The following is a 57,671-nucleotide window of genomic DNA, read 5'->3' as shown; positions in this document are numbered from 1 at the left end:
GGTCGCCTTCCACGTCGTCTACAAGCGCCGCCGGGGAGTCGAGACGGGCAACCTCACGCAGCAGATGATCGACGACCAGATCGCCGTCCTCAACGCGTCCTTCGCTGGCACCGGCTTCTCCTTCACCCTCGACCAGGTGACCCGGACGCGCAGCAACCGCTGGTTCGACCGCTGCCTGACCACCAACCAGGAGCGCCGCATGAAGCAGGCGCTGACGGTCAACACCGCCACCACCCTCAACATCTACACCTGCAACCCGGCCCAGGGCATTCTGGGATGGGCCTACTTCCCGGATTCCTACCCCGAGAGCAGCTTCTGGCACGGCGTCGTGCTGCTGCACTCCTCCCTGCCCGGCGGCTCCGCGGCCCCCTACAACCTCGGCGACACGGGAACCCACGAGGTCGGTCACTACCTCGGCCTGTTCCACACCTTCCAGGGCGGCTGCGCCGCACCCGGCGACTCGGTGTCCGACACCGCCGCCGAAGCCAGCCCAGCCTACGGCTGCCCGGTCGGCCGCGACACCTGCGCCGGGGGCGGGCCGGACCCGATCTTCAACTTCATGGACTACACCGACGACGCCTGCATGAACACCTTCACCGCCGGCCAGACGGCGCGCATGCACGCCATGGTCTCGACCTTCAAGCCGAGCCTGTAGAGAGCAAGAGAAGACCGGCAGCGGCAGACGCTGCCGGCCGTGGACAGGAGCGGTCCGCATCCGGCGGCCGCTCCTTTTTGCTGCCCAGAAGAAGGGCGGGCTAGCTCGGCTCTCCCTGGAGCCTCTCCATGAGGTCTTCGAGGATGTAGACCGCCAGGCCCCAGATGCGCCGCCCGCCGACGTGGTAGCTGCGCACCCGGCGCTGCACCCCTTCGACCTCGACGATTTCCTCCTCGACGAGCTGAGGGTTGTTGAGCACCGACAAGGGAACCCGGAAGACCTCGTCGACGTCGTCGCCCAAGGCTTTGGCCTCGAACTTCGCCGGCAAGGCGCCGATGCAGGGGGTCACCAGACCGCCGGAGACATCTTCGACGCCATCGAGCTCGCCCAGGCGTAGCACCGCCTTCTGAGGCAGGTCGATCTCGTCCTCGGCGCCGCGCAAGGCCGCCGTCCAGACGTCCTCTCCGGGCTCGACGTCGGAGCCGGGGAAAGCGGCGCTGCCCCAGCGATCCCCGAAGCGCCGGATCATCAGCACCCAGAGCTCCCCGGCGTCGACGCTCAGCCCCACCATCACGGAGCGGCGGGCGGTGCCCTCCACCAGCGGCTCCTTGCCGGGGGTCTCGAGGCGTTTGCGGACTTCGATGATCCAACTCGGGGCGTCACTCATGGGGCGTGTTCTCCGTCGACCAGCCGGCGGTGGAAATGGTGAACGGCATGGCCAGCGGCGGAGCCTCGGGGAGGCGCAGCCGCAGGCGATAGAGGTAGACGTCCTCCCAAGTCCACCACATCGGATGGACCGCTCGCGGGCGATCGAAAAGGACGGTGAAGGCGACGCCCCCGGTGCCCCTTAGCAGCCGGTCACCGAGCTCGCCACCTTCGACCTCGAGGACGCTCGGCGCCTGGCGACCAAAGCTCAAGACCAACGATTCGAGGGGCTGCGGGCTGCCGATCAGCAGCTCGCCCTGACGCGCGCCATCGAGCTCCAGGCGAGCCCCGCCATCGCGCGGTCGCGCCCCCGACTGCGGGAACTTGATCCACAACCCGCGGTGGTTGACGTCGCGGCCGCCGGGGATGTGGCTTTGCGAGGTCTCGTAGGGCAGGAAGCGTTGCGCCAGTGGCGCGACGTGGCCGTAGCGACCGTCGTCGCCGATCGGATAGTCCCGCGCCCCGAGCCAGAGGGGAAACAGGAAGAGTCCGGCCAACACCGCCATCAGCGGCGCCCAGGCGGCGCGCACGGGGCGCTCCGCCAGGAACCAAAAGGCTGGATAGAGGGGCAAGAAGTAGCGGTTGGCCAAAGTCCCGCCGCCACCGAAGAAGTTGAACGGCCGCAGCCAGAAGAGCACCGCCACCGCCAGGCCGACGGCGAGCAGCAGGCTCCAGCCGCGCACGCCGCCGCGAAAGGCGAAAAGGCCGACCAGCAAAGGCAGGAAATAGGGCAGCACGCCGACATTCCGCCCGACCAGGAAGTAGAGCGAGTTCCAGGCCGTCAGGGAGGCGTCGACGGGGCGCTCGAGGGCGCCCTCATGGAGCCAGGAAGTGTTGCCCCAGCGCTCGACGGACTGCGACCACTGGTCCGCCGGGAAGTCGACGCCGGGATAGCCGGTGCGATCGTAGAAGCCCTGGCGCTCGCCGCCATAGCCGGTCCAGGAACCGCCGGCGAGCCATTGGCCGCCGGAGGAAAGGCCGAGGGTGAGGACGACTCCGGCGAGCAGCGCCAGAGCTCCCACGCCGCGGCGGCGCCGCGGCAGGGCGACCAGGGCCGGCAGCAGAAAGGCCAGGTAGAAGGGCCGGAAGGCGGCGGCCACCGCCAGCAGGGCCCCGCCGAGCAGCCAACGGCCCGTCGAGAGCTCGTCTTCGCCGCGATAGAGCTCCTGCGCCCCACGCCGCGGCCGATCGAGGACCGCCAGACCGAGTGCGGTGGTGCACATCAGGAAGAGGTCGGCGTGAACCCAGAAGGTGTAGGCGAAGGTCACCGAAGCAAAGCAGAAGACCGCCACCCAGGCATCCGCCGAGGGGCCTAGCCGGCGCCGCAGGACGCGCGCCGAGACCAGGGCCGTGAGGGCGAGCAGCAGGGCGTTGGCGACCAGCGGACCCTGCACCGGCGCCAGGCGCACGAAGGGGGCGAGGTAGAGGGCGTACAAGAACGGTTTGCCAAAGGTGATGCGGGCCCCGCCATCGCGACTCTGCAGAATCAAGCCTTCGGGCTTGCGTCCCCAGTCGGCGACGAAGCGCTCGTAGTCGACGGCCTCGTAGCGCAGATCGAAATCGAAGGCCAGGCTCGCCGCCTGCATGGCATAGGTCGCTTCGTCGCCGACCAGCGCCGGCCACGAGCTGCGATCGATGGTCAGGGCACCCGCGATCAAGGCGAGCAGCAGCAGACGGAGCAGCCAGCGGCCGAGGCGACCGGACGGCTTGGCCGGTCCGAGGTCGCGCCGCAGGTGAACGCTCGCCGCCACCTCACTCACAGGTCGCGCTCCCAGGTCGGACCGCCGAGATCACCGAAGGAGGCGCCGCCGACGACCCGCGGCTCGATCACCAGGCGACAGCGGCCTGGAGGCCGTCGCACCGGCACCTCGAGCTCGACCTCCTCTCCGCGATCGAGGTCGCGCGGCAGCGGCAGCCAGGGGACGCCGGCCATCAGATCACCGCGCGCCGTTTCGAGGCGGACTTCGAGTGCCACGCCACCGGCCCCGCGGCGCGCCGCCAGCCAGCGGCAGGCGCCGCCGTTGCGCAGCCGCAGCCGCAGCCGGCGACGCTCGCCCTCGTGCCAGTCATGGCCGGTCCCGTCGACCTCCAGGGAGCCGGCCATCTCGCCCCAGGCGATCGAGGTCGGCACCGGCAGAGTGGCCCCCGCGGCTCCCAAGGGAGCTGCTTCGGCGAGCTCACGGCAGGCCTCGGCGATGGCGTCGGCAGCCTTCTCGGGGGCGTGCTCCCGGCGCACGTGATCGCGCGCCGCCCGCCCCATCGCCACGGTCCTCCCGGGATCCTCCAACAGCTCCACGAGGGCCGCCACCAGAGCCTCGTGCTCGCGCCCGCCGAGGGGCACCCGCGCCGCCACCGCCGCCGGCAGCTCGGCGAACTGGGCGTAGTCGGAGACCACCGCACCGCGCCCCATGGCGAGCACCCGCAGCAGCGAGGCGGAAGTCTCACCGGCGGTGGGATAGCGCAGGTTGATGCACAGATCGACCGCCGCGATGGCGGCCTGGAACTCGTCGAAGTCGACAAAGCCGGTGACGGTGACGCGTTCGGCGACGCCGAGGCGCTGGATCTCGGTCTCGTAGTCGAGCTCCGGCGACACCTCGCCGACGATCAAAAGGTGGACGTGACGCAGCTCCGGCGCCACTAGGGCGTGGAGCGCCGACAGGGTGCGCTTGATCGGCGTCTGGAAGCCGAAGGAGCCGAGCAACGGCGCCGAGCGCGGAATCCCCCAGCGGTCGCGGTAAGCGCGCCCCTCGGCGGCGTCGACGGCCGGCGGCAGGGGTACCCCCATGGGCACCGCCCGCACCGCCAGGTCGGGATCCTCCTCGCGCAACAGCTCGGCCGCCCAGCGACTGTGGACGAGCACCCCGCGCTGGCGCCGCAATAGCCCGCGATGCGCCGGCAGCGCGAAGATGCCGGCATCCGAATAGCCACCCCAGAAGCGCGGCTGACCGACCGCCCGGCCGATCCAACCGTGGTCTTCCTCGAGCGCCTCGAGGTAGGGCTCGAAGACTCCCGCCCCGAGGGTTTCACCGGCCAACAGATGGTGCAGCACGATGTCGTGCAGGGTGAGCACGCCGGGATACTCGAGGGCCAGCTTCCGCACTCCGGCGTGGTACGGGTTGTTCCCCATCTGGTAAAGGGGCACCCGATCGTCGCGGCCGAGGGCAGACGCCTCCACCGGCAGCCAGCGGCGCACCATCGCGTCGCTCACCGGCAGGTCCGGCAGGCGCACCACCCGCAGGTCGACCCGCTGCGCCAGATGGGGCAGCAGATCGGCGCTGTAGTCGGCGATACCCGAACGTACCGGCGGCAGCGGGGAGACGTAGTCGAGGGACGGTGAGCGCAAGGGAAGGGGCCTTCCCGAAGTAGGTCAGGAGGTCGAGCTCTCGCGCTCGGTCATCTGGAACTTGAGCCACGACTCGATGAAGGGGTCGATGGCGCCGTCGATGACGGCGTCGGCATCCCCCATCTCGAGGTTGGTGCGGTGGTCCTTGACCATCCGGTAGGGCGCCAGGACGTAGCTGCGGATCTGGCTCCCCCAGCCGATATCCGGCTTCTCGCCGGCCTTCTCCGCCCGCTCCGCCTCGCGCAGCTGCACCTCGCGGTCGTAGAGCCGCGCTCGCAGCACCTTCATGGCGGTGGCGCGGTTCTTGAGCTGACTGCGTTCGTTCTGGCACGACACCACGATGCCCGTCGGCAGATGGGTGATGCGCACCGCCGACTCGGTCTTGTTGACGTGCTGACCGCCGGCCCCGGAAGCGCGATAGGTATCGACCCGCAGATCCTTGTCGTTGACCTCGACCTCGACATCGTCGTCGACCTCCGGATAAAGGTCGACGGAAGCGAACGAGGTCTGACGCCGGCTCTGCTGATCGAAGGGACTGATCCGCACCAGCCGGTGGACGCCGTTCTCGCTGCGCAGAAGACCGTAGGCGTTCTCGCCGCGCACCGCCAGAGTGCAACTCTTGATACCCGCTTCCTCGGCATCCTGACGGTCGAGGAGATCGGCTCCGAAGCCCTTTTTCTCGGCCCAGCGCACATACATGCGCAGCAGCATCTCGGCCCAGTCGGCGGCGTCGACGCCGCCGGCTCCCGGGCGGATCTCGATCAGGGCGTTCTTGTCGTCGTCCTCGCCGGCGAGCTTGAGCTCGAGATCGAGGCGCTGGAGGTCGCCGTCGAGGCGCCGGAGAAAGGTCGAGAGCTCGTCATCGGCCTCGCCTTCGGCGACCAGCTCGCGCCAGGCGTCGAGCTCGTCACCGTCGTCCTGGAGGCGCTTCAGGGTTTCGAGACGGCGCTCCAGAGTGCGTCGTTTGCGCAATAGCGGAGCGCTGCGGGAAGGATCGTCCCAGAAACCGGGAGTCTCCATCTCGCGGTCGATTTCCGCCAGCTGATCGGCGAAGTCGGGGCCTTCAAAGATACCCCCGAATGTTGACCAACTGGCGCGCGAGTTGTTCGATCTTGTGCTGCACTTCGACGATCGTCATGGCTTCCTCCCAGGGCTGCCGAGCATAGCAAAGAGGGTCAGGCCCGAACACAGAATCGGGATCGCCCAGGGCGCGCGCGAAAACGGGCTGCGATCACTCCGGCCGACGACTCGGCTGCGCACCAGGCCGCGCTCGTCGATGCCCAGGGAGGCCACCACCGAGCCGTCCGGGGCGATCACCGCGGAGACCCCGGTGATGGCGGCGCGCAGCAGGTAGCGGCGGTTCTCGGCAGCGCGGAAACGAGCTGCCCGCAGATGCTGCCAGGGCGCCGAAGTATCGCCGTACCAGGCATCGTTGGTCACCGAGACCAGGATCGAGGCGCCGGCTGCGACGGTGGCGGCGACCTCCTGAGGAAACACCACCTCGAAGCAGATCGCCACTCCCAGTCGATCCTCGCCCCAGGCGAGCAGGCGGATCTCGTCGGCGGCGGCGAGGGCTCCGGCATTGCGCGCTAGGCCATCGATGAAGGCGAAGACGCCGGCGAAGGGGACGTACTCACCGAAGGGCACCAGGTGGCGCTTGTCGTAGCGCTCGACCGCGCCGTCGCTGGCCATCAGGTAGAGGGAGTTGTAATAGGTCTGGGAGACCGGGTGGAGGGAGTTGAAGACCACCGGGCAGCCGGCGGCGGCGAGCGCCTCGAGATCCGCCGCGAAGCCCGCATCTTGCGCGTAGACACGCGGCCAGCCGGCGCTCTCGGGCCACACCACTAGGGTGCCGGGCTGATCGCAAGCCTGGCGCGAGAGGGCGAGAAGCTCGCCATATTGCCGCTGGATCAATCCCCAATCGGGCTCGACCTGGTTGCCGATGTTGGGCTGCACCAGGGCCACCGGGCGACCGGCCTCGACGGCCGGCCCAGCAGCCAGCCGCGGCCCCAACAGAACGACTATCAAGACCAACCCCAGCGCCCCACCGGCGAAGGCCGGACGAGCCCGCCGCAGCGCCAAGGCGAGGGCAACGTTGACCGCCAAGATCAAGCAGGAGACGCCATAGGCACCGATCCAGGCGGCGATCGGAAGCGCTCCCGGCAGGTCGGTCCAGGCGTAGGCGGCCAGATTCCACGGGAAGCCACCACCGAGGTAGGTGCGCAGCCACTCGAGCACGACCCACAGGGCCGGCAGGGTGAACCCGGCGAAGGGCGAGCCCCACCAGCGGCGCGCGAGAAACGCGAAAACACCGTGGTAGAGGGCCAGATAGGAGGCCAGCAAGGCCAGCAGGGGCCAGGCGAGGGGCGGCGGGATCTCGCCGAAGGTGGTGAGGGTCGGCGCGATCCACGGCAGGGCCACCATCCAGGCGACGAAGCCGTGCAGCCAGCCGAGGAACCCGGCCCGGCGCCCCGGCAGTACGGCGAGCCACGGCACCAGTGCGACGATGGCGAGATAAGGCAGCGGCTGGCGCCCGAAGGTCCACCCCCAGAGCGCTCCGGAGAGCACCACCAGGGCGAGGCGAGGCCAGCCAGCGGCGAGGCGCGACGCGGGCCGTTCAGGGGCGGAAGACAAGGCGAGCCGAGGGGCAGAAAGTAGCGGGCCGCGCCGTGAGGCGAGGCGACGGCTCGTTTACTGGGTGATCCAGGTGTCGAGACGGAAATCGCGCCGCACCTGGTCGGCCACCTTGGCCGCAGCGTCGCGCGCCTCGAAGGGCCCGATCCGCACCCGGTACATCACCTGGCCATCGACCTCCACCGGCGACAGGAAGGCGTCCCGGCCGCCGCGAATCAAGCGATCCGCCACCTTTTGGGCCTGGGCCTGATCGGCGGACGAGAAGACCTGCACCATCAGGCCGCCGGGATTGACCGAGGGCTCCATCACGGTGCGCCCAGAAGAAGCCCGGGTCACCGGCGGCACGGCGCTGCGCGGTGGCGGCGAGGCCTTCGGAGGCGAGGCCTTCGGAGGCGCACTCTGGGCCGGTTCTTGCCGCGGCGGAGCCGAGACTTGGGGCTCGACCGGCCGCGGCGCGGGAGGCGTGACCTGGGCCGCCGCCGGCGCCCGACCTCGATCGGCGGCGAGATCTTGCTGCAAGGTCGTCCCGGCCTGCGGCTGGACGGCGCCAGCCTCGGCCTCGGCCTCGCGCTCGAAGAAGCTCAGACGATCGGGCGACTCCTGCGGCGCCGAGGCCTCGGCCACCGGCTCGGCGTCGGCGACCGTCGCCGCCACCATCGGGGCTTCGTCGCGTCCGACCCAGATGCCCGACAAGAAGGCCGCCACCAGACACGCCAGGAGGATGACGAAGGCCACCACCACCTGCCGGTTGGTGAGCGCGATCTCGTAGTAACTGGGCTCTTGAACTTGGCTCAAAGCGGACTCCTCCTCGACGCCGGATCCTAGCAGGCTGCTGAAAAAGCCTCGTGGCGGCTTATTCAGCGCCTGCTGTCTGTTTCAGGGGGGCTAAAGGCGCCCCCCTCAGGCGCACGCACAGGTCGTGCGCCTTCACCCCCGTCCTCGGCGGCTTTGCCGCCGCCTCGCCCCTCGGGCTCGGAAGCTCTTGAAGACCAAAGATGCTCCCAGTCAAGAGTTTTTCAGCAGCCTGCTAGCAGTCTCAGCCCTTCGAATCGCCGTAGGCGGAGAGGGCGCGCAGCATTTCGATCGGAATCGGGAACAGGATGGTCGAGTTCTGCTCCGACGAGATCTCGGACAGGGTCTGCAGATAGCGGAGCTGCAGCGTGGTCGGGTTCTGGCTGATCTTCTCCGCCGCCGCGGCGAGCTGCTCGGAGGCCTGCAGCTCACCCTCGGCGTGAATGATCTTGGCGCGCTTCTCGCGCTCGGCCTCGGCCTGTCGAGCCATCGCGCGCTGCATTTCCTGCGGCAGATCGACGTGCTTGACCTCCACCATCGAGACCTTGATTCCCCAGGGATCGGTCTGCGAGTCGATGATCTCCTGGAGCTGGTTGTTGAGCTTCTCGCGCTCCGCCAGCAGCTCGTCGAGATCCGCCTGGCCGAGCACCGAACGCAGTGTCGTCTGGGCAAGCTGGCTGGTGGCGAAGAGGTAGTTCTCGACCTCGTTGACGGCCCGGTTGGGATCGATCACCCGAAAGTAGACCACCGCGTTGACCTTCACCGAGACGTTGTCGCGGGTGATGATGTCCTGGGGCGGCACGTCGTGCACCATCACCCGTTGGGAGATGCGCACCAGGCGATCGAAGGGCCAGAAGATCAGCACCACGCCGGGCCCCTTGACGTCCGGCAGCAGGCGGCCGAGCCGGAAGACCACGGCGCGCTCGTACTCGTTGAGCACGTTGATCCAGCGCGAAGCGAGGATGAGAAGGAAAACCAGCGCCAGAATGATCGGAAAGATCATGAAGCCTCCGGAGATGAAGTCGATGAGAGAGGACGCACTCGCAACAGCATGCCTTCGACGGCGATCACCTCGACCGGCTGCCGATCGGCCACCGGCGTCTCGGCGGTGGCGTTCCAGATCTCGCCCTGAACGAACACCTTGCCGTCCGGGTCGAGAGCGCTGGTGACTTTACCGCGCGCTCCCACCAAACCGTCGCGACCGGTCGAGGCGGGGCGACGGTGGGCGCGCAGCACCAGCACCATCAGACTGCCCACCACCAGCAGCGCGGTGGCGGCGATCGAGATCAGCGCCGAGTTGCTCACCCGAATCGCCGGCCCGGCATCTTTGAACAGCACCAGAGCTCCCAACACCAGCGACACTACGCCGGCGAGGGTCAACAGCCCGAAGCTCGCCACCTTGACCTCGGCCACGAACAGCGCCACGGCCAACAGGATGAGGGCGATACCGGCGGCGTTGAAGGGCAGGATGGAGAGCCCCAGGAAGGCCAGGATGAGGCAGAGGGCGCCGACGATTCCCGGCAGATAAGACCCCGGGTTCATGAACTCGAAGTAGATGCCGAGGAATCCCAGGCTCATCAGAATCGCCGCCAGGCTGGGATTGGCGAGCACCGACAGGATCTGGCGCAGCGCCGGCATCTCGAGCCGGCGCACCGGCGCGTCGGCGGTCTCGAGGCGCCAGCGCTGACCACCCTTCTCGATCACTCGGCCGTCGATCTCGTCGAGCAGTTGGGGCAGGCTGTCGACGATCAGGTCGATGAGCTCCAGGTCGAGGGCTTCGTCGGCGGAATAGGAGGTGCTCTCGAGCACGCCCGCCTCGGCGGCCTCGACATTGCGGCCCTGGCGCTCCGCCAGGGACCGGATGGTGGCGGCCGAATCCTGCTCGACCTTCTCCCCCATCGTGCCCTCGATGTCCTTGCCATCGCCGCCCACCGGGTGGGCCGCTCCGGTGTTGGTGCCCGGCGCCATCGCCGCGACGTCGGCCGCCATCAGAAGGAAGAAGCCGGCCGAGGCGGCTTGGCTGCCGCTCGGCGAGACGTACACCGCCACCGGCGTCTCGGCGGCCAGCATGGCGGTGAACATCTCGCGCGTCGACGGCAGCAGGCCGCCCGGCGTCGACAGCTCGACGACCAGCAGCTGAGCCTCCGAGGCGTCGGCCTCGGCCATCGAGTCGACGATGAACTCGGCGACCACCGGATGAATGATCGAATCGATCCGCAGGTGCAAGACCTCTCCGGTCCGCACCTCGGCCGGCGGCTTCTCCTCCTCGGCCTGCGCCAGCGCCGGGGCCAAGCCGGCAGCGAGCAGAGCGAGGAACAGGAGTCCGATCACCCACCGTGCCAGGGGGTAACCGGAGGGCGAAACAACGGGGCGTTGGGAGCGTAGGTTAAGTGACATTGATTCTTGAGGTTCCGAGGCCGGCCGTGGAGGCCCGTGATGGTCGTCAAGAAGTATAATCGGCCTACTGCCCTTGTCTATTTCCGGCTTCTTCACTCTGGCTCCTTCGCTCTGGAGGCTCGCGTGTACGTCAAGACGTTCATAAAGCCCGCCCTGCTCATCCTCCTGGCCCTCGCTTTCGCCTCGACGGCGGCGGCGACCGCGCTACCCGCTCCGGCCTACAGCATCCAAATCGCAGCGGAGCTCGACCCGGAGACCCGCGAGCTCACCGGCAAGCAGTTCCTGCGCTGGACCAATCGGGCCACCGTCGCCATCCCGGACCTCCAGTTCCATCTTTACCTCAACGCCTTCGCCAACAACCGCTCGACCTTCATGATCGAGTCCGGCGGACGTCATCGCAGCAGCGAGTTCGACGATGAAGAATGGGGCTTCTGCGAGATCTTACAGATCACCGCCGACGGTATCGACCTCTCCGCCGACGCCGAGTTCCTGCAGCCCGACGACGGCAACCGGGAGGACCGCACGGTGGTGCGCTACCCGCTGCCGCAGCCCCTCGAGCCAGGCGCCGAGGTGGTCCTGGAAATCGACTTCCTGAGCCGCTTCCCGGACATTTTCGCGCGCACCGGGATGCACGGCGACTACATCCTCGGCGGCCAGTGGTTCCCCAAGATCGCCGTCTTCGAGGACACCGGCGACCGCGGCCGCCGGACCCCCGGCTGGAACGCCCATCAGTTCCACCTGTCGAGCGAGTTCTACGCCGACTTCGGCGATTACGACGTCAGCCTCACCTTCCCGGAGCGCTACCAGGGGAAGATCGGAGCCACCGGCCGGCGGCAGAGCGAGGAAGTCGCCGACGGCAAGGTCACCCAACGCTACCTGCAGCGCGGCGTCCACGACTTCGCCTTCACCGCCGATCCCCTCTACGAGGTGATCACCGACACCTTCGATCCACAGCGCGACGTACCGGCCGAGCTGCGCCGCCATTGGCAGGAGCTGCTCGCCTTGACGGACGACGAGGCAACGCTCACGCCGGTCGACATCGAGCTCTTCATCCACCCCGAGAACCTGCCCCAGGCGGAGCGCTACCTGAGCTCCGCCAAGGCCGCCATCCGCGGCTATGGCCTGCGCCTCGGCACCTACCCCTACGACACCCTGACGCTGGTCGATCCGGCGGCCGGCGCCGGCGGCTCCGGCGGCATGGAGTACCCCACCTTCATCACCCTCGGCACCCACCCGATCCTCGATCTGCCGCCCTTCGACGAAGTGCGGGCCCCAGAGATCGTGACGGTGCACGAGTTCGGCCATCAGTACTTCCAGGGCATGATCGCCAACAACGAATTCGAAGAGGCCTGGATCGACGAGGGCATCAACTCCTACTACGAGATGGAGGTGATGGAGGACGAGTACGACTCCGCCATCCGAGTTCCGGGGGTGATGACCATCTCGCCCTTCGAATCGAACCATGCCTCGGTCGCCGGCGGCCGCTACAGCGACGTGATCGCGGCCCCCGCCTGGCGCTACATGAGCCGCGGCCGCTACGGCCGCAACAGCTATCCCAAGCCGGCCGTCACCTTGCGACACATGGAGGGTGTCCTGGGCGACCAGACCTTCCACCGCGCCATGCGCGCCTTCTTCCAGGAGTTCCAGTTCAAGCATCCGACGACGGCCGACTTCGAGCGCACCCTCGAACGCGAGACCGGCCGTGATCTCTCGGGCTTTTTCGCCCAGGCGCTGCACTCGACCCGCGGCTTGGACTACGGCGTCCGCAGTCTGGACACCAAGCGGGTCAAGGACGAGCGCGGCTTCTTCTGGCGTGACGGCGAACGCGTCGAGCTCGGTGGCGATGAGACCGAGAGCGAGGCCGTCGAGGAAGACGGCGAAGCGGACGGCGAGGATGAGACCTGGCGTTCGACGGCGGTGATCTTCCGCTACGGCGAGTTCACCCATCCGGTGACGGTGGAGTTCCGCTTCGACGACGGCCAGGTGGTCCGGCGGACCTGGGAAGGCGAGAACCGTTGGGTGCGCTGGACCTTCGAAGGTCCGATGCGTCTCGACAGCGTCGAGGTCGATCCCGATCAGGTCCTCGCCCTCGACGCCAACCGAATCAACAACGGTCGCAGCCGCCAGAGCGACGGCACCGCCAAGATGTCCTTCTTCAGCAGCATGATCTTCTGGTTGCAGAGCCTGTTCCAGGCCGTGACCTTGCTGGCCTGATCGCGAATCCGGGAGAGCCAAGAGATGAAATTCCTCACTGCCCTGCGCCATGGCCTGCGTCGAACCCATCAGCACCTCGGCCTGGTGCTGATCGCCTGGTTGGCGTCCCTGCTGCCGACCGTCTTGATCACCAGCATCTTCCTGCCCAACCTCGCCGAAAACCTCGACCACAGCCTGTTCGCCCAAAGCCAGATCGCCGGCAACGGCTTCGGCGTCTGGACCGACCTGGCGGCCTCCCGCACCAACGATCTCGCGCCGCTGCAGGACAGTGCTCCCCTGCGCGCCGTCATCGTGCTGCTGATCCAGATCCTGGTCTCCGCCGGCATCGTGCAGACCCTGCTCGGCACCTCGCGCCGCGACCAGCACCCCTTCCTCCAAGGCATCGGCAGGAACGGCTGGCGCTTCCTGCGCAGCGCGCTTTGGTTCCTGCTCGCCGTGGCGGTCCTCGCCGCCCTCCTCGCCGGCGCCATGGGCTGGGTCACGGACCTCGGTGCCGAGCAGCGCAACGGTGGCCTGCAGCTCAACGGCTGGCTGATCGTCGCCCTGCTCGGTTTCCTCGCCTTCGCCCCCCTCGACCTGGCCTACGATCTGAGCCGCGTCTCGGCCGCCGCCCATGGCGATGGCCGAACCTTCGTAGGCTTCTTTCGCGCCCTCGGCCACGTCCTCAAACGGCCCCTGATCCTGCTGCCCCTCTACTTCTTATTCATGCTCCTGGGAGCAGCCTTCGCCATCGGCGCCTTCGCCCTGCGCGCTGGCTGGGTGGCGAGCAGCGTCGGCGCCGTCTTCGGTCTTCTCGCCCTGCAGCAGGGATTCATGCTGCTGCGCTCTTACCTGCGGGTGGGCCTCTGGGGATCGGAGATCGCCTACTACCAGGCCATCGGCGAGCCTCGCTGGTGTGGCCGCAAAGAGACCCGGAAGGCGCCGGCGCCAACGGCCGCAACGAAGGCGGCCGCAACCCATCCCGAAGCCCGTCGCGCGCCCGCCAAGGCGGCACAGCCGGCGACGGTTCCGATCGTGCCAACGGCGGCCGCTGCCACCGCCGGAGCCAGCGCGGCGCCGGCCCCGGAGACGGGCCGCACCGCGGAGGACGCGAGCCGGGCCACCCCGGACAGCGAACCGGCTCCCCTGACGGTCGGCGACCCGCCCGACGATGAGGCCGCCTACCAGGAGACCACCATGCGTCTGCTGCCGGTCGACATCACCAAGATTCAGGAACCGGAAGCGCCCGGCGAGACCCTCCTCCAGACGGAGAGCCCGACCCTCGCCCTCGACGCCCGCGAGATCGCCGCCCACCTCGAGGAGGAGGAGTAAGGGGCCGCAGCCGCCGGCCCCTCAGCGCGGCGCGCCGGGCAGTCCCACGCCGGGCGCCGGCCGTTCACGGAGCACCTCGCGGCGGAAGGTGAAGAGCTCCGCCGGGCGGCCACCGGTTTGGGGATCGACCATTCCGGTGCCCTCCACCAAGCCGCCCTTCTCCACCAGCCGGCGGAAGTTCTGCTTGTGCAGACGGACGCCAGAGAGGGCCTCGACGACGCGCTGCAGGCGGAGCAGCGTGAAGGTTCCGGGCAGTAGCTCGAAAACCACCGGCCGGTACTTCAGCTTGCCCCGCAGGCGGCCCAGGGCGGTGGCGAGAATGCGCCGATGGTCGAGGGCCATGGCGCGGCCGAGGGTGCAAGAGTCATCGCCGCCGGGGCCGTGATCGCGGTGTGACTCGGCGACGGCGCCGCTCTCGTAGAGCAACTCGTAGCGCTCGAGCACGCGATCGCCGTTCCAGGCGACGCCGCCGAGGCCAAAGGTGATGTCGGCCCGCTCGCGGCGCTCGTCGCGGGCCGCGCCGGCAACCTGGCGCACCCAGCCTTCGAGGGTCGGCTCGACCCAGCGCTCGAGCACCGCCGGACGGCCGCGGCGCCAATCCTCCCAGGGCAAATAGGCGTAGATGTCGCGCCAGCCGGCCTCCCGCTCTCCGGACGGGGCCGCCTGATGAACCAGGGCGAGATAGGCGACGGAAAGGGCCCGGAGGCCCTCCTCGCGCACCAGCGGATCGCGATCCCGGTCGCCGAAGGTGTAGAGCTGTTCGACATAGCCCAGGGAGAGGCCGGTCTGCTCGCGGACCCGGCGCCGCAGGGACAGCTCGAGGGTGCGGTCCCGCAGCGGATCGAGCAACCCTACGGGCAGCGTCTCCTCACCGCTCGACGATGCCGGCGGACGGACCACCAGAACCCGCGGCACCTCGTCCGTCACCGCGAAGATCACGGCATTGAGGCCGATATCGAAGGAGGCGGCGCTCACCGGGGGGACTTCCGGCGACGACAGACGACGGAGGACGAGAGGACGATCATCGAGGCCTCGATTCTAGCCCGCCCTGCTCACCGGCTCTCGCAGCCGAAGGTCGTCGGAATTGGACGGACTCTTGAATTACCAATGTACCTTGGTACAATACACACATGGCAAAATCGAGTTCCCCTTCCGACCTGCCCCCGATCGAGCGAGTTCAGACCGGCGTCCGCATGGAGAAGCGCCTGGTGAAGGTCCTCAAGGGCCTCGCCGAAGCCCTCGACATGACCCTCGGAGACCTCCTCGAAGGCATCGTCCTGCACGCCTTCGACGACAAGACACCGTTCGGTGAGCCCACCCTCGAGAAGATCCGCCAGCTCAAGTCCGTCTATGGCCTCGAGCTCGACTCGAGCGCCAGCCACCGTTTGCGGGAGAAAGAGCGATGAACGACGAGCAGCTCCTCGCGGCCTTCGAAGCGGGCGAGCTCGACGCCGAGTCCTTCGATCACCAGGCCCACCTGCGCATCGCCTGGCTCCTGCTGCGGCGCTGGCCCCTGGCCAAGGCCCTCGATCGCCTGGGCGATGGCCTCCGCCGTCTCACCGCATCGGTCGGCATGCCGGAGGCGTACCACGAGACGGTCACCTGGGCCTACGCCTTCCTGATTCGGGAGCGCATGGATCGCGGCGCGCACGCCACCTTCGAAGAGTTTCGCGACGCCTACCCGGAGCTGATGCGCCGCAGCCCGTCATTGCTGCGCGACTACTACTCGGAAACGACCTTGGACTCGGAGGCGGCGCGCCGCACCTTCCGATTGCCGGACCGAGCGGCGGAAACCCTTGCCGGTGCCCCGTCCGGGCGATAGACCAGGCGGCGACCAAAGCGTGCCGCCAGGTGCCGGGCGCAGACCTCCGCAATCTCCGGCAGAGGCACGACTCGGTCGGTGAGCTCGGCGATCGAGGTCATCTTCACCGCCGGCAGGCCGCAGGCCACAATGCCGGTGAAGAAAGACAGATCCGGTGCCACGTTGAGGGCGAAGCCGTGGGTGGTCACCCAGCGTGAGACATGGACGCCGATCGAAGCGATCTTGCCGCCTCCCGCCCACACGCCGATGAAGTCCTGCCCCTCGCGCACCTCGGCCGCCACGCCGTAGTCGGCGAGCAGCCGAATCAGGACCTGCTGGAGATCCTTGACATAGGCGCGAATGTCGCGCCGGTCCGGGCTCAGGTTGATGATCGGGTAGCCGACGAGCTGCCCCGGACCATGGTAGGTGACCTGGCCGCCACGATCGCTTTCGTGGACCTCGACCCCACAGGCCTCGAGGGCCTCCGGGGTCAGCAACACGTCCTCGACAGTGGCATTGCGGCCGAGGGTGTAGACATGGGTGTGCTCGAGCAGCAACAGGTGCTCCTCGCCGCTGCCGTCCTTGACCCCCTGCCGCAGCCTCGCCTGCAGCGCCAGCCCCTCGCCGTAGGACAGCGATCCCCAGAAGCCGCTGATCAGCTCGCGCTCGCTCATCGGACCATTGTAGCGACGCACCCGGTGGCCTCCCCGGCACCGCGCCCAAAGGCCTGCCACCTCACCGGGTAGGACAATTTAACCCCACCCCGTAAATCGAACAGCGCCAGTTATTTAGCGATCCAATCGCCGCAGAGGTGAGACAAGAACCCCACGGTCGCGGGGGCTGCTGGCCAGCAACAACAGGCCTTTTCGGCTGGCACGGCGGTTGCTCTTTCAGGGCTACCGAACATGCCCAGCAGAGCTTGCAGAACGATGCCCGACGACCTCTTCGGTTTCCACTCCAGCCGTTCCCAGACCCCGAGCACCACTCGCTCGAGACCTGCCTCCGGAGATCCCTCCTGATGGCCGGTTTCCGCGCCGTCGGGGCCGTCGCCGAGGCCGTCCTCCATGTGCTGCGCAGCAACTATCGGCCCGCCGACTTCGACCAGGAGCTCGAGTTCAAGGTCTTCACGGCCCGCGACTTCAGCCGCCCCTTGAGCGCCGGCGTGTCGCTCTTCCTCTACCGCATCATGCCCAACGGCGTGCACCGCATCCCGGCCGGGCGCCGCCAGGCCGACGGACGCCGCGCCGAGAGCCTGCTCCCCCTCGACCTCCACCTGCTGCTCACCGTGTGGGGCCAAGAAGCCTCCCTCCAGCACGCCCTGGCGGGTTGGATGATGCGCCTCCTCGAAGACCACCCGATCTTTCCGGCGACGCTGCTCAACGCCGTCACGCCGGGAACCTTCCGCGCCGAGGAATCGATCGAGGTCAGCCTCGCCGAGCTCAGCAACGAAGATCTCCTGCGGCTGTGGGACACGCTGGTACAGAACGTCTACCAGCTCTCGATTCCCTACGTCGCCCGCATTCTGCACCTCGAATCGACCCGCCAGCTCGATACCGGTCTCGGCCAGGTGCAGGAACGGGGGCTCGACACCGCCACCCTGGTCGACCCCGGAAACACGCCATGACGCTGCTCGAGGACGGCCGCGCCTACCGCCTGCTGGAGAGCCTCGAGGTCTTCTGTCCGCTCGGCCTCCGCTTCTGGGATACGGCCCTCGACCGCCCGGTGAGCGATGGTCTGCGGGTGAGCGCTCGGCCGGCCCAGCGGAACGGTCGCCGGGTGGCCGCCTTCCGCACCGGCTCCGGCCTCTACGCTTTCCAGAATCTTCCCGGAATGCGCCCCATCGAGCGCCCGGGAATCGCCGATCCGATCGCTTCCCCGCCCCCCACCCGGCCTTTCATCGTCGAGGTCGTCGACCCGCGGCGACGCTTCCTGCCGGCGGCCCTGGTGGTCGATCTGCCGCTGCCCTACCGCGGCATCTTCCTGGCCGGCGATCCGGCCTCCGGCCTGCCCGGCTTTCTGCTCTTCTCGGCCCCCTCCCGGCGCCGCGACCCGCGCCTCGCCGTCGTGCGGGGAGAGCTCTACGACACCGTTCAAGACCGTCCCGCGGCGTGGGCCCGGATCGACGTCGAGGTGCCCGGCGGCCTGACCCACACCACCGTCGCCGATCAGGATGGGCGCTTCGCGGCGCTGTTTCCCTACCCCGAGCTCGAGACGACGCTACCGCCACTCTCCGGCTCCCCCGGCGGCGACGCCCCCCTCTTCGACCGCACCTGGCCGCTCCAGGTGCGCATCCAGGCCGACGCCACGCCCTTCGATCCGCTGCCCGGCGGGTCCCTTCCGGACCTCGCCCGCGTGCTGCTGCAGAGCCCCGCCGAGATCGACCTCGATCTCGGCGGCACCACCGCCGATGTCTGGCTCGACGAGCTGTCCTTCGACGGCGAGGTCGTCTTGCGAACGGCCGGCGATTCGAGACTTTTGATCCGCCCGGGAGGGTCCTCTCCCTGACCGGCCCAAGCAAACCATGGAGGAAGAGTCATGCCCGAGTATCTCGCTCCCGGAGTCTTCGTCGAAGAGGTCAGCTTTCGACAGAAGACCATCGAAGGGGTCAGCACCAGCACCGCCGGCTTCGTCGGCCCGGCCCGCTTCGGACCGATCCTCGGTGAGCCCGAGCTGCTCACCAGCTTCTCCGACTTCGAGCGCATCTACGGCGGCCTCGACCAGTTGCTCTACACCGGTCAGGAGCCGAGCGACAACTACCTTGCCCACGCCGTGCGGGCGTTCTTCGAGGAGGGCGGTCGCCGCCTCTACGTGTCGCGGGTCTACGATCCCCCGGAGGGCGTCGACGGCATCGCCCGCTGGCAGGCCCCGGGCTCACCCGGCGGCGACTTCGGCTTCCGCGCCCGCTACCCGGGCGAGGGCGGCAACTTCACCGTCACCTGCCAGTTCCGCCTCGCCGAGAACAGCCTCGGTGCCGAGCTGATCGACCCCTCGGATCCGGCGGGCGACCGCCGGCCGGTGCTGCGCGGCGTCCAGAACTTCGACACCGTCTGGGTGGAGAGCGGCTCGCCGGCCACCAGTGGCGTGTTCTGGGCCGAGCGCTTCTTCGACGATGCCGCCGGCCGCAACACCTTCCGGTTGCGCAATGACAATCCGCAAACCGGCGTCGCCCCGGTCGGGGCCCTCGAGCTCGACGAGGTGTCCTCGGTGCGGGTCCTGACGGTCGGCGTGATCGTCACTCCCAACGGCCGCTTCGAGCAGGAGCAGGCCTGGGAGGGGCTCACCTTCCACCCTCAGCATCGCGACGCCCTCGGCCAGGTCTTCGGCGCACCGGCGCGCAGCCGCGCCGCCGAGCTCACCGTACCGCTGGTCTTCGAAACCAACCTGGTCAACGGCGCCGCCATCGCCGAAGCGATGCTCGAGCAGCCCAACTTCCTCGCCGGCGATCCGGTGGAGGACGCCGTCGACGACGTCGCCGCCCAGGAGGCCGCCCGCGGCTTCCGAGTGCAGCTCACCGGCGGCAGCGACGGCAGCCGACCCCTCTCCGGTCTCTACGCCGGCGACGAGGACGCCGACGGCAACAAGAATGGTCTTCTCGCTTTCGAGGATCTCGAGGACATCTCGATCATCGCCGCCCCCGGCACCTCCGCCGGCATGGAGACGGACGCCGCCTACCGGCCCCACGGCCGCGCCATCACCAACCTGCTGATCTCCCACTGTGAGCGCATGCGCTACCGGGTGGCGGTGCTCGACTCGGCCGATGGCCAGGTGCTCTCCCAGGTCCGCGCTCAGCGCAGCGAGATCGACACCACCCGCGCCGCCCTCTACTACCCCTGGGTACGGGTCGTCGACCCGATCACGGAGGAGGAGATCCAGCTGCCGCCGTCGGGCTTCATGGCCGGCATCTACGCCCGCAACGATATCCAGTTCGGAGTCCACAAGTCGCCCGCCAACGAGGTCGTTCGCCTCGCCACCGGCTTCGAGGTGCCGGTCAACCGCGCTCAGCAGGAGGCCCTCAACCCGGAGGGCGTCAACTGCCTGCGCTTCTTCGAGGGCCGCGGCTACCGGGTGTGGGGGGCGCGCACCGCGACCTCCGATCCGGAGTGGAAGTACCTCAACGTGCGGCGCTACTTCGCCTTCCTCGAGCGCTCGATCGAGAAGGGCACCCAGTGGGCCGTGTTCGAGAACAACGGCGAAGTGCTGTGGGCCAACCTGCGACAGACGGTGGAGGACTTCCTGTTCAACGAATGGAGCTCCAACCACCTCCTCGGCAGCAAGCCGGAAGAGGCCTACTTCGTGCGCTGTGATCGCACCACCATGACCCAGAACGACCTCGACAACGGACGCCTGATCTGCCTGATCGGGGTGGCGCCGCTACGGCCTGCCGAGTTCGTCATCTTCCGCATCGGCCAGAAGACCGCCGATAGCCAAGGCTAGAAAGGAGACCCCACACCATGGCTACGGAACGCGACTATCCCTACAGTCAGTTCAACTTCCGAGTGAGCTGGGACGGCCTCGGCGAGGAGACGGTGCAGGCCGGTTTCCAAGAGGTTTCCGGCCTCGGCCTCGAGATCAACGTCGCCGAGTACCGCGCCGGCAACTCGAAGGAGAACTCGCCTCTCAAGGTGAGCGGCAGCTACAAAACGCCGGACGTCACCCTGAAGCGCGGTGTCATCGGGTCTCTGGACCTCTACCAGTGGCTCGACGCGGTGCGCAACGGCGAGCCCGACCAGCTCAAGACGATCACCATCAAGCTGATGGCCGAAGACCGCGAGACGGTCGCCCAGAGTTGGGTCCTCAAGGGTGCCCGACCGATGAAGTACACCGGGCCCTCCTTCAACGGCAAGGGCAACGAGGTGGCGGTCGAAGAGATGACCTTCGCCGCCCAGCGCATCGAGGTCCAGTAGGAGTGATCGCCACCCCGCGCCTCCCGGGCGTCGTCTTCGAAGCGCCTCCGGCCCAGCCGGACGAGTCGCTACCGCGCATGGACATCGCCGCCTTCGTCGGCTTTGCCGCCCGCGGTCCTCTCGACCTGCCCGTCGCCATCGAAGGTCCCGGTCGCTTCGCCGACATTTTCGGAGACGACCCGGAGCTCGCCCGCGACGAAGAGCGCGGCTCGCCACGGCATGCCTTCCTCGGTGCCGCGGTGGAGTCCTTCTTCGCCCAGGGCGGGCTGCGCTGCTGGGTGGTGCGGGTGGCCGATCGCGATCGCATCGTCCGCCACGCCTTCGCCCTACCGGGCCTCGAGCGGGGGGCGGACGGTGGAGCGGCCCAGGCGCGGGCCCGCTGCGCCGGCACCTGGTGCGAGGAGCTGCGGGTGGGCACGGCGCGAACGGCGGAAAATCTCGGCCGCGCCGACGCCGATTTCACCGCCGTCACTGGCGACTATCGCTTCTCCCTGCCGACCCGCCGGGCCGCCGTCGCCCCGGGGACCCTGATCGAAGCCTCCTTCGGCGACGATCTCCCAAAGCTCTGGCTGTTCGTCGACCGAGTGACCGACCGCGGCGATGCTCTCGAGCTCCGCACCGCCGCCGGCCTCGACCCGGCGCGGGGAGAATCACGCGACGCCTTCTGGGTCGACGAGAGCGACCCGGCGGCGCCGGCACGAGTCGCCGAGGCCGACGCCCTGGCCCGCCTCGGCGCCAGCCCACCGCCTCCTCCGGCGCTGCGCAGACTGCGCTTCGACCTGCTGATGTGGCGCGGCGACGCGCTCCTCGAGCGCTTCCGCGGCCTCGCCTTCGACCCGCGGCACGAGCGCTTCTGGGGCCTGCTCCCGGATGACCGAAGGCTCTTTCAGCGCCGTCTCGACGAGAGTCTCGAGCGCCGCTCCGGTCAACCCTTGCCGGCGATCGCCGAGGAAGCCGAGAGTCCCCGCTTCTCCCTCGCCGGACCCGCTGCGCTGGCTAGCGGCTCCTTCCTCCCCCTCGGCATGGGGTTCCGTCTCGATCCCGAGGCCAGCCGCGAGGTCAGCGGAGGACCATCGCCGAACGCCCTCGAAGGCGATGGCCTGGGCGAGCTGCGCGCCGACCTGTTCCTCGATCCCGCCCTCGTCCGCCTCGGCGTCGAGACGCTACGGCACGAGGCGGAGCACCGCCTCCACGTCCAAGGCATCGCGCTGCGCGGTCTGCACAGCCTGCTGCCGGTCGAAGAGGCCACGCTGATCGCGGTGCCCGACGCCATCCACCGGCCCTGGAGCCGGCGAGGTCCGGAGCCTCCGGATCTCCTGCTGCCGCCGATTCTCGAGCCGGTCGGCGCCGTCACCGACGCGCCCCTCGCCTGCGACCCCTGCGCCGACCAAGCGCCCGGCTTCGTGCCGTTGCGCTGGTCGGCGGTGAGCGGAGCCACCGGCTACCGCTTGCAGTACGGTGTCGATCCGACCTTCGAGCAGCGCGAAGGCGAAAGGCAGCTCGAAACCCACCAGACCTTGTTCACGGTCGACCCGCGCTGCCCGCGACGTCTGTTCTTTCGCGTCCGCGGCGAGCGCGGCGGCGAGATCGGCCCCTGGTCGAACACCGTCCAGGCCGTGCTGCCACCGCGCTCCTTCGAACCCTGCGAGGACCACCTGCCGGGCGACTACGAGCTGCTGCGGCTGGGCTCGCCGGAGCTCCTGTTCTGGCTGCCGACGGATCTCGCCAATCTCCCGGCAGAACGCGACTTCGAGCTTCAAGAGGCCACCGATGCCGCCTTCGACACCGCCCGCCAGGTGCACTTCGGGCCGAGCGACGAGCATCTCTTGGCGGAGATTCTCGACGGTCAGCGCTACTACCGCGTCCGCGCCGTCTCTGCCGGCATCGCCGGGCCCTGGTCGAACACGGTGCTGGTGGCAGCCGTCGGCCGGGCCGGCTGGACTCTCGAACCGCCGGAGAGCTACGACCGTGAGGGGCTCCTCGCCGTCCAGCGCAGCCTGCTGCGGTTTTGTGCCGCGCGCGGTGATCTCCTCGCCCTGCTCGCCATGCCGGACCACTTCCGCCGCGATGCCTGCAGCGAGCACCTGGCGCTGCTGCGGGGCGCTGGCGCGGCGCCGACGATGGGATCGCTCTTCGTCCTGCCGCTCCACCGCGGGGAGCGCGCGGCACTCGGTTTCGGCGCCGTCTTCCATCCCTGGCTCACCGGCGGTGCCGACCAGCGCAGCCTGCCGCCGGAGGGCGCCGCCGCCGGCATCCTGGCCGCCGAGAGCCTCGCCGAGGGCGCCTGGCGCGCCGCCGCCAACCGCCCCGTCGAGCGCACCCTCGGCCTGCGGCCACGCTTCGCCGAGGGCGACGCCGGCGAGCTGATGGCTCAAGGCCTCAACCTCTTCCTCGACCAGCCCCGGGGTTACCTCGCCCTCGCCGAGGAGACCCTCGACGAGCGCCCCGACCTTCGCCCCATCCACGTGCGGCGACTGCTCATCCTGCTGCGCCGACTGGCGCTGCGCGAGGGCCGCGGCTACGTCTTCGAGAACCACCATGCGCCCTTCCGAGATCGCATCCGGCACACCTTCGAGCGTCTGCTCTCGGAGCTCTATCAGCGCGGCGCCTTCGCCGGCAGCGAGCCCGCCGAGGCCTTTCGAGTGATCGCCGACGGTCGGCTCAATCCCCCGACCGAGGTCGAACGCGGTCGCCTGCGCATCGACCTCCAGGTGGCCCCCGCCCGCGCTCTGCGATTCCTCACCGTTCGGCTGGTCTCCCAGGGACGCGACCGCCTCAGCTTCGAGGAGATCTCGTGACCATCCTGCCCTTCACCAGCTTCAACTTCCGGGTAGTCCTCGAGTACGAGAAGGGCAAGCCGATCTGCGATGCCGAGTTCTCGGAGGTCGGCGGCCTCGAGGTGCAGCTCGCTCCCAAGACCATCCGCGAGGGCGGCAACAACCGACGGCCGATCCACCTGCTCGGCCCGGTGAGCTACGGCCAGCTCACCTTGAAGCGCGGCATGACCCAGGACTTCGGCCTCTGGGATTGGTTCGCCGAGGTCCAGAAGACCGCCGGCCACGGAGTGCGCGCCTCGGGCGAGATCCTGATGCTGTCGAACCGCGGCCAGCGCGCCTACGAGGTCGACGGCAAGGCCGATGTGCGCTTCGCCCTCACCGGCTGCCTGCCGATCAAGCTCAAGGCCCCGACCCTCAACGCCAAGGACGGCGCGGTGGCGATCGAGGAGATGCAGGTTGCCTACGAGTGCCTGTCGCGGGTCGCCTCGGGAGGTGATGGATGATCCCCGAGAAACTGGTCAAGGCCGAGCTGCGCGAGATCACCTGGGACAAGAAGCAACAGGTGGTGCTGGGCAAGAAGAAGGTCAAGGTGCAGTTCAATCCCGAGTCCTTGAAGGTCACCCTGTCGAATCAGAACGCCTCCGGCGACCAGAGCGGCGGCGCGCCGCAACAGTTCGTCGGCACCGGCACCACCAAGCTGACCTTCGATCTCTGGTTCGACGCCAGCGCCCCGGGCCAGAGCACCCAGGACGTCACCAGCCTGACCCGCCAGGTCGCCTTCTTCATGACCCCGGGCAAGAAGAACAACAAGCCGACGGCGCCGCCGGGGGTGCGATTCCACTGGGGCTCCTTCCTCTTCGATGGCGTCATGGACTCGCTGGACGAGACCCTCGAGTACTTCTCCGAAGACGGCCGACCGCTGCGCTCGAAGGTCTCCGTCAGCCTGTCGCGGCAGGAGATCAAGTTCGAGTTCGGCAAGCAGCAGGCCAATCAGGCCCAGGGCAAGGGCACGCCGACGGCGCCGGCGCAGCCGGCTCGCGAAGGCCAGACCGCCCAAGACCTGGGCGGCGACCAGTGGCCCGCCCTCGCCGCCGCCAACGGCATCGAGAACCCGCGCAACCTGCAGGCCGGCGCCGCCTTCGACGCTTCCCTCGGGGCATCCGCCAGCCTTTCTTTGGGAGCCAGCGCTGGCGTGAGCGGTTCCCTGAGCGCCGCCATCGGAGGCGACCTGGCGGCCGGAGCCTCCTTCTCCGCCGACGCCTCGGCCAGCCTCGGTGGCGGTTTGCGCGCCGGCGCCAGCGCGGCGGCGGGACTGGGTGCCGGCGGCGGCCTGTCGGCCGGCGCGGGACTCGGTGCCGGGCTCGGCGGCGGTCTCTCGGCCAGCGCCGGAGCCGGCCTCGGCGGCGGTCTCACCGGCGGCGGCGGGTTCGGAAGTGACCTCGGCGGCAGCGCCGGCCTGAGTGCTGGAGCGGGCCTCGGTGCCGGGACGGGCCTCGGTGCTGGAGCGGGACTCGGTGCCGGCCTGGGTCTGAGCGCTGGCGGATCCCCCAACGCCGGCCTCGATCTCTCCAGCAGCAGCAGTGCTTCCTTCTCCGCCGGTGCCTCCGGCTCGACCAGCTCAACCCAGGGCGGCGTCGCCGCCAGCGCCCAGGCCAAGGCCGGCGCTGCCTTCGACGCCAAGCTCCGCCGACGCTGAGGACCCTCCGAATCTATGAGCGTGATCATCAACGAGCTCGAAGTCTCCCTCGCCGAGGCGCCACCGGTGGCGCCCGGAGCGGACCCCGGCCCGCCACCCAGCGGTCCCCAGGGCAAGGTGCCGATCACCAGCACCGACCTTGCCGACGCCAGCGAGCAACGGGAGCGCCGACGCCGGCGCCTGGAGGCCTGGTGAGATGGCCGACCTCGGCACCACGGCACCGTACTACGCCGCTCGCCCCCGGCTGTTCGTCGACGGCGAAGAGGTCACCGGCCTCGAGCAGGGATTGATCGCCCTGTGCGTCGAAGAGACCACCTCCGGCCTGTTCAGCTGTGAGGCCACCTTCGGCAACTGGGGCAGCCGCGGGGAAGATCTCGACTATCTCTACTTCGACCGCGAGCGCTTCGACTTCGGCAAGCCGCTGGCGGTGGTGATGGGGGACGGCGACGCCGAGGCAGCGATCTTCGAGGGCCGCATCACCGCCCTCGAGGGCAAGTACCCCCGCGGCCGCTCGCCGGAGCTGCGGGTGCTGGCGGAAGATCGCTGCCAAGACCTGCGCATGGTGCGCCGCACCCGCACCTTCGAGGACGTCGGCGACGGTGATGTCTTCGAGCGCATCGCCGGCGACCACGGGCTGCGACCGGAGATCGACGTCGACGGCCCGACCTACCGCACCCTGGCCCAGGTCAATCAGAGCGACCTGGCCTTTCTGCGCGACCGCGCCCGCGCCATCGACGCCGAGGTCTGGGTCGAAGGCGATGCCCTTTTCGCCCAGGCCCGCAGCCGCCGCCGCGCCGGCGCCGACGTCACGCTGACCTATGGCGAGGGCCTGCGCGAGCTCTGCCTGAGCGCCGACCTCGCCCACCAGCGCACTCGTCTGGCGGTCGGCGGCTGGGACATCGGGGCCAAGGCCGGCATTGAAGAAGAAGTCGCCGAAGAGGCCATCAGCGGCGAGCTCGCCGGCGGCTCGAGCGGCATCCAGGTCCTCTCCGACAGCTTCGGGGACCGCCCCGAGCGCCTGGTGCACTCGGTCCCCCTGAGCAGCGAAGAAGCCCGCGCCATCGCCGAGTCCCAGATGCGCGCCACCGCCCGCCGCTTCGTCAGCGGTCATGGCGTGGCCGAAGGAGACGCCCGCCTCAAGGTGGCGACCCACGTCGAGGTGGCCGGCCTCGGACCACTGTTCGACGGTGCCTACTACGTCTGCGCCGTGCGCCACCAGTTCGGCCCGCAAGGCTTCCGCAGCACCTTCGAGGTCGAGCGCCCGGCCCTCGGGAGGGCCGCCTGATGCTGGTCGCCACGCCCTTCGACGAGATGCTCGCCGAGCGCTCCCGTTGCAGCCGCTGGTTCGGGGTCTACACCGCTCTGGTGACCGATATCGCCGACCCCGACGGCCAGGGCCGGGTTCGGGTCCGCTTGCCCTGGTCGCCGGATGCGGAAGATCAGGCCTACGAGGCCTGGGCCCGCCTCGCCACCCTGATGGCCGGCGGCGAGCGCGGCTCCTGGTTCGTGCCCGAGGTCGAAGACGAGGTGCTGGTGGCCTTCGAGGCCGGCGACCCGCGACGCCCCTACGTCGTCGGCGCCCTCTGGAACGGTGTCGACGCGCCACCGGAGTCGATGGACTCGGCAGGCCAGAACGACAAGAAGGTGCTGTGCTCGCGCAACGGCGTCAAGGTCACCCTCGACGACGCCGACGGCCAGGAGAGCCTCACCCTCGAGACCCCTGGCGGCCAGAAGCTCAAGCTCTCGGACGGTCCCGGCAAGGTCCACATCGAAGACTCGGCGGGCAATGCGGTGACCCTCGAATCGGCGGGCGTCACGGTGCAAGCCGCATCCAAGGTCAACGTCCAGGCGGGCACCGTCGAGATCAACGCCGGCATGGTGACGGTCAATGCCGGCATGTCGAAGTTCAACGGCGTCGTGCAAGCCGACGTCGTCATCTCCAACTCCGTGATCGGCACCTCCTACACCCCCGGTGCCGGCAACATCTGGTGAGGACGGCGCGATGACCCACGCGAGCGAGTGGCTGGCTCCTGCGCCCCTGTGGGACCGTACCCTTCCGTCGGCGGACGAATCGATCGGCGACACCAATGGCGGCGATCGCTTCCGTCAACCGACTCTGCTGCGCTTCGATTCGGACAGCTTCCTCGAAGACCTGATGGCGTTGCTCGGCGAGCAGCCGGCGGAGGTCGCCGAGCACGTCGCCCGGCCGGAGACCTGGGAAACTCCGAGCGCCGGCTGGGCCGACCACGACGATGCTTCCCTGGGTGAGCTTCTCAAGCTCTTCCAGCCGGCTCACGGCCGCTTCTACCTGCTCGCCGCCAGCCTGGTGTGCCGCCGCGCCGGGCTGCCGGACCGCCGCGTCGACCCGGCCGAAGAGGACAAGGCCTGTTGGGTGATGCGTCGCCTGGTGCCGCGGCCGGGCCGCGACCTCGACCCCGACGACGCCACCAGCTTCGACGAGCAGGCCTGGATCGGGGACCGCTCCGGCGGCCGCTGGCAAAGCCTCGCCGCCAGCGCCCTCGAAGACCTCACCGAGGGTGAGGAAGAGCTGCCGCTGTTTGCCCTGCCCTTCGAGCTCGAGGGCGGCAAGCGTCGCCTGTGGGCCGGCCTGGTGCCGGTCGCCGGCCGCGAGCTCTACGAGACCGCGGCGCCAGCGGCTCCTGCGGCGGAGGCTGCCGCGGCGGAGCCTCCGGCAGCGCCCACCGATCCGCTGGCGGAGCTCGACGACCCGCGCAAGGCGGAGCTCGCCGCCGGACCTCTGCAGAGTCTCGGGATCTTGACCGGCCTCGACGACGACATCCCTTCGGCGGCGGCGCGCGAGAGCCTGCGTTTTCTGCTGCTCGATTTCGCCGATGCCTTCGTCCGCCTCCTGCCGGACCTCGCGGCCGCCATCCGCAGCGCCTCACCAGCCGACCTCGACACCCCCCAGCTCGCCGTCTGGAACTGCCTCGGGGCGGTGATCCCCGGCGGCGTGACCTGGCGCGAGAGCATCCGTCGGGCGGACGCCCAGCGCGACGTCTTGCTCGGCTTGCGCGAGCCCGAGCCAACCGACCCGGAAATCATTCCGCCGGCCCTGAGCCGGGCCCAGATCGAGGCCACGGCGGTGGCGGTGGTGCACGGCGGCGAGCTACGCGACCGGCTCTTCGCCAGCATCGACGCCCGGCCGCAGCCGGCCGACGATACGCCGGGGCGGGCTCCCAGCGCGGCCGCCCGCGCCGTCGCCGCCTCGGCCGAGGCGGACGGCTCCCTCTACCGCGCCCGCTGCGTCTACCGCCGGCCGCGCTGCCGGCGCTTCACGCCGCCGACGGTCAGCCGACCGACGCGGCCCTTCCGCCTGGCGCCCTTCTTCGATCCCGAGGCCCCGACCCGCCCGCTCACCATCCGCATGCCCCTCGACACCAGCCTCAAGGGCCTGCGCAAGTTTCCCAAGGGCGTTGCCGTGCTGATGTCGAACAAGCTGCGCCAGCAGGTCGAGCAGGTGCAGGCGGCCACCGTCTCGGAGCTCGAAGAGGGCGTGTCTCCGAACGAGCCTTCCTGGAGCCTCGGCATGATCTGCTCCCTCTCCATTCCGATCATCACCCTGGTCGCCTTCATCCTGCTGCAGATCTTCGTGCAGCTCCTCAACATCATTTTCTGGTGGCTGCCGTTCTTCAAGATCTGCCTGCCGATTCCGGTGAGGAACGACTCGTGAGCGGTCCGCGCCCCAGCCGCGGGCTGGCCTTTCCGCCCCACATCGGCAGCGACGGCCGCCTCGCCTGGTCGTCCGGCGAGGCCAACGTGCGCCAGAACATCCGCGTCATTCTGTCGACGGAGAACCGCGAGCGCATTCTCCTGCCGGAGTTCGGCGGCGGTCTGCAGCGCTTTCTATTCGAACCCAACAATCCGGCCACCCACCGCCTGATCCAGGAGCGCATCGTCCAGGCCCTCGGACGCTGGGAGGAGCGCATCGAGCTCGAGTCCGTCGAGGTCGCTCCCCACTCCGAGGATCCGCAGGCCGCCATCGCCAGCATCCACTACCGCCTGATCGCCACCGGCGTCGCCGACCGCCTCGACCTCAACGTCCCGTTGGCCGGCTGACCCCGCATCCAGAGAGGCCCTCGCCATGCCCTTGCCCGTTCCGCAGATCGATCACCGCAGCCAGCGGGAGCTGGTGCGCGAGGCCCTCGCCCGGGTGCCGTTCCACACCCCCGAGTGGACCAACCTCAACGACTCCGACCCGGGCGTCACCCTGATCCAGCTCTTCGGATTCATGACCGAAAGCCTGATCTACCGCGCCAACCTGATCCCGGAGCGCAACCGCAAAAAGTTCCTCCAGCTTCTCGGCATCGAGCTGCAGGCGGCACGGGCGGCGAGCACCCTGGTGGCCTTCGCCAGCCCACGCGGACCGCTGAGCCCGGTGCCCCTCGCCGCCGAGCAGGAGATCACCGCCGGCAAGGTCGCTTTTCGCACCGAGCACGCCCTCACGGTGCTGCCGATCGTCGGCCGGATCTACCTCAAGGCGCCGATTCCGGAGAGCCAGCGCAGCAGCGTCGACACCCTCTATCGCCGCCTCTACGAGGATCTCGCGGTCGCCGGATCGCAGCTCGACTACTACGAGACGCGGCCCTTTGAAACGCCCGCTCAGGGGGTCACCTTGCCGACCTTGGACCTCGCCCGCGACACCGTCGACGGCAGCCTGTGGCTCGCCCTGCTGGCGCGCCCCGGTGACGACCCCGGCGAGGCCCGGCGCGCCATCGCGCACCAGATCTTGACCATCGCCTCGATGCCCGCCCTCGACGAGGAGGCGGTTCGCCTGCCGGCCGGCGGCAAGGAGACGGAGGGAGCGGGCGGTCTCACCTTCCAGCTCCCCCAGCTCCCCGCCGGCGAGCCCGCTGCAGGTGCCTTGCGCTATCGCCTGCTGGAAGCCCGCCCGAGCAGCGATCTGCTGCGTTTCCCGGGAACCGTCGAGCTGCGCCTGCCGGGCGAGGAGGAGCTCACCTACCGCGAAGAGCTCGATCCCCTGGAGGCCGGCGTCGGCGACTTGCCGCCGAGCCTGGCGGACAGCGAAGACGAGGCTCGCCTGGTCACCTGGATCCGCATTCGACCGCCCCAGACCGGCGACCAGCTCGCCACCCGCTTCAGCTGGCTGGGGATCAACGGCGCGCTGGCGGCACAGCGCCGCTGGGTCCAGGCCGAGCAACTGCCGTCGGGAACCGGTGAGCCCGACCAGGAGACACGGCTGGTGCACGCGCCGGTGTTGCCGAAGACCCTTCAGCTGTCGGTCAACGGTGAGCTCTGGAGCGCCATCGACGACCTCGCCGCAGCACCTCCCGAGGTACCGCCGCGCAGCCCGCGCTTCGCCTCTCCGGAGTCTCCCCAAGGGGATCCTCGGGTGTTCACCCTCGAGGCGGCGAGCGGCACCCTGCGCTTCGGCAACGGCAGCCACGGCGCCCGGCCGCCGCGCGGTGCCACGCTGGTGGCCCGCTACGCCCACGGCGGCGGTAGCCAGGGCATGGTGGGCATCGGCGCGATCGACAAAGGACCGGCTCTGCCGGCCGGTCTGGTGGTCCACAACCCGGTCCCGGCGTGGGGCGGCGATGACCCGGAAACGGTCGACGAGGCCGAGTTCCGCATCTCGCGCAGCCTGCGCCACCGCGACCGCTTGGTGAGCCGCGAAGATTTTCGCGAGATCACCTGGCAGACGCCGGGCGTCGACCTCGGCCGGGTCGAGATTCTGCCCTTGTTTCACCCCGACCAGCCGGAGAGTCCGGCGGACGGCGCCCTGACGGTGCTGGTGGTTCCCTTGACGGACCGCATCCAGCCGGAGACGCCGGCCCCGGACCGTCTCTTCCTCGACGCCATCTGCCGTCACCTCGAGCCGCGTCGCCTGATCACCACCGAGATCCACGTGCGCGGACCGATCTATCGCGACCTGTGGGTGACGGTCGGCCTCGAGGTCGCCCCGGGACGGGAACAGGGGCCGGTTCTCGACCGCGGCGAGGTTGCGATTCGGCGCTTCCTGTCGCCGCTGGTGGGCGGCTTCGAGGGCACCGGCTGGCCCCTCGAGAAGACCATCGAAGCGGGCGAGGTGCTCGGCGCCGTCAGCCGGGTTGATGGTGTGGCTTCGATCCTCGAGCTGACGCTGGGTGACGGCTCCGGCGGCGCCATCGAGCGCCTCGAGCTGTCCGGCCTCGAGCTGCCCCGGGTAATCGGCGTGTCGGTGGTGGCGGGACCCGCCGTACCTCTCGACGTTCTCACCGGCGAGCGCGATGACCCCGAACCGCCGGAAACCCCACGGGTGCCGGTGCCGGTGATCCCGGAGGAATGCTGATGCTTCTCCGCCGCGACATGAGTCTCCGCGCCCTTCCCCGACGTCGAGGAGTCGCCTGATGGACGTCAACGGCTCGCGTTACCACCTGCTGCTCGGCGAAGCGGATTGGCAGCCGCCGATCAGCGCTGCCGGCGACGGCATCGCCTGGGATCGCGACCGCCAGCGCGTGACTCTGGCGCCGGAGCTGTTCCGCTTTCCTGGTCGACCGGGCGAAGAAGCGCTGACGGCGGATCATCGCCGCGGCGCCGACCGCGATCGCTACGGTCACGTCTACTGGATCTCCGAGGACCGCCGCGAGATTCACTACCGCCCGCGGGACAGCCGTCGAAGCGGTGTCTTCTGGCCGCCGGAACCGTGCCCGAGCGAGCGCCACGGTGCCTTCGGACCGCTTCCCGGCGAGCCCCTCGGGGACGCCCTCCTCAGCGGCCTGGCGGTCACCGCCGATCACTACCTTGTGGTGGGCCGGCGAGATCCCGGCGGCATCCTGATCTTCGACCTCCACGGCGGCGGCCCACCGCGCCGCCTCGACTGGCCCGAGGAGCTCGACTTCTCCCCCCACGATCTCGCCGCCGCCCGCGATGGCGGTCTCTGGGTTCTGGATCGTCCCCCCGCCGATGGGCCGCGCCTGTGGCGCCTCGACCACCACCTGCGACCGGTCCCGGGGGACGGTTCCCTGGAGCACACGGCCGCCACGACGGAGAGCTTCAAGCCCCTCGGCGGAGAGCCCCGACAGAGGCCGGCGGAGACCTTTCCACGAGGCTGGCAGCCTGCCTCTCTGGCCTTGGCCGATCCGCGAGCGATCCTGGTCCTGCCGGACGGCGCGGTCCTCGTACTCGACTCGCCGGCAGGTAGCGCGCCGCGGGTGCATCGCTTCTGCGGCGGTCTCCCGGACGCCCCGCCGGCGGACCTCGAGATCGCCCTCGCCGAGCTGGTGACGCCGGTGCCCGAGGTCACGGCCCACGATTTCGCCTTCCTGCCGGCGCCGGCGTCGGCAAGCTCGCCGGGAGAGCTCGAGGGCGAGCTCCTGGTGGCCGATGCCGGCGGCAACCAGGCCTACGCCTTCCGCCTGCGCACCGGCCGCGGGCGCCTCGAGCTGGTCGCCCTCCCCACGTACCTGCCGCTGCGCCGCTTCGCTGGTCGCGCCCTGGTCGATGGCCGCGACGCCTGCGACGTGCTCTACGACCGCGATGACTCCTGGGCCAGTCTCGTCGAGCTGCGTCGGCCGCGCTACCAGCGCCGCGGCGAGCTCGATGCGCTGCGCTTCGACGGCAAGCAGGCCGGAACGGTCTGGCATCGGCTGTTCCTCGCCGGCTGCATACCTCCCGGAGACGAGGTGATGGTCGAGAGCCGCGCCGCGGACGAGGAGCACCTGCTCGCCGACCAGCCCTGGCAGTCGGAGCCGGTGCTCGGACTTCGCCCGGGCGGCGGCGAGCGCCCGCTCGATGCCGCCGTCGCTCCCTCCCAGGGCGGAGACCCGGGGGAGGGGACCTGGGAGCTGCTCTTCCAGGCGGCCCGCGGCCGCTATCTCGAGCTGCGCCTGACCCTGGTGGGGAGTGGACGCAGCAGCCCCGCCTTGACGGCGCTGCGCGTCTACTACCCACGGTTCAGCTACCTGCGCGAGTACCTGCCGGCGGTCTACCGCGAGGAGCCCTCGTTCCTGGAGCGCTTCCTGGCCAACTTCGAGGGCTTCTTCAGCGAGATCGAGGGCAAGATGGAGCGCGCCGAGACCTGGTTCGACCCGCGCACGATTCCCGCCGAGGCGCTGCCCTGGCTCGCCGACTGGCTGGCCGCGAGCTTCGACGAGGACTGGGACGAAGCCCGTCGACGGCTCTTGCTGCGCCACCTGCATCGCCTCTACCGGCAACGCGGCACGGTGGCGGGCATGCTGGCAGCGGTCCGTCTCGCCACCGTTCCCTGCCCGGACGACTCGATCTTCGAGGACGACGCCGCCACCAATCCCTACGGCGTTCGTCTGGTGGAGGCCTTTCGCTCCCGCCAGCGAGCTCTCCCCGGCAGCCCAGGCATCTCCCCCGCCACCGGCCCACGGCTGATCGCCGCCGGCGAGCGCTGGCAGCCAGATCAGGGTGCCGCGCGGCTCCACCAGGCCTACCGCGACTTCCTCACCCAGCACCATGCCGTCAATGAGCCGTTGGTGGCCCAGCTCAACGAGCTGTGGGGCTCCGACCACCCGAGCGACCTGCCACTCCAGTTCCCGGCTCAGCCACCGGAAAATCCGGCCGAAGCCGCCAGCTGGCGTGCCTTCATAGCCCGCGAGCTCGACTTTCCCTACGCCGAGACGACGTCTAGCGACACCACGTCCTACCGCCGCTACCTGCGCCATCGCCACGGCAGCGTCGCGACCCTCAACGCCGCCTGGGGGCTGACCGGCGCCACCGCCTTCGGCTCCTTCGACGAGGCCCTGCTTCCCGCCGCCCTGCCCATCCACCCGGTGACCCTCGAAGACTGGATTCACTTCGTGTCGCAGCGCTTGCCGATCGCACGCAGCGCCCATCGCTTCCAGGTCCTGGTGCCGGTCACCGCCGACTCCATTCCGAGCGAGCGAGAAAAGCGGCTGGCGCAGGTTCGCGCCGTCGTCGAGCGCCAGCGGCCGGCCCACACCAGTTGCGAGGTGAGCCTCTATTGGGCCCTCTTCCGAGTCGGCTCGGCGCGCGTCGGCATCGACTCGGTAGTCGGCGAAGGCAGCCGCGCTACCGCCCTCACCCTCGGCCGAGGCGCCCTCGGCGAGTCCCAGCTCAGCCAGCCCCACCCCTGGAACGTCCACGATCGTCGCGTCATCGGCCGCGACGCCGTCGCCTGAAGACTTTCGAACGCCGAGGAGCGTGAACACCATGTGCGATTTCAAAAACACCGTTTCGGATCCCATCGCTCTCGATCCGCGCAAACGCGTCCGCTACGAGACGGGCCTGGTCCTCGGGGTTCAGGAGTTTCTGCAGGACCAGTTTCATCTCCGCGAGCGCGATCGCTTGCACCAGCGCAGTCTGCACGGCTACGGCACCGTCGTCGGCCTGGAGATCGGCCAGCGGGCTGCCGACGGCGGCGGTCCCGAGGTCGTGGTCGGCGCTGGCCTGGCGATCGATCCTCGCGGCGAGACCATCTGTGTCCCGGCGACCCAATGCGCCCGCCTCGACGAATGGTTGAGCGGCCAGCGGGACGAGATCGACGAGCACTTCGCCTCCCCGCCCGGCGCCCTCAGCCTCTACGTGGTTCTGTGCCATCGCGAGTGCGCCACCGATCCGGTGCCGGTGCTCGGCGATCCCTGCCGCGACACCGCCGACAACACGCGACCGTCCCGCATCGCCGACGACTTCGAGCTCAGCCTGCGCTTCGAGCCGCCGGAGCAGCCGGAGGAGGACGCCGCCCGCGCCTTCGGCGAGCTGCTGCGCTCCTTCGAGATCGCCAGCGGCCCCGGTCCGGCCCTCGACCAGGAAGCGGTCGAAGATCAGGTCCGGAGCCTGGTCGACGGCTCGCCGCCGGTGGTCCAGGGGCCGGCCTCACCGCCCTTCGGTGGTCGCCTCGAGCCGAGCGAGGCACCGCACCTCCTGGCCGCCGCCTATCGCGTCTGGATCACCGAGATCCGTCCGCTGCTGGCCGCAGGCCGGGCCGGCTGCGAGCTCTCCGAAGAGCGCTGCGTCCTGCTCGCCCGCCTCGACTTCGACATTGCCGAAGGGCCCGCCGGCGACCTGGTGGTCGATGGCGAGGTGCTGATCGACGAGAGCGACCGTCCGCTGCTGTTGGCCACTCGCATCTTCCAGGAGCTCCTGCCGACGGCGGCCGGCGAGACCATCGCCGGCGTCGAGAATCACGCCGACCTCAACGGCCTCGGCCTCGACGACCACCCGCAGTACCTGCTGGTCGACGCCGTGACCCGGGCGCTGATCGCCGATCTCGATGGCGGCGGCCGGCGCATCGTCGCCCTGGCCGATGGCAGCGCCAGCGGCGACGCGGTGACCTTCGACCAGGCGATCAAGGTCGGCGACGGCGCCGGCGGCGACCTCGGCGGCACTTACCCGAACCCCTCCGTGGGCGCCCTCCAGGGCCGGCCGGTGGCGCCGGCGGCACCGGCGGTGGGTCAGGTGCTGACCTGGGACGGCACCCGCTGGGAGCCCGACGCGCTGCCCGCCGCAGGCCCGGTTCTGAGCGATGACCTGACCCGCGTGGTCGCCCTCTCCTGGCGCCATGGCGCCTTCAGCAACCTCGACCTGATCCACAACGGTCAGCCCGCCTTCGGCGTCGCCCTGGCCTTCGGTGGCGAGGGCATCGACGATTCCCGCTCGCCGGTGCAGTCGGCGACTCTCACGGCCCAAACGGTCTTCCTCCAGGTTCACCTGCCCCTCGACGGCAGCCCGTTTCCGGTCTGCATGCGAATCCCGGCGACGGTGATTCCTTCACGGGTCGTCGGCGTCGACGGCAACGACCTGATCACCGAGACCCGAACCGTCAACGGCAACCTCGCCCCCGCCGTGGTGGCGCTGGTCGACTCCGAAACCGCCGAGTTCCTGCGCCTTTCCGGAGCCACCGTCGAGGTCGTCCTGCGCGGCGATTTCATCCTCGACCGGCAGGATCGGGCGATCAACGGCGAGCACATCACCGGGGTCCTGCCCACCGGCGACCGCAGCGCCGCCGGCGACCGCTTGGGCCTCCAGGGCGGCACCTTCGAGAGCTGGCTCCGGCTGCCTCGCCGCGGCGAGATCGTGGTCGGCGGTCTCGATCTCAACCGCGCCGACGAGAGCGAGCTGGTCACCTTGCCGCGCATCGGCCCGCGCCTCGCCGAGCGCATCGTCGCCGAGCGCGAACGACGCGATGGCTTCGACCGCCTCGACGACCTCGCCACCATCCCGGGCATCACGCCGGCGATCATCGCCGGACTTCGCCAGCTACCCAACTAGGACGACGCCATGACCACCGAGCTGTTGAGCGCAATTCTCGATGGCGGCCTGCGCCATCCCCACTTCTTCGAGGGTCGCATCCTGACGGCCACCGACCTCAGCGTCGAACGGGAAGCTCATCGCGCCCGCCAGCGGCGCCTCGGTCGCGCCCTCGGCAGCGGCATCGTTTCAGGCCTCGAGGTCACCATCCGCGACCGCGGCGCCGGCGGCACCGTGCCGGTGCTCGGCATCACCGCCGGCCTGGCCCTCGCCGCCGACGGCGACAGCCTCGAGTTGGCGGCGGACATCGACCTCTGCCTGGCGCGGGAGCTCGAGCACGAGCCGCCACCGGACAGCCCCTTTCACGCCTGCGCGCCGCCCTCGACGAAGCCGGTGGCCGTCGGTGAAGGCGTCTACCTGTTGCTCCTCGGTCCGGCGGCGGGCTTCCGCGAGCGCGCCGTGATGAGCGGCCTCGGCGATCCCAAGGCCGGCGCCGGCTGCGGCAGTCGCTGGGCCCTCGAAGGGGTGAGCTTCCGGTTGCTGCCCTACGATCCCCTCGCCGAGGAGCTCTTACCCGCGACGCACCGCGATCAGCTCGCCGACCTACTGACCGACGCCGCCACCCCGGCGCGTCGCTCGCGCCTGCGCAATCACCTGGCGCACCTCTTCCTGGCCTCGGCGGCCCAGGCCGCGGTGGCCGACGATCCGCTAGCAGCCCTCGCCGGCGAGACTCCAACCAACCCCATCGCAGGGCTGCGCCAGCGCGGCGAGATCGCCGACTGCGAGGTGCCCGTGGCCCTCGTCCACTGGACCCTCTCGGGCCTCCACTTCGCCGATCCCTGGGCGGTGCGACGACGGCCCGTGCCCAGCTTGCAGCACGCCGCCGCGCCGATGCTCTCGGGAGACGCCTTCCGCGCCGATGCCGAGGCTCGCGTGCTGCAGTTCCAGCAGCACCTCGCCGAGCTGCTGGACGAAGCGGCGGCGCCGACCTCGCTGGTGGCGCGGGAGCATTTCCGCTTCTTGCCCGCCGCCGGTCTGCTGCCGGTCGCCGGCAGCGACCGCCCCCGCGGCCTGTCGGTGCCGGCCTTCTTCGCCGACCGCACCGTCCGCGGTCCGCTGTTCACCGAAGGCGCCCGGGTCGCGCCGCTGTTCGATCGCTCCTATGCCTTCCCCGCCATCGACACCGAGAGCGACGAAATGGTCTGGCTCTACTCCATCCGGGAGAACCGCCAACGGGTTCCGGAGCGACCCGCCGTGATCTTCACCAGCGGATTCATGCCGCTGTTTGGCGACGCTCGCTACGACATCAATCGCTGGAGCTTCGGCAACTTCTCGTCATTCCTCGTCTGAGCGAAGGGAGCTGACCATGTTCAATCGTGTACAACCCGGTGACCTGATCACCGCCGAGCAATGGAATCAGGTCCTCGACCTGCTCGAAAACCTCGACCTACGGGTTCAGGACATCGAGGACTCCGGCTCCCAGGCCCTTGCCATCACCGGTCTCCTGCCGCCGCAGGGGCCGTATCGCATTGGCGATCCGCTCACCGTCCTGGGGCGCAATTTCGAGCACTCCCTGGGAGCCGCCAGGGTCTTCCTCGATGGCGTGCGCGTCACCCTCGACGGCCTGGCCTCGGACGACCGAAGGCTGGTCTTCCAGATTCCCCCCGTGCCCGGCGTCTCGGAGCCCGGAACGGCGGTCACCCTGCGAGTCAACAATCAGTCCGAGCAGGTCAGCGAGGACATCATCCTGCGGCCGGCAGCGCCGGTGCTGTTCGGCGACTTCGACGTCGAGTTCCTCGGCGTCACACCGCAGACGCTGGTGCCCGACCAGCCGGCCAACTTCCGTTTCCGGTTGCGCAACCGAGCCTCCAGCACGGCCGAGATCCTGATCGATCCGCGCATCGTCAACGTCCCCAACGCCGACGTCTGGCAGCAACGCCTGCGGGTGCTCGACGGCAACCAGACGCCGCTGCCGGAGCGCCGCATCACGCTGTCGCCCCTCGATCCCAACAACCCGAACCCCAATCCGCCGGCCGAGACCGAGTTCTTCGTCCGCCTGGTGGCCGTGCCGACGGTCCCCGTAGGCACTGATTTCCAGCTCGTCGTCGACGCCTCCGCCGGTGCCGTTCAGGGCTCTTCCGGAGCGCAGCCCTTCACCGTCGGGGAAGCCACCATCCCGCAGGACGAAACCATCACCCTGACCCTCAATGGCTCGACCCCGCCGAACGCCCTCTCCGGCAGCACCGTCACGGCGGCGACCGGCAGCACAGTGCGGGTGCGCTTCAACGCCACCTTCGCCGAAGCCGGCTTCTACGACTTTTCGCTGCAACCCGTCGCTCCGACGACGGGCTGGCAAATCCAGCGTTTCTTCACCACTCCGGCCACCTACGAGATCACTGACAACGACGTCGCCGGCGGACCCGCCGCCCGGCCTCCGGAGATCACCCTTCAACCGCTCGGCGGCGCCAGCCCTTCGGGCCGCGTCGAGGTGATCCTGCAACGGCAGGGTCGCTCGTCCCGTCGCCTGTTCCCTCTGGATCTCGTTCTCGGGACCTAGCGGAACCCGCTCCCAGGAGGTCACTGTGTCTAGAAAACCTCTTCTCCTGCTGTTGCTCATCGCGCTCGTCGCCCTACCGACCGTCGCGGGCGCCCAAACGGACGTCTGCCTACCCAACGCCATCGGCGTGCCGGCTCTCGGCGGCCCCCCGAACTGGTGGAGCGCTACTCTGCCCGGCTGGGAGCCCCTCGACGACCCCCGCTGGCGTGGCGCCTACCTCGAAACCTTCGGCGGTGGCGCCGCTTCGGAGCACGTTTCCTTCCGCGGCCTGAGGACCGCCACCGACCTCTACCTCTCCTGGCGGGTCGAGGTCGATCCCACCCTCGACACCCAAGATCAGCTCTGGGTCGGCTTCGCCCCCGGCGGCGGCGAGGACGAGCTCCTGCTCAACATCCAGCCCTTCAGCACCAGCAACACGGCGGCAGAGGCCGATCCGGTGGTCAACATCTCGGCGTCGGTCCGTCCGTCGACCGGCGGAGCCTGGTCGCCGGCACCGGGTGCCAACGTCCCGGACTGGCTCGAGGCCGCCACCACCCGCACCGCCGCCTGGCGCGAGGTCAGCGGCAGCACCTGGGCCGTCCAAATGCGGGTGCCCCTGCAGGCCGGCTTCGAGAACGGCCTCGACCTGCAGGACGAGTTCCGTCTCTGGTACGAGGTGCAGGTGTTCCACGACATCGGCTGCAACCCACCGGGCACCATCTGCAACGTCGTCGAGTACAACTTTCCGGACAACCTGACCTTCGCCGATGTCACCGATCCGGCGAGCACCAGCGGCTCCTGGGGTGACCTGCGCCGCGACGTCCCCCCGACCAACGCCGCCTGCATCCAGGGTGTTTCTCTGGTGAGCTCGGATATCGGCACCGAAACCGGCGGCGGCCCGTGCAGCAACGCTGCCAGCAACCTCTCCGGTACCTTCGACCTCAGCGACGGTGCCGGCAGCCCGGAGAACAACGTCGTCTGCGCCCGACCCCAGAACGACACCGGCGGCCAGATTGGCGCCGGCGATCTCGACGCGGTCTTCCGCATCGCCAACTGGGGTACCCAGCCGGACTGGAACGACGTCGCCGATCCGACCACCCTGTGGCGCCAGATCAATGCCGTTCCCGCCACGACCACCGCCCCGGTGGCCGATGGTTCCAAGGGCAGCATCACCTTCGACTGGCAGCTCACCCCTCAGGAAGCCTGCGACTTCGACCCGCAGCCGGCGGACATCGACTGCACCGGATTCCCGGCACCGACCCGGCGGCGCCACCAGTGCATGCTGGTCGAGCTCTCCGGCGCCCCCGGCTTGACCTTCTCGTCGAGCAGCGTGGTGCGCAACATGAACTTCGCCGAGGCTTCGGTCTTCAAGCGCGAAGCGCAGGTCAGTGTCGTCGGGTTGAAGGGTCTGCCCGGGCGCTCGGAGCGTGAGGTCTATCTCTACGTGCAGACCCTCAACATGCCGCGGCAGGTCGAGCCGCAGGATCCCAAGCCGAGCCCGAACCGGCCGGAGAGGTCGCACCATCGATGCCCCGAGATCGAGCGCTCTCGCTGTATCGAGCCCTTGGAGCCCGGTGCCTACGAGGAACTTCGCGATCGCGAGCCGACCTATCAGGTCCACGCTTACCACGACACCGGCCGCGAGCTGAAGAGCGGCGGCCGGGTTTGGCGGGTGCTCCGGCCGCAGACCTCCTTCGGTTACTTCATGCATCACGAGGGTCCCCTCACCGGCTGGGGCCACGAGCTCGACGGTGCCAAGCAGATCGGCCCCGACTACTACCGCATCGAGGTCCCGAACGATGGCGCTCGCACCATCACCAACGTCATCGAAGCCTTCGAGGACGAGCGGCCGCGGCCGCGGGGCGGCACCGATGCGGAAGGTCGCCTCTCGGGCAGCGTTCACGCCGGCATCAACCGACCGTCGAGCTTCCGAGGCCTCGAGCTCGAGGGTGGCTCGAGCTTCGGCCTCGACCTGAGCTACCGGGTGGCGTCGCAGTTCGAGATCGAGCTCTTCTTGGGCCGTGATCGCATCGCCGACGAGGATCTCGACCACCTCGCCTTGAACGGCCGCTATCTGCTCGGCCCCGGTCCGGAGACCTTTTTCCTCTCGGCCGGTTTCGGCCGCTACGAAGTCGATGGCGAGGGCGACGAGGGCTTCCACCTCGGGGCCGGAGCGCGCTTCCCGCTGACCCCAAAGCTCGACTTCGAAACCAGCGCCAAGCTGCATCGAGTGTCGGTGGAAGACGACGACCTCGACTTCATCACCCTGCAGGCGGGGCTGCGTTTCGATCTCTTCTGACCATGACCACCGCCACCCGCATCGGCCGCTTGCACCTCACCGGCGCCACCGCCGACTCGCCCGCCCTGCGCCTCGCTGTGGCGCGCCAGCTCGGCGCCGCCGAGGTGCGCCCGCCAGCGCTGCCACCGGCGGCGATTCTGGTGGTGCGGCAGCTGCGGGACCCGGCTCCGGGAAAGCTCCAGGCCGACGCCTGGCGCCTTCCCGGGGACTGGGAGCGAGCCATCCGGGACTCGCTCTCGGAGCTGGTGGGCCGCGCCGCCTACCCTGCCGACGGGGTGGCCGACGACGACGCCGAGGCGGTCATCTTCCGCGACCCGGCCGAGCTCTGGGCCTGCCTGCTGCTCGATCGCTGCCATCGCCAGGCGACCTCGCGCTGGTGGTGGTCCCGCATGGCCATCGACCTCGAGCAGCCCTGGCCGGAGGCGATTGCGGCGCGCATCGAGCTGTTGCCGGCGATCTGCGATCACTTCCTTCGCCATCGTCAGCTCGAACCGTGGCGGGACCTGTTCACTCCCAAGATCGCCGCGGAGCTTCTGCCGGCCCTGGTCTCTCGCCTGCAGCTACCGGCCGAGCTCTTGCCGGCGACGACGGTGGCGCCGTCTCGGCTCGACGACCGACCCGGTGAGCCCCAGCAGAGCGCCGACGCCGTCCTGCGAGAGCGCCCGGGGCGCGACCTCCGGGAGCCACCCTCCGAAGCATCCGCCGCCAAGCCCCACCACGAGGCCTGCAGCGGCAGCAACGTTCCGAGCCCTCCGGCCGATCCCCTGCCGGAGCCCTGGTCGCCCTGGCTGCCGGCGGAAACCTCCTCCTGGGAACCACACCAACGAGCCCTTTTCGGCCTTTGCCGCCTGCAGGTCATGGCACCGCTGCGCTGCCACCAATCGCGATTCCGCGATCAAGCCCGTGCCTGGTGGCGGGCAGCCAACCGGCCACCCAGGGAGCGAAGCCGAGAGCGCAGCCAGAACCGACGTCGGAATCACAACGTCGAGAGCACCTATACCACCGGGGCACACCGTCCGCGAAAGGGCTCAGACCTGACACCCGCCGGGCCGACACCCAGCCCGTCGCCCTGGGAGGTCGAGCCGACGGACGGCATCGCCCCGGCGCAGGCAACGGATGCCCCGCGACCACGATCTGAAGATGAATTCGCGCAGCCCTCGCCAGGGACGCGGAGCGAAATCGAAGCGACGCTCGCGGCCGATGGCGAGGCCGGCGGGCACCCTCCGATCCGTTCCCGAGCGACCCGACGGCGGCCATCGGACTCACCCACGCGGAAGCCGGAGGCCTCGACCGAGGCGTCGCCGACCGAAGAGGTGACCTTCCTCCCAATCACAGGCAAGGCGATTCGCGCCGCGGCGCCAGAGAGCATCCAACTCGATCTCGAAGCCCTCGCCGCCGGCATCTCCACCGCCTACGCCGGATTGTTGTTCTTGCTCCGCCCCCTCGACGAGCTGGCGGCCGCAACTCCCGAGGTTCAGCGCTGCCTTTGGCAAGAGCTCACCGCCATCGGCCTGACCTCGATCGGCGAAGATTTCGCCGCCGATCCCCTTGCGAAAGCCCTCTCGGTTCTCGCTTGCCACCGCTTCGGATCGAATTTCTGGCCCCCGAGTGTCTCGGAATCGCCTCCGACGGCAACAAACCTTCTGGAAGCGGCTGGATCGAGCTCCAATGCCGCTGCCATCGCGGGATCGATGGACCTTCGGGCCCGCCGATGGGAAGGGGAGTCGGACTCCGCCTCACAACCGGCTCCTGCCCTTCGGCGGGCACGAAGGTCCATCGATTCATTCGCTTCCTTCTATAGATTACCTCATTCCTGGCACGCCGAGAGCGCTGCGCCGATCTGCTGGGCGAGGGCCGGCGGTCGCCTCTGTCTCTGGCGGGGGGAAGAGCTTCTGGCCGACGTGCCGACGAGGCCCCTCGACCAAGCCCGAAGCGAGCTCGGGCTCGCCGCTCAACCCTGCCGCCGACCGATGGCCAGCGCGCCGCGGCCGCGGCTCCCGCTCACCATTCCAGCGACCGCAGGCAGCGGCCTCGGGGGGAGCCTCGAGGGGTGGCTGGCGCGCGCCCTGCCGGCTCTTGAGGGCCGACTCCGCCGGGCCGGCGCCGAGTTGCTCGACCTGCTCACCACCCCCGGCCGACTGTTCGTCACCAGCAGCCACCTCGACCTCCTCTTCGACCTCGACGCCATCTCCCTGCCGGCCCGCCGCGCCGGCCTCGACCGCGACCCCGGCTGGTTGGCGCGCTGCGGTCGCGTCGTCCTGTTCCACTTTCGTTAGCAGAGGTTTTCCATGCCCACCACCGACCCCACGACCAGCTCCCCGCCGCCACCCGCAGAGCTCTCGCCCTCGCCGCCCACGGGCGAGGCCTTCGCCGCCTTGCCGCACAGCCCACAGAGCGCCTTCGTGCTCTCCCTCTACAGCGCCATCTTTCATCTTCTGGTGCACCTTCGACAGCTCGTGGCCGAGGCCGGTGAGGAGGCCGAGGACAGCCTCGCTCACCACCCCTTCCTCGCCGAATACCTCGCCGAGATGAGCCACTGGATGCCGGATGACCTGACCTGGGAGGAAGGACAGCGCTGGTGGCGCGACGAGGTCGCCCTCTGGGAGGCGGCCTGCGAGGAGCAGCTGCCCCTGACCCGCCTCGGGCTGAGCTTCGATCAGCGCTGCGCCGTGATGCTCACCGGCCTGGTCGAAGAGGACTCCCGCTTCGGTAGCCTGTTCCAGGAGCTCCAGGCCCCGCTGCCCCATCGCCGGCCGACGATCGAGGTGCTGGGCAGTCTGGCGCCGCAGGACCAGGACCTCGGTAGCGACCCCTGGGGTTTCTGCCAACCGCTGCTCTCGAGCGGACTGCTGGTCACCCTCGGCGACCAGGGCCCGCGCTCCGAATGGCCGCTGCAGGTTCCCGCCCTGTTGTGGGACGCGATGCGCGGCTCTTCGCCAGCGACGTTGGCACCTTGGGGACAACTGCAGAGTGCCGTCGAGGCCTTGCCACTCGAGCAACTGATCTTCGATCCCCTAGTGCTGACTCGGCTGAAGCGCCTACCGCGGCTACTGCTCGACGGGCAGCGCAATCTCGTCCTGCGGGCCGCACCGGGCATCGATGGCCTCGAGGTCTCGGCAGCCCTCGCCGGGGCCTTGGGCCGCGGACTGCTGCGCATCGATCCACGCCGCCTCGGCGAGAGCGACCACGCCCTGCTCGCCCCCCTCGCCACCCTCACCGGCTGCATCCCGGTGTTCTCCTTCGACCTCGGACCGGGGGAAACCGCCACTCCACCGCGGCTCGCCGGTTACGACGGTCCGCGAATCTGTCTCCTGGGGAGCGAGGGCGGCCTCGACGACGACGGCACCCTCACCCTCGAGCTGCCGACGCCCGGACCGGATCTGCGGCGACAGCACTGGCAAAGGGCTCTGGGCCGCCGACCGGTCGAGGACCTGCCGACCCTGGCTGCCAGCTTTTGCCTGGGCGGCGGCTTCATCCAGCGTATCGCCGACACCGCGGCCGGCCATGCCCAGCTCGACGGCCGAACGGCGGTGAGCCCCGAAGATGCCCGCCGCGCCGCCCGCGAGCTCAACCGCCAGTTGCTCGACAATCTCGCCACCGAGCTGCCGACGGAGGGTTCCTGGGATCGGCTGATCTGCACCCGCGCCACCCATCAACGGCTCACCGACCTCGAGCGCCGGTGCCGCCTGCGGGAGCGCCTCGAAGGCGAGTTGGGCGCCGCCTTCGGCCACGGCCCGGGGCGCGGCGTTCGCGCCCTCTTCACCGGCACCAGCGGCACCGGCAAGACGCTGGCGGTCAAGATTCTCGCCGCCGAGCTCGGCATGGACCTCTACCGCGTCGACCTGGCCTCGGTGATCAACAAGTACATCGGTGAAACGGAGAAGAATCTCCATCGGGTGCTCAGCCGAGCCGAGGCCCTCGACGTGGTCCTGCTCCTCGACGAGGGCGACGCCCTGCTCGCCGGCCGCACCGAAGTGAAGTCGGCCAACGACCGCTACGCCAACCTGGAGACCGACTTCTTGCTGCAGCGGCTGGAGAGCTATCAGGGCATCCTGGTGGTGACCACCAACCTGGGCGAAAACATCGATGCCGCCTTCCAGCGGCGCATGGACGTGGTGGTGCCCTTCGTCCCTCCGGAAGCCGGCGAGCGCGCCGCCATCCTCGACCTCCACCTGCCGCCCGAGCACCAGGTGGCGCCGGCGACCCTCGAGCGCCTCGCCGCCGGCTGCCGCTTGAGCGGCGGTCAACTGCGCAATGCCGCCCTCAGCGCCACCCTCCTCGCCCTCGACGAAGGCAGCGCCGTGGGCGACGACCATCTCGACCGGGCCTTCCGCGGCGAGTACCGCAAAGCCGGCGCCAGCTTTCCCCTCGCCAACTCCGAGCAGGCGACCGCCCCCAACTCCGGCGACGCCTTCGCCGCCGCCCTCGAAGGCCTCGGATGAGCTCTCTTCACCCGCCCAATCGCGGTGCCGTGGCCTCCCCGAGGCGGCCATGAAAACTGGCGCCCGACGCACCCGGCGATCACCGGCGAAGGACAAGCGCCCGACGTCCGCCCCGGGCGCGGCTCAGCGCACTCCACCGGCGGGCGCTGGAAGAGACACCTTCGGGCCCAAACCGGGTGGTCTGCAGAGCCGCGGCCCAACGCTCTCACTGCCCCGTGGGCAGGCCAAGGGCCTCGCCTTCGGGCGCCGCGGCGATCGCTGGGAGCGCGAGGCCGACGACGCTGCCGATCGCATCCTCGGCGGTACCGGCGTCGAGTCCATCACGCCCGTGTCGGCCCAGGCGCTGACGGTTCACGAATCGCTCGACGAGAGCGTCCAGGAACACTGTGGAAGCAGTCACTGCTCGGCAATTCAGGAGACGGCGACGGACAGCGTGCAGGAGATGGTCGACGCACCGCTGCAAGAGAGCGAGCCCCTGCAGGAAGCGCCTGTGCAAGGGGATGCGGCGCTCCAGGAGACGGCCGACGAGGCCAGTCTGCCGGCCCAGGAATCGAGCGACGACGAACCAGCCCAGGAAATGGCGGCGACGCAAGAAGCCGCCGGCGAAGGCCCGCTGCAGGAAAGCGGGGAAGCCACCCTGCAGGAGAGCACGACCGCCCAAGGGAGCGACAGCGAAGGGACCACCCAGGAACGCCCGGGAGCTCGCCGCCGCACCACCGTTCAACGCCACCGCAAGGCCGAGTTCGCGCGCCGCGCCATCGCGCAGCGCGGCACCGGAACGCCGCTGCCGAACGCCACCCGCGGCCCTCTCGAGGCCGGTTTCGGGACCGATCTCTCGGCGGTCCGAGTGCACCAGGACGCTTCCAGCCGGGAGCTCACCGGGCGCATGGGAGCCCGAGCCTTCACCCGCGGCAAGGACATCTACCTCGGCCCCGGCGAATCGGCGAAGGACCTTCGGCTGATGGCCCACGAGACCACCCATACCCTGCAGCAGGGAGCCGTGGCGCGACGACCGCCGGTCAGCGACCTCGGTGGCACCAGCGACGAGGTCAAGGTACCCGAGGGCAAAGCCAAGGCGCCCGAGAAACCGACCGGGCCCGATACCGACTCCTCCACCCCGGCAAGGGCGACGAAGCCTGCCCCAAAAACTGCTTCCAGGCCCTCCCCAGGCGCAGGCCGAAGCGCCACCGGACGAGGTTCTCGGGGCGCCGGTCGCCGACGAGCCGCCGCCGGTTCGGCCGCGGTCCGCTTCCAGGGCTCTCCCGCGGACCGCCTCGACCAGCTCGCCAAGCTCTCGCCGGTGCGGGCCCCCTTCGTCATCGCCGCCTTCCAGAAGAGCTCCGCAAAGGCCCTCGATGGGCGCCGTAAGGGCGAAGACAAACAGCGCCCCAAAGCCAACATCGTGCCACGCTCCCCCAAACTGCCGACCGGCCCGCCGGCACCGCCGACGGCCGACGAAAAGCGGCCGGCGAAGGACGATGTCCCGAGCCTGGCCGCCGATGGCAAGCTGCCCGATGCCCCCACCCCGCCGGCCCCCACCGGCAACGCGCCCGGGGTGCCGAATGCCGAGCGCAAGCAGCGCGATCTCGACGCCATCTCCGGCGAAGGCTCGTTCATGGAGCGCATCCTGTCCTGGGTCCGGCAATTCCTCGGCGACCTGCCGACCCGCGATCCCGGGGTCTACACCGATCCTGGACCGGCGCCGACGGTCGCCCTCACCGGCAAAGCGGACCTCGGCCAGATCGAGACCTTCCAGGCCTCCGGCAGCCGCCAGGTGGCCAAAGCCCAGACCAAGGCGGAGGACGACGCCGCCGCCGATTTCGGTGAGTTCGGCATCGAGCCGGCCAACGGCGACTCCTCCACCGAGCGCGCGGTTCCCGAATCGATCCACCGCATGGGCAGCGGCTGCGGTGCCGCCGAGGAACTTCCGGCGCTCGCCTTCGACCCGCCCCACGAAGCCGAGCTCGGCCAGCGGGTGCACGAGAAGATCGGTCCTCGCTGGCAGGCCCAGCAGACCAAGGTGCGCCGAGCCGAGCAGCGTCGCGACGCTCGCATCGCGCGTCAACGTCGCACCACCGACGATCTGATCGCCGGCGCCCATGCCGACAGCTACAAGGCCCAGGACGACGCCGCCAACGCGGCGCGCCAGGAAGTCGCCAAGTTGCGCGGCAAGTGGAGCGGCGAGAACCTCTCTCTGCAGACCGGTTTCGAGACCGACTCCACCGGCGCCGGCAACAGCATGCGCCAGAAGATCACCGGCAAGGTGACGCGCCAGGAAGGGCTGGTTGCCGGCCGCTACCAGATCCTCAAGACCACCGCCGAGGGCAAGAAGGCGAAGATCGAAGAAAAGGCGAAGGAAGAAAAACGCCAGGCCCGCAGCAAGTCGAAAAAGAAGTCGAAGAGCTGGTTCCGGCGCGGCCTCGACTGGGCGAAGAGCAAGTTCCGCGACTTGATGAACGCCGCGATGCGCAAGATCAAAGGTTGGTTCGACGATCTGCGCGCCTGGGCGAAGCGCAAGTTCGAGGAGCTCAAGACCTGGGCGGTAGGCAAGATCAACGAGGCGCGCAAGTGGGCCATCGACCGCCTCGAAGACCTGCGCGGCGACCTCAACGGCCTGGTGGATCGCTACCTCGGCGACTACCCGGTCCTCGCCCGCCGCTTCAAGGGCGCGATCAATTTCGGCGTCGACACCGCCCAACGGGGCGTCAACGCGGCGGCCGACAACCTGGAAGAAAACGTCGGCCGCTACATCGACTACCTGGCCAGCGAAGTCGACGACGCCCTGGTCGTCGCCGAGACCCTCACCGTGGGGGCCCTGCAGGCGGCTTGCGACCTCGGCGTGCTGGGATTCAACATGATCGGCTACCTGGTCGAGCAGGATCTCGATGCGCTGATCGTGCTGATTCGCGAGCTGCCCGAGCACCCGCCCCTCGGCGGCTCGATGATGAGCATCATCAAGGCCGCCCTCATCGGCTTTCTCGAAACCGTCCGCGACAAACCCGCGGACGAGAAAAAGCGCTACGTCGAAAAGACCCGCTGGCTGGTCATCTCACCCTCCTACTACGTGGGAGTGCTCGCCGGGGTGGTCAAGGGCCTGGTGTGGGACGGCTTGGTGGGTACGGTGCGCATCCTCTACGACCTGTTCGTGGAGCTGCCCGGCACCCTCAAGCAGATCTGGGACTTCTTCTACAAGATGGCCACCGACACGGAGGCCATCGAGCAGATCATCACCGCCGCCCGAGGGGTGCGCGCCGAGGTCGATGCCTTCTTCCAGAACCCGCGCGCCGCCGAGCAGATGGCGGCCTTTCTCAAGAAGTCTCCACAGCTCCTCGAAGCCTGGATCGCCAACTTGATGAAGGAAGGCCGCGAGTGGGCCTACCGCGCCGGCGCCTCCGCCGCCGACAAGCTCTTCGACTGGATCCTGAAGAGCAGCAAGTTCAAGATCGGCCTGGCCGTCGGCTCGGTGGTCGGCCAGATCATTTTCGAAGTCCTGCTCGCCTACTTCACGGCCGGCGCCGGCAGCGCCGTCAAGTGGGGTGGCAAGGCCCTGCAGGTCGCCGCCAAGGGCCTCAAGCTGCTGGTTTCCGGTGTGCGCCGCGGCGGCGGCCTGATTCTCAAGGCCCTGGGGGCCCTGCGCAAAGTCGCCCGCGCCGGACTCACCCTGGCGAAGAAGCTCGGCGGCGGCATGAAGAAGATCTTCGGCAAAGCCCGCAAGCTCCTCGACAAGGTCTTCGACTGGTTCAAGCGCCAGTTCGCCCGTTTCAAGAAGAAAAAGAAGAAGCCGAAGCAGCTCGGCGACGGCGATGGCGGGGATCGCGGCGTCTTCGCGGCCTACAAGCTGCGCGTCAAAACCGCCCTCAAGCCCTACAGCGTCAAGGGCATCGCTCGCCGCGGCCTGCGCTCGATCCTCAACGCTCAGCGCACCGGAGCCGCTCGCCGAGTGGTGCGCAGGACCTTCATCAAGGAGGTCAGCCAGGAACGCTACCGCTCTTATGCGGTGGTCAAATTCTCGAAGCTGCCACGCAAGGTGGCGACGGTGAAGAAGCAGCGTTCGGACCGCATCTTCGACCAGTTCAAGCGCACCGTGAAGGCCGAGCTCGTGCCGTACAAGCGGAAACCGCCGGTGAATCGGGCCGGTGGCATCGCCCTCGGTGATCTCAACGACATTCTCCGTCGCAACAGCAGGCAACCGCGCTTCGCAACCGCAATTCAGCGCGCCTACGTCAAGAAGATCGCGCGCCAGCGATATCGCGCCTACGCCCTGACCCGGGACCCGCGCCAAAACCGCAAAGTCGACGACGTACGGCGCATGCCGACGGGAATCGGGCGCAGTGCCGCCATTCCATTCACCTGGTTCAAACCGACCAATCTCTACCAATCACTGACCCTGAATCCCCGTTCTGCCACCAGCACGCGGTACTGGACGACGGTTCCACCGATCCATCCCAGTCCACTGCCGGTCGTCGGCGCCCACCGCGTGCAGAACACCAGGTCACGACAGAACAACCCAAGATCGGCGTTCTTCGGGAGGCCCTTCCTGACGCTCGGCATCAACCCCATCAATCTTCCCCGTCATGGAAAGAAGATGCGGTTACGCCGCTCACCCCACACCCGCAGACTGAGCGCTGCCCTGCGCCGATTCCTTCGTTCGGCTTACCGAGCACCGCTTGCCCAACTGCAGATAGATCACGTCCAGGACCTTGCTTGGGGAGGCCACGATCGCCTCGACAATCTGTTCCCGCTGCTGGCCGCCCACAACCGCAGCACCCAAGCAAGCATCAACAATCAACGCGTCGAGCACCAGCACAACAACCGCCCGCGAACGGTTCTGGCCAACACGCTGCTGGGACGATGGTTCAGGATTCGGAGGATCGCGCCACCGTGACGAATCAAGATCTGTTCGACGCCATCCACCGCAACGACCTCCGATCGCTGACCTCCGCCCTTGCTGGCAGTGCCAAGGTCGACGGGCGCGATGGCAGCAATCGGACGCCCCTTTATCGAGTTGCCGAGGAAGGTCCCGAGCAAGCGGCCGAGATGGCCCAGCAGCTCCTCGATGCCGGCGCTCGAATCGACCTCAAACCGACAGCCAAGGCATGGTCCGCCCTGCATCACGCGGCCTATCATGGTGATCGAGCCTTGGCCGCAGTGCTGCTCGAAGCCGGTGCCCAGGCCGGCGACCAGGAGAACGGCGACCGCTGGGCTCCCCTCCATCTCGCCATCAACGGCGAGGTCGTCACCCTCTTGCTGGCTGCCGGAGCCGACCCTGAGGCCACCGATCGCGCGGGCAGCACTCCATTGCTCGCCGCCGTCGTCCAGCAGGCGAACGTCCGGGCGAGTGAAGACGTGCGGAGCCGCGTCCAGGCTCTCCTCGAAGCCGGCTGTCGGCTCGAGGTGAGGGATCGGGACGACAACACGCCGCTTCTCCGCGCCGTCAAACTTCCGGTTCCCGAAGCCCTCGACCTTCTGATCGCTGCCGGAGCCGATGTCCAAGCCGGGGACTTTTTCTCCGGCAGCGCTCTCCACGCGGCCGCCGCCGGCGACCATGCCTGGGCGATTCGAGCCCTCGCCGGAGGAGGCGCTGCCATCGACTCCCAGGAAATCGAAAACCGCCTCACTCCCCTCGCCCTCGCCGCCGTCCTCGGCCGCGTTCGCGCCGTCCGAGCCCTGCTCGCCCACGGCGCCGATCCCACTATTCCCGACCAGCAGGGCAAGACCGCCATGGACCACGCCCGCTCGGACGAGATCCGTGGCCTGCTGGAGGCGGCCCCCGAGCCGGCCGAGGAGCCTTGACAATGAGCCTGCTCGAGAAAACCCCGCTGCCGAACTCCTTCGCCGACTTTCGCGGCCGCCACGCGGGCGCCTCCATCGTCGTCTGCGGCTGCGGCCGCTCGCTCCTCGACCTGCCGGAGAAGCCCGGCGTTCTCACCCTCGGCGTCAACGACGTCGGTCGACACTTCACCCCTGACTACCTGGTGGTGCTCAATCCTCCCCGCCAGTTCTCCGAGGGTCGCTACCGCTGGGTGCTCGAAAGCGCCGCTCAGGCGGTTTTCAGCCAGCTCGACGTCGCTCACCCGAAGCGGGTGGCCTTTCACCTCGGTCGCCGCGGTGGAGTCGCCGTCGAAGAGCCGGACCGAGTGCCCTACACGCGCAACTCCCCATACGTCGCCGCCTGCATCGCGGCCCACCTGGGGGCGGCACGCATCGGCCTGATCGGGGTCGATTTCACCGATCACCACTTCTTCGGCGACACCGGTCGCCACGAGCTGGCGCGCGAGGTCAGCGTGATCGACCGCCAGTACGGCCGCCTCGCCGAGCACCTCGCGCAGGGCGGCGTCGAGCTGGTCAACCTGTCGTCCGAGAGCCGCCTCGCCAGTCTTCCCAAGATCCCCCTGAAGGAGTTCCTCGCCCGCCCGCCGGCGAGACCCCGGGCGGTCTCCTGGAAACCCCTGATCGCGATCGAAAACCGCCGTTCCGGGGTGGTCGGCAAGTGCCTCCAGGCGGCGGCCGAGGGGGCTCGCCGGCGCGGCTTTCGGGTGACCCGCAACCTCGCCGCGGTGCGCTATCGCCCGGACGTGGTCTCGGTGGTCTGGAACGGCCGCCGGCACCGCTCGAAGGGCCCCACCCTCTTTCTCGAGCACGGTTGGCTGCCGCGCGCCGCGGTCCAGGTGAGCCACCGAGGGATCAACGCCAGCTCGCACCATGGTCCGTTCACCTGGAGCGGCCAGGTCCTCGGGCGCGACGAGCAGGCCGAGCTCGACCAACATCTGGCGACCCTGCGCGCCGAGTGTCGCCCGAAGAAACTGCGGGGCAAGCTGCCCAAAGGCTTCTATCTGGTGCCTCTGCAGATCGAGGGGGATACCAATCTGGTGCGCCATGCACCCGCCGAGCTGCGCCGCATGCAGGGTCTAATCGACACCATCGCTCGCGCCGCGCCGCCCTTGCCGGTGGTCTTCAAGCAGCATCCGGCGGATGCCCGCAAGAGCAACAGCCGGCATCTTCGGCTACGGCTGCGGCGACGCCAGGACTTGCTGTTCGCCCACGCCCGCGGCAGCGTCCACGACCTGCTCGCCAGCGGCCGCTGCCGAGGCATCCTGTCGATCAACAGCAACGTCGTCCACGACGGCCTACTGTGGGACGTGCCGGCGGCGGTGCTCGGCGACAACCTCTGGCCGATGGCCGGCGATTCGCCCTTTCATTGCGGCCTGCCGAAGGACTGGGGGGCCTTCGATCACAGCCTCGAAGACACCGATCGGCGCGCCTGTCGAGCAGCCTACGCTCACTTTCTGATGACCCGCCAGTGGACGGTGGCGGAGCTCACCCTCGGCCAGCGCCTCGCTGCCGCCGTCGAGACCTTGAAACCCAAGCCTCGGCGGCTGGCTGGCAATCGCCGACCCGGGCGCAGCGCTCCGGCCCAGCGACCGGTGCCGCGGATCAATGTCGTGGCGGTCAACCGTGGCTGGTTGTTCGAAGACCTCAAGCAGCACTTCGCCAGCCACCACCGCGACGACCTCCGGATCCACACCTCGGACCGTCCCTGGCCAAGCGCCGACGCCTGGATCTTCCTGCGCGCCCAGGAGGCGGCGACCACCCCCAACCCGGCACGCACCGTGGTCCAGCTCCATGACCTCTTCGAAGACCGCCTCTACGATCCCGGCCACAGGCGCCGGCGCGCCCTCGAGCGCTCCGCCGGCTGGGTCCTCACCCATCCCGAGCAACGCCGGCTGCTGAGCGATCACGGCCTCCTGACAGAGGGCCAACGGGTGCTTCTTCGGCCCCTCGGGGCACACCGTGACTTCCGCCTCCGGGAGTCCCTGGGCGACCACTTCACGGTCGGCTGGTGTGGGCGGCCGGTGGAGCGCGACGGCGTCGACCTGAAGCGCTGCGCCTGGCTGGTGGACTGCCTGCGGCAGGCCCACCGGCAGATTCCCGGCCTGCGAGCGCTGTTGATCGGAGAACGCCTCGAGGCGGTCACGGCGGCTCTCGACGAGCACGGAGTGCCCTACGATTACCACCATCGCCGGGGAACTCCCTTCGGGCGTTATCCAGAGCTCTACCGGCAGCTCGATGTCCTGCTGGTGACGTCGCGCTTGGCGGCCGGCCCGAACTCCCTCTTCGAAGCTTTGGCGAGTGGTGTGCCGGTGGTCTCGACCGCCGCCGGCTGGTCGCCCCGCCTGCTGCAGCCGGAGGTCAACGGCGCCCTCGTCGAGTCACCGGCGGAGATGTCCGCCGCCATCGCCCGCATCGCCAACCAGCGAGAGCAATGGTTCGAACGACGGCAGGCGATACGCGACTCCCTCGGCGGCTACTCCTTGGGTGGCTGGATCGACGCCAACCTCGACCTCGCTCGGAGCCTGCTCTAAGTCGGCCGCAATCTGGCGAGCAACGGAATCGCCGCGATCTTCTTCTCGGTGAGGGTCTCCCACTGCAAACTAGCGGGGCGGCGATGGTCGCCGCCACAGGCGATCACGCGCTCGGGGGTCACGATCAGGTCGAGGGGAACGTCGTGGGAGGACATCGGGATTTCGCCGGCATCCACCACCTGCTCTTCGTGAACGGTGGTGACAATGCGAGTCTGCGCCCCGATCATGCCCGCCGCCGAGGCGAGGGCGAACTCGAGATCGCTGAATCCGCCGCCCTTGCCCAGGCGCCCGCCACCCTCGTCGACGGCGACGCAACCGGTGACCACCAGATCCACCGGCCGCATCGCCTCGAGGGGAACGGTGATCGCCGAAGCGCTCGCCCCCTTGATCGAGGAAGCCTGCCGAGGCGTGCCCTCGAGGGCCTCCGGATCGAGCACGAAGAAGGGATTCTCCTGGGCCAGCCGGGGCACCGCCATGAACAGCAGCTTGCCGTCCTCGAGGGCTCGCTGGCGCACCGGCCACTGCGGACTGTCGGGGTTGGCCTTGACCGTCTCGGCGGCCTGCCAGGGTTCGCTGTCGCGCAGCCGCTCGGCGGCCTTCTCGGCGCCGACGAAGTTGGGAATCCGGCCCAAGGGGCCCGGGAAGCGACGGATTCCGGCGATGTCGAGGCGGCGCCACACGCGACGCCGCAGAGCCGCCTTGCGCTCGAGCAGCGCGGCGGGGCCGCCGGCATCATGGTCATGGAATCGAGGCATGATCGGAGTGGTCCGAAGGGTTCAGAGGCCGGCTGGCGAGGGCTCGTGAGCTCCGCCATGGCGGGCAAAAAAACATCAGCGCGAAACGGCGACAGATCCGTGATATAATAACCACCCGAGCGGACCGGCAGAGCGCCCTAGCGCCGCCGCCCCAAAATGACCGCCCGGATCCCCCAAAAGCGGACCCTCAATGCGGCCGCCCGCTTTCCAAAGCAACGAGGCGACAGGACTCGACGAATCCAGCCGAAGTGCAGACGGCCGCCCCGAGACGGAGACAATGTGACTCGAAGAATGCTCATCAATGCGCAACGACCTGAAGAATTGCGCATCGCAGTCGTCAACGACGACACCCTGGAGAACTACCAGGTCCAGGTCGCCGAGCGCGGCCTGACCCGCGGCAACATCTACCGTGGCGTCATCGCCAGCATCCAGCCCAGCCTGAACGCCGCCTTCATCGACTACGGCGCCGAGCGCCACGGCTTTCTCGCCATCCAGGATGTCGTGCCGGAGGCCTACTACCGCACGCCGGAAGGCAAAGGCCGCCCCAAAATCGAAGAAGTCCTCGACCGCGGCAAGCCGATCGTGGTGCAGGTGACGCGCGAGCCGGAAGGCCAGAAGGGCGCCGCCCTGACCACCAATCTCAGCCTCGCCGGTCGCTACCTGGTGCTCACCCCCTTCGACGACACCCGCGGCATCTCGCGCAAGGTGGAGGACGAGGACACCCGCAAGAAGCTGCGCCAGATCGTCGGCAAGCTCAAGATTCCCGCCGGCTGCGGCGTGATCGTGCGCACCAACGCTCTCGACCAGAACAAGACCGCCCTCAACCGCGACTTCTCCGCCCTGTCGCGGCTGTGGAAGCGCATTCAGACGGAAGCTCGCGAAGGCGGCCGCCGCAAGCAGCAGGCCAAGCTGCTCTACAGCGATCAGGACATCGTCGTCCAGGCGCTGCGCGACTACCTCGATTCCTCGATCCAGGAGGTGCTGGTCGACGACGATGCGGTCAACGCCAAGGCCGAGAAATACATGAAGGCCTTCATGCCGCGCAGCAAGACGCAGCTGATTCGCTATCAGGAGCGCGCTCCGCTGTTCTCCGGCTACAAGCTGGAGCGGCAGATCGACCGCATCTACGACCGCATCGTCGAGCTGCAGAGCGGCGGCTCGATCGTCATCGACCGCACCGAGGCTCTGACCGCCATCGATGTCAACTCGGGCCGCTCGACACGCGCCGGCAGCCAGGAAGAGACGGCGCTGCACACCAATGTCGAGGCCGCTGCCGAAGTCGCGCGGCAGTTGCGCTTGCGCGATATCGGAGGCCTGCTGGTGGTCGATTTCATCGACATGCGCTCGATACGCAACCAGAAGAAGGTCGAGAAGGCGCTGCGTGATGCCATGAAGCCGGACAAGGCGCGCACCGCCGTCAGCCGCATCAGCCGCAATGGCCTGCTGGAGATCAACCGCCAGCGCATCCACCAGGCCCTCGACATGCGGACCCATCGCTCCTGTCCGACCTGCGACGGCACGGGCCGCATCGCCAGCCCCGAGATGGTCGGTCTCAACCTGCTGCGACGCATCGAGGCCCGAGCCGCCTCGGGCCCCCTGAAGAAGGTTCGCATCGCGCTCCATCCGGAGCTCGCCGATGCCTTTCAAAACGATCGCCGGCTGCAAATCGCCGACATCGAAAGGGAGTTCGAGCTGCAGGTCGAGGTGATCGCCGCCAGCCACCTGCACCGTCACGAGCAGGAAGTCGAGTGGATGCAGCGCGACGCCCCGAGCGTCGACCAGCGACCGAAGGTCGAACGGCAACCCCGGGTGACTTCGACGGAGGTCACCGAGGCGCCGACCAAGAAGCCGCGGCGGCGCCGCCGCCGGTCGCGACGGGGCGGCAGCGACGAGGCACCGGCCGTCGAAGCCAGCACCGAGGAGAGCGCCGCGACCGCCGCCGAGGAGGCCGCCCCGCGCGGCTCGCGCCGGCGAGGCCGGCGCAAGGAGCCGGCCCAGAAGGACGCGGCCCCAGCGCCCACGGACGCTGCTTCGGCCGACTCGGAAGCGGCTCCGAAGCCGGCGCGACGTAGCCGGCGCAAGGGAGTACAGCCGGCGCCGCCGAGTGACTCAGTGGAGAACCTCGAAGAGAACGACTCCCAGATCGCCGTGCTCGGCCTGGGCGGCGAAGACGGTGCAGAGCCGGCCAACCGAGGCCGACGGCGCCGCAGCCGCCGCCGTACCGCCAAGCCGGCGGCGAGTGACGAACCGGCCGCCCCGGCGGCCGAGCCGACCGACCTGCCGCCGGGTCTCGAGGAGCCGGCAGACTCTCAGATCGCGATCTTGGGCTACGCCAAGCCCGGCGAAGATCCGCTGACCAACGGCAAGCCCGCCGCCGCCAAGCCGCGTCGGCGCCGCGGGTCCCGCCGCGGTGGCGGAGGCAAGGCCAACGGCAACCTGTCCGCCGGCGGCAACTCGGACGCACCACCACCCCGGCGGCGACCGCGCCGGCGGCGGCGACCGCCATCGGGCGGGGGAACCAGCCCGTCGTCCGGCGCTCCCGGCAATACCGACTAGCGAGCTGCAGCTAGCAGGCTGCTGAAAAAGTCCGCTTCGCGATTTTTTCCAGCGCTGCTAGCTGTTTGTTCCGAGAGGGGCTGAGCGCCCCTGACTGCGCGTCCCGCTCCAGCCCAAGAAGCGCGGTTCTTGGGCCTCCTCTCCCGTCGCGGCGGCCTTGCCGCCGCCGGGCCCGCCCGGGCCCCGGCGCAGTTTGCCGATGTGTTTTTCAGCACCCAGCAAGCGGGCTGCGACAATCCGTTGACGAGGGGCCACTCGCCAGGTGGGCCCACGGTTCGTGGCGGGGTCGGGAGGG

At 69.3% G+C, this 57,671-nt stretch carries 40 protein-coding genes (1 of these 40 running past the window's edge); 29 read left to right on the top strand and 11 right to left on the bottom strand.

The genetic code is table 11. The features are described from left to right. Positions 1–655 carry the 3' portion of a zinc metalloprotease gene (locus AAF604_16330; GenBank protein ID MEM7051238.1) on the top strand. It extends 266 nt beyond the left edge of the window, so the window shows 655 of its 921 coding nt (coding positions 267–921); its start codon lies off the left edge, out of view; the stop codon is at positions 653–655. A 100-nt stretch (positions 656–755) separates the two neighbouring features. Here the strand turns inward: AAF604_16330 and AAF604_16325 are convergent, their stop codons facing one another. The 8 genes from AAF604_16325 to AAF604_16290 all read right to left on the bottom strand — a co-directional run bounded on the left by AAF604_16325 (position 756) and on the right by AAF604_16290 (position 10,460). Next, positions 756–1,322: a CoA pyrophosphatase gene (locus AAF604_16325; protein MEM7051237.1), complete on the bottom strand. Its 567-nt coding sequence runs from the start codon at positions 1,320–1,322 to the stop codon at positions 756–758. Beyond that, a complete protein-coding gene (locus AAF604_16320; protein ID MEM7051236.1) occupies positions 1,315–3,120 on the bottom strand; it encodes a hypothetical protein in 1,806 nt (601 codons plus the stop codon). The genes AAF604_16325 and AAF604_16320 overlap by 8 nt, the downstream gene beginning before the upstream one ends. Continuing rightward, the gene (locus tag AAF604_16315; protein ID MEM7051235.1) at positions 3,117–4,703 is read right to left on the bottom strand and encodes a glycosyltransferase family 4 protein; all 1,587 of its coding nucleotides are present in this window, start codon (positions 4,701–4,703) and stop codon (positions 3,117–3,119) included. Before AAF604_16315 ends, AAF604_16320 begins: the two co-directional genes overlap by 4 nt. 24 nt (positions 4,704–4,727) lie before the next feature. Beyond that, positions 4,728–5,841, bottom strand: a protein-coding gene (gene prfB, locus AAF604_16310; GenBank protein ID MEM7051234.1) for a peptide chain release factor 2 whose coding sequence is annotated in 2 segments (ribosomal slippage) — positions 4,728–5,771 and positions 5,773–5,841 — 1,113 coding nt in all. Because the reading frame shifts where the segments join, the coding sequence is not laid out codon by codon here. Beyond that, entirely contained in the window at positions 5,838–7,337 is a 1,500-nt protein-coding gene (gene lnt / locus AAF604_16305) for an apolipoprotein N-acyltransferase (protein ID MEM7051233.1), read from the bottom strand. Before lnt ends, prfB begins: the two co-directional genes overlap by 4 nt. A gap of 57 nt (positions 7,338–7,394) precedes the next feature. Then, on the bottom strand, positions 7,395–8,132 hold the full coding sequence (locus AAF604_16300) for an SPOR domain-containing protein (protein ID MEM7051232.1): 738 nt from the start codon (positions 8,130–8,132) through the stop codon (positions 7,395–7,397). A gap of 241 nt (positions 8,133–8,373) precedes the next feature. Further along, a complete protein-coding gene (locus tag AAF604_16295; GenBank protein ID MEM7051231.1) occupies positions 8,374–9,132 on the bottom strand; it encodes a slipin family protein in 759 nt (252 codons plus the stop codon). Next, the gene (locus AAF604_16290; GenBank protein MEM7051230.1) at positions 9,129–10,460 is read right to left on the bottom strand and encodes a nodulation protein NfeD; all 1,332 of its coding nucleotides are present in this window, start codon (positions 10,458–10,460) and stop codon (positions 9,129–9,131) included. The genes AAF604_16295 and AAF604_16290 overlap by 4 nt, the downstream gene beginning before the upstream one ends. A 189-nt stretch (positions 10,461–10,649) precedes the next feature. Between AAF604_16290 and AAF604_16285 the strand changes: the two genes are divergently transcribed. Together AAF604_16285 and AAF604_16280 are read left to right on the top strand one after the other, a co-directional pair. Beyond that, positions 10,650–12,740 (top strand): M1 family metallopeptidase, encoded by a 2,091-nt coding sequence (locus AAF604_16285; GenBank protein MEM7051229.1) that lies wholly within the window; start codon positions 10,650–10,652, stop codon positions 12,738–12,740. A 24-nt stretch (positions 12,741–12,764) separates the two neighbouring features. After that, on the top strand, positions 12,765–14,051 hold the full coding sequence (locus AAF604_16280; protein ID MEM7051228.1) for a hypothetical protein: 1,287 nt from the start codon (positions 12,765–12,767) through the stop codon (positions 14,049–14,051). 21 nt (positions 14,052–14,072) lie between these two features. On the opposite strand, the gene AAF604_16275 is transcribed toward AAF604_16280, so the two are convergent. Further along, on the bottom strand, positions 14,073–15,026 hold the full coding sequence (locus AAF604_16275; protein ID MEM7051227.1) for an NUDIX domain-containing protein: 954 nt from the start codon (positions 15,024–15,026) through the stop codon (positions 14,073–14,075). A gap of 155 nt (positions 15,027–15,181) precedes the next feature. Here AAF604_16275 and AAF604_16270 point away from each other — a divergent pair, with 155 nt between their 5' ends. Together AAF604_16270 and AAF604_16265 are read left to right on the top strand one after the other, a co-directional pair. Next, a complete protein-coding gene (locus AAF604_16270; protein ID MEM7051226.1) occupies positions 15,182–15,457 on the top strand; it encodes a hypothetical protein in 276 nt (91 codons plus the stop codon). After that, positions 15,454–15,873 (top strand): hypothetical protein, encoded by a 420-nt coding sequence (locus tag AAF604_16265; GenBank protein ID MEM7051225.1) that lies wholly within the window; start codon positions 15,454–15,456, stop codon positions 15,871–15,873. The genes AAF604_16270 and AAF604_16265 overlap by 4 nt, the downstream gene beginning before the upstream one ends. On the opposite strand, the gene lipB is transcribed toward AAF604_16265, so the two are convergent. Further along, complete coding sequence (gene lipB / locus AAF604_16260) at positions 15,774–16,547, bottom strand: lipoyl(octanoyl) transferase LipB (GenBank protein ID MEM7051224.1); 774 nt, start codon at positions 16,545–16,547, stop codon at positions 15,774–15,776. The genes AAF604_16265 and lipB overlap by 100 nt on opposite strands. A 323-nt stretch (positions 16,548–16,870) precedes the next feature. On the opposite strand from lipB, the gene AAF604_16255 reads away from it, so the two are divergent. From AAF604_16255 to AAF604_16145, 23 genes are read left to right on the top strand one after another with little or no spacing between them, the layout of a single operon-like run. Further along, positions 16,871–17,476, top strand: coding sequence for a Pvc16 family protein (locus AAF604_16255; GenBank protein ID MEM7051223.1), 606 nt, complete (start codon positions 16,871–16,873; stop codon positions 17,474–17,476). Continuing rightward, on the top strand, positions 17,473–18,357 hold the full coding sequence (locus AAF604_16250; protein ID MEM7051222.1) for a hypothetical protein: 885 nt from the start codon (positions 17,473–17,475) through the stop codon (positions 18,355–18,357). Before AAF604_16255 ends, AAF604_16250 begins: the two co-directional genes overlap by 4 nt. Positions 18,358–18,387: 30 nt before the next feature. Further along, positions 18,388–20,286 (top strand): phage tail sheath subtilisin-like domain-containing protein, encoded by a 1,899-nt coding sequence (locus AAF604_16245; GenBank protein ID MEM7051221.1) that lies wholly within the window; start codon positions 18,388–18,390, stop codon positions 20,284–20,286. Between the two features lie 17 nt (positions 20,287–20,303). Next, entirely contained in the window at positions 20,304–20,756 is a 453-nt protein-coding gene (locus AAF604_16240; GenBank protein MEM7051220.1) for a phage tail protein, read from the top strand. Positions 20,757–20,758: 2 nt separating this feature from the next. Then, complete coding sequence (locus AAF604_16235; GenBank protein MEM7051219.1) at positions 20,759–23,554, top strand: hypothetical protein; 2,796 nt, start codon at positions 20,759–20,761, stop codon at positions 23,552–23,554. Continuing rightward, positions 23,551–24,036 (top strand): phage tail protein, encoded by a 486-nt coding sequence (locus AAF604_16230; GenBank protein ID MEM7051218.1) that lies wholly within the window; start codon positions 23,551–23,553, stop codon positions 24,034–24,036. Before AAF604_16235 ends, AAF604_16230 begins: the two co-directional genes overlap by 4 nt. Next, entirely contained in the window at positions 24,033–25,229 is a 1,197-nt protein-coding gene (locus tag AAF604_16225) for a hypothetical protein (protein MEM7051217.1), read from the top strand. Before AAF604_16230 ends, AAF604_16225 begins: the two co-directional genes overlap by 4 nt. 15 nt (positions 25,230–25,244) lie before the next feature. Next, positions 25,245–25,424 carry a hypothetical protein gene (locus tag AAF604_16220; protein MEM7051216.1) on the top strand — a complete coding sequence of 60 codons (180 nt, stop codon included), beginning with the start codon at positions 25,245–25,247 and terminating at the stop codon, positions 25,422–25,424. A 1-nt stretch (position 25,425) separates the two neighbouring features. Then, entirely contained in the window at positions 25,426–26,514 is a 1,089-nt protein-coding gene (locus AAF604_16215) for a hypothetical protein (protein ID MEM7051215.1), read from the top strand. After that, the gene (locus AAF604_16210; protein MEM7051214.1) at positions 26,514–27,221 is read left to right on the top strand and encodes a phage baseplate assembly protein V; all 708 of its coding nucleotides are present in this window, start codon (positions 26,514–26,516) and stop codon (positions 27,219–27,221) included. Before AAF604_16215 ends, AAF604_16210 begins: the two co-directional genes overlap by 1 nt. Positions 27,222–27,231: 10 nt before the next feature. Continuing rightward, complete coding sequence (locus tag AAF604_16205) at positions 27,232–28,920, top strand: hypothetical protein (protein MEM7051213.1); 1,689 nt, start codon at positions 27,232–27,234, stop codon at positions 28,918–28,920. Beyond that, complete coding sequence (locus AAF604_16200) at positions 28,917–29,306, top strand: GPW/gp25 family protein (GenBank protein MEM7051212.1); 390 nt, start codon at positions 28,917–28,919, stop codon at positions 29,304–29,306. The genes AAF604_16205 and AAF604_16200 overlap by 4 nt, the downstream gene beginning before the upstream one ends. Positions 29,307–29,331: 25 nt before the next feature. Further along, entirely contained in the window at positions 29,332–31,539 is a 2,208-nt protein-coding gene (locus tag AAF604_16195; GenBank protein ID MEM7051211.1) for a putative baseplate assembly protein, read from the top strand. Between the two features lie 58 nt (positions 31,540–31,597). Beyond that, on the top strand, positions 31,598–34,357 hold the full coding sequence (locus AAF604_16190) for a phage tail protein (GenBank protein MEM7051210.1): 2,760 nt from the start codon (positions 31,598–31,600) through the stop codon (positions 34,355–34,357). 31 nt (positions 34,358–34,388) lie between these two features. Continuing rightward, positions 34,389–36,446 carry a helix-hairpin-helix domain-containing protein gene (locus AAF604_16185; GenBank protein ID MEM7051209.1) on the top strand — a complete coding sequence of 686 codons (2,058 nt, stop codon included), beginning with the start codon at positions 34,389–34,391 and terminating at the stop codon, positions 36,444–36,446. Positions 36,447–36,455: 9 nt separating this feature from the next. After that, complete coding sequence (locus tag AAF604_16180; protein ID MEM7051208.1) at positions 36,456–37,775, top strand: hypothetical protein; 1,320 nt, start codon at positions 36,456–36,458, stop codon at positions 37,773–37,775. 16 nt (positions 37,776–37,791) lie between these two features. After that, the gene (locus AAF604_16175; protein ID MEM7051207.1) at positions 37,792–38,982 is read left to right on the top strand and encodes an IPT/TIG domain-containing protein; all 1,191 of its coding nucleotides are present in this window, start codon (positions 37,792–37,794) and stop codon (positions 38,980–38,982) included. A gap of 25 nt (positions 38,983–39,007) precedes the next feature. Further along, positions 39,008–41,260: a hypothetical protein gene (locus AAF604_16170; GenBank protein ID MEM7051206.1), complete on the top strand. Its 2,253-nt coding sequence runs from the start codon at positions 39,008–39,010 to the stop codon at positions 41,258–41,260. Between the two features lie 2 nt (positions 41,261–41,262). Continuing rightward, positions 41,263–43,536 carry a hypothetical protein gene (locus tag AAF604_16165; protein MEM7051205.1) on the top strand — a complete coding sequence of 758 codons (2,274 nt, stop codon included), beginning with the start codon at positions 41,263–41,265 and terminating at the stop codon, positions 43,534–43,536. Between the two features lie 12 nt (positions 43,537–43,548). Next, positions 43,549–45,702: an ATP-binding protein gene (locus AAF604_16160; GenBank protein MEM7051204.1), complete on the top strand. Its 2,154-nt coding sequence runs from the start codon at positions 43,549–43,551 to the stop codon at positions 45,700–45,702. A 49-nt stretch (positions 45,703–45,751) separates the two neighbouring features. Continuing rightward, positions 45,752–50,587, top strand: a complete 4,836-nt coding sequence (locus AAF604_16155; GenBank protein MEM7051203.1) for a DUF4157 domain-containing protein — start codon at positions 45,752–45,754, stop codon at positions 50,585–50,587. Next, complete coding sequence (locus AAF604_16150; GenBank protein MEM7051202.1) at positions 50,584–51,495, top strand: ankyrin repeat domain-containing protein; 912 nt, start codon at positions 50,584–50,586, stop codon at positions 51,493–51,495. The genes AAF604_16155 and AAF604_16150 overlap by 4 nt, the downstream gene beginning before the upstream one ends. Before the next feature lie 2 nt (positions 51,496–51,497). After that, a complete protein-coding gene (locus AAF604_16145) occupies positions 51,498–54,065 on the top strand; it encodes a glycosyltransferase (protein ID MEM7051201.1) in 2,568 nt (855 codons plus the stop codon). Here AAF604_16145 and AAF604_16140 read toward each other — a convergent pair. Further along, positions 54,062–54,820, bottom strand: coding sequence for a 5-formyltetrahydrofolate cyclo-ligase (locus tag AAF604_16140; protein MEM7051200.1), 759 nt, complete (start codon positions 54,818–54,820; stop codon positions 54,062–54,064). The genes AAF604_16145 and AAF604_16140 overlap by 4 nt on opposite strands. 279 nt (positions 54,821–55,099) lie before the next feature. Between AAF604_16140 and AAF604_16135 the strand changes: the two genes are divergently transcribed. Beyond that, positions 55,100–57,376: an Rne/Rng family ribonuclease gene (locus AAF604_16135; protein ID MEM7051199.1), complete on the top strand. Its 2,277-nt coding sequence runs from the start codon at positions 55,100–55,102 to the stop codon at positions 57,374–57,376. The last annotated feature ends 295 nt before the right edge of the window (positions 57,377–57,671 follow it).

It is taken from the genome of Acidobacteriota bacterium (assembly GCA_039028635.1).
Taxonomy (GTDB): Bacteria; Acidobacteriota; Thermoanaerobaculia; order Multivoradales; family JBCCEF01; genus JBCCEF01.
Note: the sequence above shows the minus strand (reverse complement) of the source record. Positions and strands in the feature narration are given on the sequence as shown.

What these genes read in the sequence shown, in the direction of transcription:
- AAF604_16325 (MEM7051237.1), bottom strand. Translation starts at nt 1,322, where the DNA reads ATGAGTGACGCCCCGAGTTGGATCATCGAAGTCCGCAAACGCCTCGAG.
- AAF604_16295 (MEM7051231.1), bottom strand. Translation starts at nt 9,132, where the DNA reads ATGATCTTTCCGATCATTCTGGCGCTGGTTTTCCTTCTCATCCTCGCT.
- AAF604_16280 (MEM7051228.1), top strand. Translation starts at nt 12,765, where the DNA reads ATGAAATTCCTCACTGCCCTGCGCCATGGCCTGCGTCGAACCCATCAG.
- AAF604_16270 (MEM7051226.1), top strand. Translation starts at nt 15,182, where the DNA reads ATGGCAAAATCGAGTTCCCCTTCCGACCTGCCCCCGATCGAGCGAGTT.
- AAF604_16265 (MEM7051225.1), top strand. Translation starts at nt 15,454, where the DNA reads ATGAACGACGAGCAGCTCCTCGCGGCCTTCGAAGCGGGCGAGCTCGAC.
- AAF604_16255 (MEM7051223.1), top strand. Translation starts at nt 16,871, where the DNA reads ATGGCCGGTTTCCGCGCCGTCGGGGCCGTCGCCGAGGCCGTCCTCCAT.
- AAF604_16250 (MEM7051222.1), top strand. Translation starts at nt 17,473, where the DNA reads ATGACGCTGCTCGAGGACGGCCGCGCCTACCGCCTGCTGGAGAGCCTC.
- AAF604_16245 (MEM7051221.1), top strand. Translation starts at nt 18,388, where the DNA reads ATGCCCGAGTATCTCGCTCCCGGAGTCTTCGTCGAAGAGGTCAGCTTT.
- AAF604_16240 (MEM7051220.1), top strand. Translation starts at nt 20,304, where the DNA reads ATGGCTACGGAACGCGACTATCCCTACAGTCAGTTCAACTTCCGAGTG.
- AAF604_16225 (MEM7051217.1), top strand. Translation starts at nt 24,033, where the DNA reads ATGATCCCCGAGAAACTGGTCAAGGCCGAGCTGCGCGAGATCACCTGG.
- AAF604_16220 (MEM7051216.1), top strand. Translation starts at nt 25,245, where the DNA reads ATGAGCGTGATCATCAACGAGCTCGAAGTCTCCCTCGCCGAGGCGCCA.
- AAF604_16215 (MEM7051215.1), top strand. Translation starts at nt 25,426, where the DNA reads ATGGCCGACCTCGGCACCACGGCACCGTACTACGCCGCTCGCCCCCGG.
- AAF604_16210 (MEM7051214.1), top strand. Translation starts at nt 26,514, where the DNA reads ATGCTGGTCGCCACGCCCTTCGACGAGATGCTCGCCGAGCGCTCCCGT.
- AAF604_16205 (MEM7051213.1), top strand. Translation starts at nt 27,232, where the DNA reads ATGACCCACGCGAGCGAGTGGCTGGCTCCTGCGCCCCTGTGGGACCGT.
- AAF604_16195 (MEM7051211.1), top strand. Translation starts at nt 29,332, where the DNA reads ATGCCCTTGCCCGTTCCGCAGATCGATCACCGCAGCCAGCGGGAGCTG.
- AAF604_16190 (MEM7051210.1), top strand. Translation starts at nt 31,598, where the DNA reads ATGGACGTCAACGGCTCGCGTTACCACCTGCTGCTCGGCGAAGCGGAT.
- AAF604_16185 (MEM7051209.1), top strand. Translation starts at nt 34,389, where the DNA reads ATGTGCGATTTCAAAAACACCGTTTCGGATCCCATCGCTCTCGATCCG.
- AAF604_16180 (MEM7051208.1), top strand. Translation starts at nt 36,456, where the DNA reads ATGACCACCGAGCTGTTGAGCGCAATTCTCGATGGCGGCCTGCGCCAT.
- AAF604_16175 (MEM7051207.1), top strand. Translation starts at nt 37,792, where the DNA reads ATGTTCAATCGTGTACAACCCGGTGACCTGATCACCGCCGAGCAATGG.
- AAF604_16165 (MEM7051205.1), top strand. Translation starts at nt 41,263, where the DNA reads ATGACCACCGCCACCCGCATCGGCCGCTTGCACCTCACCGGCGCCACC.
- AAF604_16160 (MEM7051204.1), top strand. Translation starts at nt 43,549, where the DNA reads ATGCCCACCACCGACCCCACGACCAGCTCCCCGCCGCCACCCGCAGAG.
- AAF604_16155 (MEM7051203.1), top strand. Translation starts at nt 45,752, where the DNA reads ATGAAAACTGGCGCCCGACGCACCCGGCGATCACCGGCGAAGGACAAG.
- AAF604_16145 (MEM7051201.1), top strand. Translation starts at nt 51,498, where the DNA reads ATGAGCCTGCTCGAGAAAACCCCGCTGCCGAACTCCTTCGCCGACTTT.
- AAF604_16140 (MEM7051200.1), bottom strand. Translation starts at nt 54,820, where the DNA reads ATGCCTCGATTCCATGACCATGATGCCGGCGGCCCCGCCGCGCTGCTC.